Annotated in this window: 46 protein-coding genes (1 of these 46 running past the window's edge); 27 read left to right on the top strand and 19 right to left on the bottom strand. The window is 72.2% G+C overall.

The features are described from left to right. The 3 genes in view from KME79_RS02220 to KME79_RS02210 are tightly spaced (at most 28 nt apart) and all read right to left on the bottom strand, a layout consistent with a single transcriptional unit that may run on beyond the window. Positions 1-1,204, bottom strand: the 5' portion of a protein-coding gene (locus KME79_RS02220) for a bifunctional RNase H/acid phosphatase (RefSeq protein ID WP_219543105.1). Its footprint begins 53 nt before the window's first position; 1,204 of the gene's 1,257 nt are visible here — the first part of the coding sequence; it begins with the start codon at positions 1,202-1,204; the stop codon falls past the left edge of the window. A 28-nt stretch (positions 1,205-1,232) separates the two neighbouring features. Next, positions 1,233-1,973 (bottom strand): zinc ribbon domain-containing protein, encoded by a 741-nt coding sequence (locus KME79_RS02215; protein WP_148030279.1) that lies wholly within the window; start codon positions 1,971-1,973, stop codon positions 1,233-1,235. 2 nt (positions 1,974-1,975) lie between these two features. Further along, entirely contained in the window at positions 1,976-2,785 is an 810-nt protein-coding gene (locus KME79_RS02210; protein ID WP_261808398.1) for a Nif3-like dinuclear metal center hexameric protein, read from the bottom strand. A 110-nt stretch (positions 2,786-2,895) separates the two neighbouring features. Here KME79_RS02210 and KME79_RS02205 point away from each other — a divergent pair, with 110 nt between their 5' ends. From KME79_RS02205 to KME79_RS02180, 6 genes are all read left to right on the top strand, one after another. After that, positions 2,896-4,326, top strand: a complete 1,431-nt coding sequence (locus tag KME79_RS02205) for a flavin-containing monooxygenase (protein WP_219543104.1) — start codon at positions 2,896-2,898, stop codon at positions 4,324-4,326. Positions 4,327-4,406: 80 nt separating this feature from the next. After that, positions 4,407-5,429 (top strand): dipeptidase, encoded by a 1,023-nt coding sequence (locus KME79_RS02200; RefSeq protein ID WP_148030277.1) that lies wholly within the window; start codon positions 4,407-4,409, stop codon positions 5,427-5,429. A 9-nt stretch (positions 5,430-5,438) separates the two neighbouring features. After that, the gene (locus KME79_RS02195) at positions 5,439-6,170 is read left to right on the top strand and encodes a GNAT family N-acetyltransferase (protein ID WP_148030276.1); all 732 of its coding nucleotides are present in this window, start codon (positions 5,439-5,441) and stop codon (positions 6,168-6,170) included. Between the two features lie 48 nt (positions 6,171-6,218). Next, positions 6,219-7,652, top strand: a complete 1,434-nt coding sequence (locus KME79_RS02190) for an Nramp family divalent metal transporter (RefSeq protein ID WP_148030275.1) — start codon at positions 6,219-6,221, stop codon at positions 7,650-7,652. A 50-nt stretch (positions 7,653-7,702) separates the two neighbouring features. Beyond that, positions 7,703-8,665: a helix-turn-helix transcriptional regulator gene (locus KME79_RS02185; RefSeq protein ID WP_219543103.1), complete on the top strand. Its 963-nt coding sequence runs from the start codon at positions 7,703-7,705 to the stop codon at positions 8,663-8,665. Positions 8,666-8,700: 35 nt separating this feature from the next. After that, complete coding sequence (locus KME79_RS02180) at positions 8,701-9,819, top strand: C45 family autoproteolytic acyltransferase/hydrolase (RefSeq protein WP_219543102.1); 1,119 nt, start codon at positions 8,701-8,703, stop codon at positions 9,817-9,819. Here KME79_RS02180 and KME79_RS02175 read toward each other — a convergent pair. The 3 genes from KME79_RS02175 to KME79_RS02165 are packed head-to-tail and all read right to left on the bottom strand — an operon-like array spanning position 9,791 to position 13,457. Continuing rightward, positions 9,791-11,278, bottom strand: a complete 1,488-nt coding sequence (locus KME79_RS02175) for an AMP-binding protein (RefSeq protein WP_219543101.1) — start codon at positions 11,276-11,278, stop codon at positions 9,791-9,793. The two genes, KME79_RS02180 and KME79_RS02175, sit on opposite strands and share 29 nt — an antisense overlap. After that, complete coding sequence (locus KME79_RS46805; protein ID WP_219543100.1) at positions 11,278-12,294, bottom strand: acyl-CoA dehydrogenase family protein; 1,017 nt, start codon at positions 12,292-12,294, stop codon at positions 11,278-11,280. Before KME79_RS46805 ends, KME79_RS02175 begins: the two co-directional genes overlap by 1 nt. Beyond that, the gene (locus KME79_RS02165) at positions 12,291-13,457 is read right to left on the bottom strand and encodes an acyl-CoA dehydrogenase family protein (protein ID WP_219543099.1); all 1,167 of its coding nucleotides are present in this window, start codon (positions 13,455-13,457) and stop codon (positions 12,291-12,293) included. The genes KME79_RS46805 and KME79_RS02165 overlap by 4 nt, the downstream gene beginning before the upstream one ends. A 181-nt stretch (positions 13,458-13,638) precedes the next feature. Between KME79_RS02165 and KME79_RS02160 the strand changes: the two genes are divergently transcribed. The 5 genes from KME79_RS02160 (at position 13,639) to KME79_RS02140 (ending at position 21,421) form a co-directional block, all read left to right on the top strand. After that, positions 13,639-14,958, top strand: coding sequence for a sensor histidine kinase (locus KME79_RS02160; protein WP_246639150.1), 1,320 nt, complete (start codon positions 13,639-13,641; stop codon positions 14,956-14,958). 50 nt (positions 14,959-15,008) lie between these two features. Continuing rightward, the gene (locus tag KME79_RS02155; RefSeq protein ID WP_246639149.1) at positions 15,009-15,569 is read left to right on the top strand and encodes a TetR/AcrR family transcriptional regulator; all 561 of its coding nucleotides are present in this window, start codon (positions 15,009-15,011) and stop codon (positions 15,567-15,569) included. A 65-nt stretch (positions 15,570-15,634) separates the two neighbouring features. Further along, positions 15,635-18,199 (top strand): CocE/NonD family hydrolase, encoded by a 2,565-nt coding sequence (locus KME79_RS02150; RefSeq protein ID WP_219543097.1) that lies wholly within the window; start codon positions 15,635-15,637, stop codon positions 18,197-18,199. After that, a complete protein-coding gene (locus KME79_RS02145; RefSeq protein WP_148030267.1) occupies positions 18,196-19,041 on the top strand; it encodes an ABC transporter permease in 846 nt (281 codons plus the stop codon). The genes KME79_RS02150 and KME79_RS02145 overlap by 4 nt, the downstream gene beginning before the upstream one ends. 253 nt (positions 19,042-19,294) lie before the next feature. Then, complete coding sequence (locus KME79_RS02140) at positions 19,295-21,421, top strand: ATP-binding protein (protein WP_308248751.1); 2,127 nt, start codon at positions 19,295-19,297, stop codon at positions 21,419-21,421. Positions 21,422-21,469: 48 nt separating this feature from the next. On the opposite strand, the gene KME79_RS02135 is transcribed toward KME79_RS02140, so the two are convergent. Next, complete coding sequence (locus tag KME79_RS02135; protein WP_219543096.1) at positions 21,470-22,471, bottom strand: terpene synthase family protein; 1,002 nt, start codon at positions 22,469-22,471, stop codon at positions 21,470-21,472. A gap of 273 nt (positions 22,472-22,744) precedes the next feature. Between KME79_RS02135 and KME79_RS02130 the strand changes: the two genes are divergently transcribed. Both KME79_RS02130 and KME79_RS02125 read left to right on the top strand, forming a co-directional pair. Further along, positions 22,745-23,644 (top strand): proteasome assembly chaperone family protein, encoded by a 900-nt coding sequence (locus KME79_RS02130; RefSeq protein WP_148030263.1) that lies wholly within the window; start codon positions 22,745-22,747, stop codon positions 23,642-23,644. Between the two features lie 22 nt (positions 23,645-23,666). After that, positions 23,667-24,707, top strand: coding sequence for a Gfo/Idh/MocA family protein (locus tag KME79_RS02125; RefSeq protein ID WP_219543095.1), 1,041 nt, complete (start codon positions 23,667-23,669; stop codon positions 24,705-24,707). Here the strand turns inward: KME79_RS02125 and KME79_RS02120 are convergent. After that, positions 24,704-25,486 carry a tyrosine-protein phosphatase gene (locus KME79_RS02120; protein ID WP_219543094.1) on the bottom strand — a complete coding sequence of 261 codons (783 nt, stop codon included), beginning with the start codon at positions 25,484-25,486 and terminating at the stop codon, positions 24,704-24,706. The genes KME79_RS02125 and KME79_RS02120 overlap by 4 nt on opposite strands. A gap of 73 nt (positions 25,487-25,559) precedes the next feature. Between KME79_RS02120 and KME79_RS02115 the strand changes: the two genes are divergently transcribed. After that, on the top strand, positions 25,560-26,429 hold the full coding sequence (locus KME79_RS02115; RefSeq protein ID WP_148030260.1) for a hypothetical protein: 870 nt from the start codon (positions 25,560-25,562) through the stop codon (positions 26,427-26,429). Here the strand turns inward: KME79_RS02115 and KME79_RS02110 are convergent. Together KME79_RS02110 and KME79_RS02105 are read right to left on the bottom strand one after the other, a co-directional pair. After that, positions 26,410-28,938, bottom strand: a complete 2,529-nt coding sequence (locus tag KME79_RS02110; RefSeq protein WP_219543093.1) for a tetratricopeptide repeat protein — start codon at positions 28,936-28,938, stop codon at positions 26,410-26,412. The genes KME79_RS02115 and KME79_RS02110 overlap by 20 nt on opposite strands. A 55-nt stretch (positions 28,939-28,993) precedes the next feature. Continuing rightward, entirely contained in the window at positions 28,994-31,105 is a 2,112-nt protein-coding gene (locus tag KME79_RS02105) for a M6 family metalloprotease domain-containing protein (RefSeq protein ID WP_308248750.1), read from the bottom strand. A gap of 106 nt (positions 31,106-31,211) precedes the next feature. Here KME79_RS02105 and KME79_RS46800 point away from each other — a divergent pair, with 106 nt between their 5' ends. The 5 genes from KME79_RS46800 (at position 31,212) to KME79_RS02080 (ending at position 37,093) form a co-directional block, all read left to right on the top strand. Further along, positions 31,212-32,363 (top strand): PucR family transcriptional regulator, encoded by a 1,152-nt coding sequence (locus tag KME79_RS46800; RefSeq protein WP_219543092.1) that lies wholly within the window; start codon positions 31,212-31,214, stop codon positions 32,361-32,363. 104 nt (positions 32,364-32,467) lie between these two features. Further along, a complete protein-coding gene (locus tag KME79_RS02095) occupies positions 32,468-33,430 on the top strand; it encodes an imidazolonepropionase-like domain-containing protein (protein WP_219543091.1) in 963 nt (320 codons plus the stop codon). Positions 33,431-33,710: 280 nt separating this feature from the next. After that, a complete protein-coding gene (locus tag KME79_RS02090) occupies positions 33,711-34,961 on the top strand; it encodes an MFS transporter (RefSeq protein WP_281429262.1) in 1,251 nt (416 codons plus the stop codon). Positions 34,962-34,970: 9 nt separating this feature from the next. After that, positions 34,971-36,539 carry a gamma-glutamyltransferase family protein gene (locus KME79_RS02085; RefSeq protein WP_219543089.1) on the top strand — a complete coding sequence of 523 codons (1,569 nt, stop codon included), beginning with the start codon at positions 34,971-34,973 and terminating at the stop codon, positions 36,537-36,539. Between the two features lie 23 nt (positions 36,540-36,562). Further along, positions 36,563-37,093, top strand: a complete 531-nt coding sequence (locus tag KME79_RS02080; RefSeq protein ID WP_148030255.1) for a hemerythrin domain-containing protein — start codon at positions 36,563-36,565, stop codon at positions 37,091-37,093. Between the two features lie 104 nt (positions 37,094-37,197). On the opposite strand, the gene KME79_RS02075 is transcribed toward KME79_RS02080, so the two are convergent. After that, positions 37,198-37,854: an HAD family hydrolase gene (locus KME79_RS02075; RefSeq protein WP_219543088.1), complete on the bottom strand. Its 657-nt coding sequence runs from the start codon at positions 37,852-37,854 to the stop codon at positions 37,198-37,200. Positions 37,855-37,971: 117 nt separating this feature from the next. On the opposite strand from KME79_RS02075, the gene KME79_RS02070 reads away from it, so the two are divergent. Beyond that, positions 37,972-38,574 (top strand): Uma2 family endonuclease, encoded by a 603-nt coding sequence (locus KME79_RS02070; RefSeq protein WP_219543087.1) that lies wholly within the window; start codon positions 37,972-37,974, stop codon positions 38,572-38,574. Here KME79_RS02070 and hrpA read toward each other — a convergent pair. After that, positions 38,564-42,457, bottom strand: coding sequence for an ATP-dependent RNA helicase HrpA (gene hrpA / locus KME79_RS02065; protein WP_219543086.1), 3,894 nt, complete (start codon positions 42,455-42,457; stop codon positions 38,564-38,566). The two genes, KME79_RS02070 and hrpA, sit on opposite strands and share 11 nt — an antisense overlap. 227 nt (positions 42,458-42,684) lie before the next feature. Further along, positions 42,685-43,419 (bottom strand): polyphosphate--glucose phosphotransferase, encoded by a 735-nt coding sequence (gene ppgK / locus KME79_RS02060; RefSeq protein ID WP_219543085.1) that lies wholly within the window; start codon positions 43,417-43,419, stop codon positions 42,685-42,687. Positions 43,420-43,528: 109 nt separating this feature from the next. Here ppgK and KME79_RS02055 point away from each other — a divergent pair, with 109 nt between their 5' ends. Next, on the top strand, positions 43,529-44,635 hold the full coding sequence (locus KME79_RS02055; RefSeq protein ID WP_219543084.1) for a TIGR03118 family protein: 1,107 nt from the start codon (positions 43,529-43,531) through the stop codon (positions 44,633-44,635). A 48-nt stretch (positions 44,636-44,683) separates the two neighbouring features. On the opposite strand, the gene KME79_RS02050 is transcribed toward KME79_RS02055, so the two are convergent. Beyond that, positions 44,684-45,268, bottom strand: a complete 585-nt coding sequence (locus KME79_RS02050; RefSeq protein WP_219543083.1) for an HAD family hydrolase — start codon at positions 45,266-45,268, stop codon at positions 44,684-44,686. 145 nt (positions 45,269-45,413) lie between these two features. Here KME79_RS02050 and KME79_RS02045 point away from each other — a divergent pair, with 145 nt between their 5' ends. Next, on the top strand, positions 45,414-46,232 hold the full coding sequence (locus tag KME79_RS02045) for a DUF4253 domain-containing protein (RefSeq protein WP_148030248.1): 819 nt from the start codon (positions 45,414-45,416) through the stop codon (positions 46,230-46,232). Between the two features lie 64 nt (positions 46,233-46,296). Here KME79_RS02045 and KME79_RS02040 read toward each other — a convergent pair whose 3' ends face one another. Both KME79_RS02040 and KME79_RS02035 read right to left on the bottom strand, forming a co-directional pair. After that, a complete protein-coding gene (locus KME79_RS02040; protein WP_148030247.1) occupies positions 46,297-47,130 on the bottom strand; it encodes an SAM-dependent methyltransferase in 834 nt (277 codons plus the stop codon). Positions 47,131-47,298: 168 nt separating this feature from the next. Next, positions 47,299-48,555 carry a helix-turn-helix domain-containing protein gene (locus KME79_RS02035; protein WP_148030246.1) on the bottom strand — a complete coding sequence of 419 codons (1,257 nt, stop codon included), beginning with the start codon at positions 48,553-48,555 and terminating at the stop codon, positions 47,299-47,301. 225 nt (positions 48,556-48,780) lie between these two features. Here KME79_RS02035 and KME79_RS02030 point away from each other — a divergent pair, with 225 nt between their 5' ends. The 4 genes from KME79_RS02030 (at position 48,781) to KME79_RS02015 (ending at position 53,521) form a co-directional block, all read left to right on the top strand. Beyond that, positions 48,781-49,524: a hypothetical protein gene (locus KME79_RS02030; protein WP_219543082.1), complete on the top strand. Its 744-nt coding sequence runs from the start codon at positions 48,781-48,783 to the stop codon at positions 49,522-49,524. A gap of 259 nt (positions 49,525-49,783) precedes the next feature. Further along, positions 49,784-49,987: a hypothetical protein gene (locus KME79_RS02025; RefSeq protein WP_148030243.1), complete on the top strand. Its 204-nt coding sequence runs from the start codon at positions 49,784-49,786 to the stop codon at positions 49,985-49,987. Further along, positions 49,984-50,712 (top strand): maleate cis-trans isomerase family protein, encoded by a 729-nt coding sequence (locus KME79_RS02020; RefSeq protein ID WP_148030242.1) that lies wholly within the window; start codon positions 49,984-49,986, stop codon positions 50,710-50,712. Before KME79_RS02025 ends, KME79_RS02020 begins: the two co-directional genes overlap by 4 nt. 178 nt (positions 50,713-50,890) lie before the next feature. Beyond that, positions 50,891-53,521, top strand: coding sequence for an RNA polymerase sigma factor (locus KME79_RS02015; protein ID WP_219543081.1), 2,631 nt, complete (start codon positions 50,891-50,893; stop codon positions 53,519-53,521). Positions 53,522-53,600: 79 nt separating this feature from the next. On the opposite strand, the gene KME79_RS02010 is transcribed toward KME79_RS02015, so the two are convergent. Further along, positions 53,601-55,520 (bottom strand): Xaa-Pro dipeptidyl-peptidase, encoded by a 1,920-nt coding sequence (locus KME79_RS02010; RefSeq protein ID WP_219543080.1) that lies wholly within the window; start codon positions 55,518-55,520, stop codon positions 53,601-53,603. Positions 55,521-55,864: 344 nt separating this feature from the next. Next, the gene (locus KME79_RS02005; RefSeq protein WP_219543079.1) at positions 55,865-56,575 is read right to left on the bottom strand and encodes a hypothetical protein; all 711 of its coding nucleotides are present in this window, start codon (positions 56,573-56,575) and stop codon (positions 55,865-55,867) included. Positions 56,576-56,704: 129 nt separating this feature from the next. Between KME79_RS02005 and KME79_RS02000 the strand changes: the two genes are divergently transcribed. Continuing rightward, positions 56,705-56,941 (top strand): hypothetical protein, encoded by a 237-nt coding sequence (locus tag KME79_RS02000; protein WP_148030238.1) that lies wholly within the window; start codon positions 56,705-56,707, stop codon positions 56,939-56,941. On the opposite strand, the gene KME79_RS01995 is transcribed toward KME79_RS02000, so the two are convergent. After that, positions 56,942-57,574, bottom strand: a complete 633-nt coding sequence (locus KME79_RS01995) for a class I SAM-dependent methyltransferase (RefSeq protein ID WP_246639148.1) — start codon at positions 57,572-57,574, stop codon at positions 56,942-56,944. Positions 57,575-57,671 lie beyond the last annotated feature (97 nt).

The raw sequence follows: 57,671 nt of genomic DNA, 5'->3' as shown, positions 1-57,671 counted from the left end.
CGTAGTGCTCGATGAGCGACAGGCAGGCCAGGTCCAGGTGCATGCGGTAGAGGGCGGCCGGGGGCGCGTCCAGGGCCAGGCGCAGCAGGGTCTTGATGGGTGTCACGTGGGAGACCAGCAGGACGGTGCGGCCCTCGTACCTGTCGATGAGGCGGCGCTGGGCGCGGGTGACGCGGTCGGCGACGGCGGTGAAGCTCTCGCCGCCCGGCGGGGCGACGTCGGGGTCGGCGAGCCAGGCGGCCAGCTCGGCGGGCCATCGGCGCTGGATCTCGGTGAACGTGTGGCCTTCCCACGCGCCGAAGTCCGTCTCCCTGAGGTCCTCGTCCGTCTCCACGTCGAGGCCGGCGCGTTCGGCGACGGTCTCGGCCGTCTGCCTGGCGCGGGTGAGCGGGGAGGTGACGACGGCGTCGAGCTTGTACGGGTCGCGCGTGAGCCTGGCGGCGGCCGCGGCGGCCTGGGCGAGTCCGTTGGCGGTGAGCTCGGGGTCGCCGAGGCCGGAGAAGCGGCGTTCGACGGAGAGCGGGGTCTCGCCGTGGCGCAGGAGGACGAGCGAGGTGGCGACCCGGGTGGGCGGGGCCCAGCCGGTGCCTTTGGCGGTGCGCTGCTGGGCGGTGGCGACGGAGGCGGTGGGGCCGGACAGGTCGAGGAGGTCGGTCTGCTCCACGAGGCGGGGGGCTCGGGTGGAGGGCCGGGACGTGGTGCCCAGCGCCGGCGTGCCCCCGGACGGCGGGCCCGTGTCCGAAGCGGACGCGCCCCCGGACGGCGTCCCGCCGGACTTCCAGGAGAGGCCTTGGGCGGCCGCGTCCATCGCTTCGTTGGCCAGGCGGTCGGCGTGCTCGTTGCGGGCGCGCGGGATCCAGGTCCACTCCGTCACCCGCAGCCGCCTGGCCAGCTTGCCCGCTTCGAGGGCGAGCGGGCGCAGGCCCTCGTGCTTGACCTTCCAGCGGCCCGCCATCTGCTCGACGACGAGCTTGGAGTCCATCCGCACGGCCACCCGCGCGCCCTCGCCGCCGACGTCGAGCGCCAGGCGGAGGCCGGCGATGAGGCCGCGGTACTCGGCGACGTTGTTGGTGGCGACGCCGATGGCCTCGGCCGCCTCGGCGAGGGCCCGGCCGTCGGCCGCGTCGCGGAGGACGGCGCCGTAGCCGGCCGGGCCGGGGTTGCCGCGGGAGCCGCCGTCGGCCTCGACGATGTAGGCGGTCACTCGTTCCTCTCAGCGCGGGGGGACGGGGTCACAGGCCCGACTCCGCCGTACGGACGAGGATGCGGCGGCACTCGTCGCAGCGCACCACCTCGTCGGCGGCGGCGGCCTTGATCTGGTTCATCTCGGCGATGGACAGCGCCACCTTGCAGCCCTGGCAGCGGCCGCCCTGCAGCATGGCGGCGCCGACCCCGTACTGCTCGCGCAGCTTGTCGTACAGCTTGAGCAGGTCGGCGGGGATGTCGCCGACGACGGCGGCGCGGCGGGACCGGACCTCGCCCGTCTCCTTGTCGATCTCGGCGAGGGCGGCGTCGCGGCGGGACTCGGCGTCGGCCAGGGTCGCCCTGGCCTCGTCGCGCCGGGTCTTGAGGTCGGCGGCGCGGGCGTCGGCGGCCTCGCGGCGCTCCATGATCTCCAGCACCACCTCTTCGAGGTCGCTCTGCCGCTTGTTCAGGGAGACGATCTCGGACTGGAGGCCGGCCAGATCGCGCGCGGAGGACACGGCGCCGGAGTCGAGGCGCTGCTGGTCGCGTTCGATGCGGGTGCGGACGGTGTCGACGTCGCTCTCGGCCTTGGTCTGCTCCCGCGCCAGGTCACCGGCCTCGGTCTCGGCCTCGATGACCTCGGTGGCGTGCTTGGCGTAGCGTTTGGACTGGTCGTCGATCTCCGCCAGCTCGGGCAGGCTGCGGCGGCGGTGGGCCAGCCGGTCGAGCGCGGAGTCGAGCTCGGCGAGGTCGAGGAGCCTCTTCTGGACCTCGGGGGCTGCTTTCATGATCAATATCCTCTTGTCCAAGCATCGGTGACCGTGGCGGAGACACGTGTCTCAACGTTAACGCCCCTGGCGGTGAGGATGGACGCGGCGGTGTCGAGCCAGGGCCATTCGGTGGCCCAGTGGGCGGCGTCGATCAGCGCGGGCCCGCCCGCCTCGACGAACTCGCTGGCCGGGTGGTGGCGCAGGTCGGCGGTGAGGAACACGTCCACGCCCGCCGCGCGCGCGGTGGCCAGGAGCGAGTCGCCGGCGCCGCCGCTGACCGCGACGCGCGAGACGCGGCGGGACAGCGAGCCGGCGACGCGGATGCCCCAGGCGGTGGCGGGCAGCCCGGCTGCGGCCTGGGCGGCGAACTCGCCGAGCGTCAGCTCCTCCGGCAGGTCGCCGACGCGGCCCAGGCCGCGCCACGGGTCGTCGGCGAACGGCTGCAACGGCACCAGGTCGCCGGTCAGCCCGACGGCGCGGGCCAGGGCGTCGGAAACGCCCGGGTTGGCCACGTCGGCGTTGGTGTGGGCGGTGAACAGGGCGATGTCGTTCTTGATGAGCCGGTGGACGAGCCTGCCCTTGGGCGTGGTGGCGGCGACGGTGGTCGTGCCGCGCAGGTAGAGGGGGTGGTGGGTGACGATCAGGTCGGCGCCCCACTCCACGGCCTCGTCGGCGACGGCGGCGACCGGGTCGACCGCGAACAGCACCTTCTCCACACTCTGGGCCGGGTCGCCGCAGACCAGGCCCACGGCGTCCCAGGATTCGGCCCGGCCGGGCGGGTAAGCCGCCTCCAGCACGTCGATCACGTCGGTCAGGTTCCATGCAGCCACCAGGGCAGACTATCGGCCGGCGCGATCTCCGTCGGTCATGGCGGCGAGGGGTGGGCACCGAACCTGGTTCGGCGTAATGTAAGTGGATCCTGACTCGGTGGAGGGGTGGCATGACACCTAGGGTCGCGATCATCGGCGCGGGCTTCGGCGGATTGTGCATGGCGATCCGGCTCGAACGCGCCGGGATCCGCTCGTACACGATCTTCGAGAAGGCGGGCGGGCTGGGCGGCACGTGGCGGGACAACAGCTACCCCGGCGCGGGCTGCGACATCCCGTCGCATCTGTATTCGTACTCGTTCGAGAAGTACGCGAGCTGGACCCGGAGATATCCGGAACAGCCGGAAATCTTGGGCTATTTAGAACACTGCGCCGACAAATACGACGTCAGGCGAAAAATCAGGTTCAGCACCGAGGTCACCGACGCCACCTTCGACGGCTCACGGTGGCAGCTCACCGCCTCGGGCACCACCGAGGCCTTCGACGTCCTGGTCATGGCGGTCGGCCAGCTCAACCGCCCCCGCCTGCCCGACATCCCCGGCATGGACGACTTCGCCGGCACGTCCTTCCACTCCTCCCGCTGGGACCACTCGCAGGATCTCACCGGCCGCAGGGTCGCGGTGATCGGCAGCGGCTCGTCGGCGGCCCAGCTCATCCCGCCCGTCGCCCGGCAGGCGGAGCGCCTGGAGGTGTTCCAGCGCACCCCGAACTGGGTGATCCCCAAGCCCGACGCCACCTTCAACGCCGCGGTCAGGCTGGCGTTCCGGTTCGTGCCCGGCCTGCAGCGCGCCTACCGCGAGTACATCTACCGGTACGCGGAAGCCACGCTCTACCCGGCGCTGGCCCGAGGCTGGAGCGAGGACCTGCTGCGCAGGCGCGCCCTGAACCACCTGCGCGACCAGGTGAAGGACCCCGAGCTGCGGGCCAGGCTCACCCCCGACTACCCGCCGGGCTGCAAGCGGGTGGTCATCGACAGCCGCTTCTACCCGGCCCTGACCAGGCCCAACGTGGACGTGGTGACCGACAAGATCGTGCGCATCACGGAGAAGGGCGTGCAGACGACCGAGTCGGTGCACGAGGCCGACACGATCGTGTACGCGACCGGATTCCGCAGCACCGAGTTCCTCGCCCCGATGCGGGTCACGGGCCGCGACGGCGTGGACCTCGCCACCCGGTGGGCCGGCGGCGCGGAGGCCTACCTGGGCATCGCGGCGCCGGGCTTCCCGAACATGTTCCTGCTGTACGGGCCCAACACCAACCTCGGGCACAACTCGATCATCTACATGATCGAATGCCAGGTGAACCACATCATGAACTGCCTGCCGCACCTGTCGGACGGCCGCCGGCTGGAGGTGCGGCCGGAGGTCATGGACGCCTGGCGCCGGCGGCTGGACGAGGCGATGGGGCGCATGGTGTGGGGCGACGGCTGCCGGAGCTGGTACAAGACCGCCGACGGCCGGGTCACCAACAACTGGCCGGGCACCACGATGCTCTACCGCAGGCTGACCGCCAAGCCCCCGCGCGCCGCCTACAGGGAGGTTTGAATCCGCCGACCAAGAAGGGGGCCGGAGCTCGTGCGGACCGACATGGCGGCGGCGCGGGCCCGCGCGGTAGCGTCCGCCTCATGACGTCTTCCCTGCACCGTCGCTCCGTCGTCGCCGACACCCACAACGACCTGCTGATGGCGGTCTCGGCCAGGCCGCCCGAGCGCTGGGCGGCGTTCTTCCGCGAGCGCTGGCTGCCCCAGCTCAAGGAGGGCGGGGTGCGGCTGCAGGTGCTGCCGGTCTTCATCGACGACCCGTACCGTCCCGAGGGCGCGCTGCGGCGGACGCTGCGCATGATCGAGTGCGCGCACGTGATCGCCGAGGGGAACGCGGGCGACGTGCGGCTCTGCACGGACGCGGCGGGCGTCGACGCGGCGCTGGACGACGGGCTGATCGCCCTGGTGCTGGCCATGGAGAGCATGCCGGGGCTGGACGCCAGCGTCGAGCTGATCCCCACCCTGCACCGGCTGGGCGTGCGGATCGCCTCGATCGCCCACTGGGGCCGCACCCCGCTGGCCGACGGCAGCGGCGAGGACGCCACCGGCAGCGGGCTGACCTCGCACGGCGTGGCCGCGCTGCGCGAGATGGAACGGCTCGGCATGATCTTCGACGTGTCCCACCTGGGCGCGTCGGGCGTGGCGCACGTGCTGGAGCTGGCCACCCGGCCGGTCATGGCGACCCACTCCTCCGCGCGGGCGCTGCGCGACCACCACCGCAACCTCACCGACGAGCAGCTGCGCGGGGTGGCCGCCACCGGCGGGGTGATCTGCGTGAACTTCTTCGCCGGGTTCCTCACCGAGCACGAGCACGAGGCGACGCTGGACCACCTGCTCGACCACATCGAGCACGTCGCGGGCGTGGCCGGGATCGACCACGTCGGCCTGGGCCCGGACTTCATCCGCGAGGTGATGGCCGACGTGATGCCGCCGTGCGAGGAGGTGAGCTACGGCGTCGACGTGCTGGCCGCCGTCCCCGGCCTGGAGGGCCCGTCGGGGCTGCCCATGGTGACCGAGGGCCTGCTCGGGCGCGGCCTGCCGGAGAAGGACGTGCAGAAGATCATCGGCGGCAACGTGCACCGCTTCCTCACCGGCACGCTCGGGTAGACCCACCAGGTGGAGATACACGAGCTGCGCCGGTTGGAGGAGTTCCACGCGGCGTACCGGCTCTTCGACGACATCTGGCACCCGGACCCGCGCAACGCGCCCGTCCCGGTCGAGCTGATGATCGCCTTCGCGCACGCGGGCGGCTACGTCGCGGGCGCCTTCGAGGGCGGCCGGCTCGTGGGCGCGTCCGTCGGGTTCCTGGCGGCGGACCGGGCCCTGCACTCGCACGTGACCGGCGCGCTGCCGGGGCGGGGCGCCGGGTCCGCGCTCAAGCTGCACCAGCGGGAGTGGTGCCTGCGGCGCGGGCTGGAGCGGATCACCTGGACGTTCGACCCGCTGGTCCGCAGGAACGCCTGGTTCAACCTGGTCAAGCTGGGGGCCAGGCCGGAGGCGTACCTGGAGCGGTTCTACGGGGTGATGGCCGACGAGATCAACGAGGGCGACGAGTCCGACCGGCTGCTGGCCGTGTGGCGGCTGGACCGGCCGCCGGGCACGGCGGTGGAGGCCCGCTACCCCGCCGTGCTCGCCGACGCGGGCGGGCGGCCGCTGGTCAAGCCGGCCGAGGGGCGCACGGTGCTGGTGGCGACGCCGCCCGACATCGAGACGCTGCGCGGGCAGGACCCCGGCGCGGCCCGGGAGTGGCGGCTGGCGACCCGCGAGACGCTGGGCGGGCTCATGGCCGCGGGCGCGCGCGTCACCGGCTTCACCCGTCACGGGGAATATGTCGTGGAGCGGAATTAACCGGGTAGTTCCACTTCCGTTACGGATGCCTGTCATAAGGAGATCCGCATGACGGAGTTCACCCCCACGGTCCCCTCCCGCGTCCTGCCGCCCGTCACCGTCCGCGACCTTCCCCCGCCGCCCCGGTCGGCGTGGCCCATCATCGGCCCCGGCCTGGTCGGCGCCGGCGTCGGGCTCGCCTCGGGCGAGTTCATCCTGTGGCCGTACATCGCCTCCCAGGTCGGTCTCATCTTCGTCTGGGGCGCGCTGATCGGCATCATCACGCAGTGGTTCATCAACATGGAGATCGAGCGCTACACGCTGGCCACCGGCGAGACCGCGCTCACCGGGTTCAGCCGGTTATGGCGCCACTGGGGCCTGGTCTTCGTCCTCATGACGCTCTGCTCGAACCTCTGGCCCGGCTGGGTCACCACCTCGGCCACCATGGTCACCTACCTGACCGGCACCGGTGAGGGCAGCGTGCGGTGGATCGCCATCGGCATGCTCGTCGTCATCGCGCTCGGGCTGACGCTGGCGCCGGTGATCTACACGGTGCTGGAGCGGGTGATCTTCATCAAGATCGCCCTGGTGCTCACGCTGATCGTCGTGGCGATCGTGTTCGCGATCAACGCCGACGCCTGGGCGGGCCTCGGCCGCGGCCTGACGGTCGACGCGAGCTTCCCCGTACCGCCGCTGGAGTTCGCGCTGCTCATGGGCGCCATCGCGTACGCGGGCGCGGGCGGCGGGCAGAACCTGTGCCAGAGCAACTGGATCCGCGACAAGGGCTTCGGGATGGGTCTGTACGTGCCGCGCCTGGTCAGCCCGGTGACCGGGCAGGAGGAGGCGGCGCCGTCGACCGGCTTCCAGTTCGCGCCCACCAAGGAGAACCTCGCCCGCTGGCGGCAGTGGTGGCGGGTGGCCAACATCGAGCAGGCGTCCACGTTCGCGCTGGTGTCGTTCGTGACGATCGCGCTGATGTCGATGCTGGCGTACTCCACCGTGTTCGGGCGGCCGGGGCTGGAGAACAGCATCGACTTCCTCGGCGTCGAGGGGCAGGTGCTGCAGCAGACGGTCGCGCCGTGGTTCGGCGTCCTGTTCTGGGTGATCGGCGCGCTGGCGCTGTTCGCCTCGGCGATGGGGATCGTGGACTACACCTCGCGGCTGGTCGCCGACACGATCAAGACCGTGTATCTCAGGGGGAAGCAGGTCACGGAGAACCGGGTCTACTTCGCCGTGGTGTGGGCGCTGGCGCTGACCGGCATCGTGATCCTGCTGCTTGGCTTCGACCAGCCGCTGGTGCTGCTGGTGCTGTCGGCGAGCTTCGCCGCGGTGATGATGTTCGTGTACTCGATCCTGCTCATCTGGCTCAACCGGAAGGCGCTGCCGGCCCCGATCAGGATCCGCTCGTACCGGCTGGGGGCGATGGTGTGGTCGATCGCGTTCTTCGGGACGCTGACCGTGCTCACGCTGATCCAGCAGGCGCAGCGGATGTTCGGCGGCTGACCGCTGAACGAGGAACCGCGCTTTCCGCGATAGGGGGCAGACTGGCGGGCATGCTGGAGACCTCCGCCCGCCTGCTCAAGCTGCTCTCTCTGCTCCAGGCGCACCGGGAGTGGACCGGCCCCGAGCTGTCGGCGCGGCTCGGGGTCACCACCAGGACGATACGCAACGACGTCGAGCGGCTGCGCAGCCTCGGCTATCCGGTGCACGCCACGCCGGGCGTGGCCGGGGGCTACCGCCTCGGCGCGGGGGCGGCGCTGCCGCCGCTGCTGCTGGACGACGAGGAGGCGGTGGCCGTCGCCGTCGGGCTCGGCCGGGCCGCCGGGGGCGGCGTGGAGGGCATCGAGGAGTCGTCGGTGCGCGCGCTGGCCAAGCTGGAGCAGGTGCTGCCGTCCCGGCTGCGGGCGCGGGTGGGCGCGCTGAACGCGTACACGGTGCAGATCCCCGGCGAGGCCCCGTCGGTGCCGCCCGCGCTGCTGACCACGATCGCCAACGCCGCCCGCGACCGGGAGCGGCTGCGCTTCGACTACACCGGGCACGACGGGTCGGCGACCGTCCGCGACGTGGAACCGTACCGGCTGGTGCACCGGCGCGGCCGCTGGTATCTGGTGGGCTACGACGTGACCCGGCAGGACTGGCGGACGTTCCGGGTCGACCGTCTCAGGCCGCGCGTCCCGTCGGGCCCCCGGTTCACCGCGCGGGAGCTGCCGGAGGACGGCGACGTGGCCGCGTACGTGGAGCGCGGCGTGAACACGGCCATGTGGCGTCACCGCGGCACCGTGCTGCTGCACGCCCCGGCCGAGCGGGTGCGGGAGCTGAGTCTCGGCGACCGGATGGAGATCGAGCCGGCCGGGCCGGACACCTGCGTCCTCAAGCTGGGCAGCGACGACCTCGACGGCATGGCCGTCTGGATCGGCTTCCTGGGCCTGGACTTCGAGGTGCTGGACCCGCCCGAGCTGGCGGAGGCGGTGCGGCGGCTGGCGGAGCGTTACGGGCGGGCGGTCAGCGAGCGGTAAGGGCCCGGTCAGCGGCGGGCGGCAGCCTCGGCGGCATGAACATCACCCAAGTCGCGGGCGGCAGGGACGACTTCCAGCTCGTCCGCCACATGACCGTGGAGGGCGGCCAGACCGAGATCGGCCGCCGCCTCACCGAGGAGGCGCTGCGGCTCGGCTGGCGGCCGCAGCCGTCGCACCCCACCGTGAACCGGGCCAGGCGGGCCTGGTTCGAGCGGCACTGGCCGCAGCAGCACGCCCGGATGGACGGCGCGGCCGAGGCGCTCGGCCTGGACCCGGACCAGGACGAGCTGGCCCTCGACGGGCTCGGGTACGTCCCTGCGGGCTCCGCCTGCTCGGCCCTGTGGGTGCCGCCGTCGGCGTCGGCGGACGGGCACGGCAGGATCGGCCGCAACTACGACTTCTTCACGCTGACCACCAGTGAGGTCATGGGCGGTGACCCGGCGCCGGGCGAGCCGCCGATGGCGTCGCGCCCGTACGTGATCACCACGGTCCCGGACGACGGCCTGGCCTCCACCGTGATCACGATGTCCGACCTGGACGGGTGCATGGACGGGATCAACGAGGCGGGGCTGGCGGTGACGCTGCTCATCGCCGACATCGACCAGGCGTCCCCGCCGGAGAACGTCTCCCCCCAGGTGGGGCTGAGCAGCGTGCAGCTGCCCCGGTTCCTGGTGGAGACCTGCGAGACCGCCGAGCAGGCCAAGCAGGCGCTGCTCTGCGCCAAGCAGTACGACCACGGCACGCCGCTGCACTACCTGGTGGCCGACGCGCACGGCGGGGCGTTCGTCTGGGAGCGCGGCAGGGACGGCTCGGAGCACGTCGTGGAGTTCGGCGGCGGGCCGCTGTGCGTCACCAACCACCTGCTGCACCGCAACCCGGACCCGATGGCGCTGCCCGCCGACACCGAGAACACGCTCGGCACGTACGGGCGGCTGCGCGCGCTGTACGAGCGCAGCAAGGGCGTCACGCTGTCGGGCCGCGACCTGCGTGACAGCCTGGAGGCGGTGCGGCAGCCCGAGTCCGGGCCGTTCCGCACGCTCTGGAGCACCGTCTTCGACACCGCCGAGCGGACCCTGTCGGCCTCCTTCTACCTGGGTGCGGAGCGCTACACCGAGGAGCTGGTGTTCAGCCCGCGTCGAGGTACTCCTGCCTGACCTTGGACCGCGACAGCTTGCCCGTCGGGGTGCGGGGCAGCCGCTCCCGGTACTCGATCACCCTCGGGTGCTTGAACCTGGCGATGCGCGGGCCGCAGTGGGCGAGCAGCTCCGCGGTCAGCTCCGGGCCGGCGGCGACGCCCTCGGCCGGCTCGACGAGGGCGACCACCTTGTGGCCCCACTCCTCGTCGGGCACCCCGATGACGGCGACGTCGGCGACCGAGGGGTGCTCCAGCAGCGCGGCCTCGATCTCGGCGGGGTAGATGTTGACCCCGCCGGAGATGATGAGGTCGGTGCGCCGGTCGCACAGGAACAGGAAGCCGTCCTCGTCCAGGTAGCCGATGTCGCCGGGGGCGTACCACTCGCCGCGCATGCTGGCCGCGGTCTTGGCCGGGTCCTTGCGGTACTCGAACTTGCCGAGGCTGGACTTGACGTAGACGAGGCCGGGCTCTCCCGGGGGCAGCTCGGTCCCGTCCTCGGCGAGGATCCTGGCTTCGAAGGTGGGCGCGGGCCGCCCGACGGTGCCGGGCCTGGCCAGCCAGTCGTGCGGCTTGACGGAGAAGGCGATGGTGGACTCGGTGGAGCCGTAGTACTCGTAGAGCACCGGCCCCCACCAGTCCATGATCCCTTGCTTGACGGCGACCGGGCAGGCGGCGGCGGTGTGGATGACCTGCTGGAGGCTGGAGAGGTCGTGGCGCCGCCTGACCTCGGCGGGCAGTTGCAGCATCCGGTGGAACATGGTCGGCACCATCATCGCGTTCGTCACCCGGTGGCGCTCGATCAGCTCCAGCACGGTCTCCGGCTCGAACCGGGGCGCGATCACCACGGTGTGGCCGAAGTGCAGCGCGAACTGGGTGTGGGCGCACGGCGATGAGTGGTACATGGGCGAGGTCACCAGGTGGATCCCGTCGCCCGGCTTCAGGTCGACGACCTCGCCCAGGAACCAGGTGTACATCGGCACGATCGCCTCGGGCTCGGCGCCGGGCAGCGGCCGCTGCACCCCCTTGGGGCAGCCGGTGGTGCCGGAGGTGTACCACATGACGGCCCCGGCGGTGCGGTCGCCGGGCGCGGTGGCGGGCTGCCCGTCCGCGAGCCCCGCGGTGCCGATCTCGGCGCCGGGGACCGCGTACTCCTGGCTGGTGACGACGAGCTTGGCCTCGGAGTCCTTGACGATGTAGTCGATCTCGGGCGCGGCGAGGTGCCAGTTGATCGGCACGTAGTACAGGCCGATCTGGCCGGTGGCCATGAGCATGATCACCTGGTCGAGCCCGTTGGGCAGCACGCCGGCCACCACGTCCCCGGTGCCGAGGCCGCGCCCGCGCAGCCCGTGGGACACCTGGTTGACCAGCGCGTGCAGCTCGCCGTACGTGGTGCGCGAGCCGTCGGTGTCGATGACGGCGACCCGGTCGGGGTCGGCCTGGGCGATGGCGTAGAAGCCGGGCGACTGGCTGATGTCCATCACAGCTCCAGCAGGTCGGCGATCCTGGCACGGTGGAGGCGGGGCGGGCCGAGCAGCACCTCGTCGGTCTTGGCCCGCTTGAAGTAGAGGTGGGCGTCGTGTTCCCAGGTGTAGCCGATGCCGCCGTGCAGCAGCAGGCTGTCGCGGGCCACCTCGAAGCAGGCGCGGCCCACGTACGCCTGGGCGAGCGCGGCGGCGCCCGGCAGCTCGTCCGGGGCCTCGTCGGCGGCCCAGGCGGCGTAGCGGACGATCGACTCGGCCTGCTCCAGCTTGCCGTGCATGTCGGCGAGCTTGTGCTTGACGCCCTGGTACGAGCCGATGTAGCGGCCGAACGCGACCCGGATCTTGGCGTAGCCGACGATGGCGTCGAGCGCGGCCCGCAGCACGCCCAGCTGCTCGGCGGCGAGCGCCACGGCGAGCCGGTCGGCGATCCCGTCGGCGGGCTCGCCGAGCGTCCGGGCGGGCGCGCCGTCCAGGACGACCCGGGCCTGGCCGCGGGTGATGTCGAGGGTTTCCAGCGGGGTCCTGGTGACGCCCTCGGCGGTGAGGTCGACGGCGTGCAGCGCGGATCCGGCGGTCACGAGCAGCACGTCCGCCTCCATGCCGGACAGCACCTGCGGGAGCGTGCCGCTGAGGCGGCCTGTGTCGTCAGCCGTCACGTCCGCTCCCGGCAGGGCGAGGGTGGCGGCGACGCGGCCCTCGGCGATGCCGGCCAGCAGCTCCTTGTCGGGCGCCCGGGTCAGCGCGACCGCGGCGAACACGGTGGCCAGGAAGGGCCCGGGGAGCAGCACCGCCCCGGTCTCCTCCAGCGCGACCGCCAGCTCGGCGAAGCCCGCGCCCGCTCCCCCGTACTCCTCGGGGACGATCAGCCCCGACAGGCCGAGCTCGCCGTTGAGCCGCGCGTACACCTCGGGGTCGTGGCCCTGGCGGGCCTTGGCCGGCGGCGAGGCGGCGGCGAGGAAGTCGCGGACGGCGGCGCGCAGCTCGCGCTGCTCCTGGCTGGGTACGAGTTTCACGCCTGCGTCCCCACCTTCAGGTCCTTGAACGGCACGGTCTTGTCCACCCGGGGTTCGGGCGGCAGGTTGAGCACCCGGTCGCCGACGATGTTGCGCATGATCTCGTTGGTGCCGCCGCCGAGCGCCAGCCCCGGCGCGGTGGAGAGCACGGTGCCGAGCGGGTGGCCGCCGACGACCGACTCGGGCCCGGCCAGCCGGGTGGCGAGGTCGGCCTGGTAGAGGGTCAGCTCGGCCAGCAGCAGCTTGGCGGCGCTGCCGCGGGCGCCGGGGAACACCCCCGCCTCGGTCTCCTGGGCCAGCCGCTGGTTGAACAGGGCCAGGGCGCGTGAGCGGATGTGCAGCTCGACGAGCTCGTCGCGGACCAGCGGGTCGCTCGTGTCGACGGTGCGGCGCAGCGCCTCCAGCGAGGCGGGGTTGTCCTTCTGGCCGCCCATGCCGACCCCGGCGGAGATCGACAGCCGCTCGTGCAGCAGTGTCGTGACGGCGACGCTCCAGCCGTCGTCGACGTCGCCGACCCGGTGCTCGTCGGGGATGTGCACGTCGTCGAAGAAGATCTCGTTGAAGTTGGACCGGCCGCTCATGTCCTTCAGCGGCCTGACGGTGACGCCGGGGTGGTGCATGTCGACCACGAACATGGTCAGGCCCTTGTGCTTGGGCACGTCCACGTTCGTCCGGGCGAGCAGCAGCCCCCAGTCGGCGTGCTGGGCGACCGACGTCCACACCTTCTGGCCGTTGACGATCCAGTCGTCGCCGTCGCGCTCGGCCCTGGTCTGCAGGCTGGCCACGTCACTGCCGGCCCCGGGCTCGGAGAAGAGCTGGCACCAGATCTCCTCGCCGCGCAGCAGCGGCCGGACGAACCGCTCGCGCTGGGCGTCGGTGCCCCGGTCGACCAGCGTCGGGCCGGTCATGCCCAGGCCGATGGAGAACACATAGATGGGCAGGGTGAAGTCGCGGGCCGCGGCGGCGAACGCGCGCTCCTCCTCCTGGGTCAGGCCCTGGCCTCCCCACCGCTCCGGCCAGGTGATGCCGGAGTATCCGGCGTCGTAGAGCCGGGCCATGAAGTCCTTGGCCTGGGCGATCGGATCACCGTCCGCGCGCCCTTCCGACGGGACGTTCCGCTCCAGCCAGTCCCTGGCGGCGCGCTGGTAGTCCGCTGGGTTCACATCGACTCCCTCGCATCAGTGCTCACTTACTCTAGCCACGCCTTCGCGGACCGTACAGAGCAATGATCTGGTGGAGATTTGCACCATTTGTCGCCGAATCTCCGCTAAGTGGAATTAAGGTGACTCTATGTGATGACATGACCACGGAGGGGAGCGGGTGGTCACACGGTTCATAGGGTCCATGCGCGGGCGACTGACGCTGATCGCCACCGCGTACATGGCCGTGCTGTGCGCCGCGGCGGGCGGCTTCCTGCAGTACGCGCTCTACCAGACGGCCGCCGACCACCAGCGCGACGCGCTGGAGCGCAGGGCCATGCGGGTGGTCGAGCTGATCCAGCACGGGGAGGCCCCGAAGCGGCTCGCGTCCGACCCTCAGATCGACATCCAGGTGGTCGACGAGACGGGCAGAGTGTTCCTCTCCAACTCCGACATCGCCGGGAAGCCGCGGATGAGCACGCTGGTGCCGCCGGAGCGCGCCGTCAGCAGCACCGAGGAACAGTGTGACCTGCCCCTCTACCCCGGCCAGTGCAACTGGGTCGTCGCCTACCGCTTCGCCGGGCCGACGGGCGGCGACTGGGTGGTCTACACGACCGAGAAGGCCGTTCCGTGGTACGTCGCGCCGCGGGTGCCGCTCGCCCTGACCGCGATCTTCTTCGCGCCGGTGGTGCTGGCCGCGATCGGCGCGTGGCGGGTGGTCACCAAGACGCTGAAGCCGGTGGACCGCATCCGCGCCCGCCTCGCCACGATCACCGCCACCGACGTCGGCATGCGGGTGCCGGTGCCCGGCCACGACGACGAGATCCAGTCTCTGGCCGTCACCGCGAACCAGACCCTGGAGCGGCTGGAGTCCGCGGCCGAGCGGCAGCGCAGGTTCGTCTCCGACGCCTCCCACGACCTGCGCAGCCCGATCACCGCGATGCGCACGCGGGTGGAGGAGGCGCTGCTGTATCCCGGGGAGAGCGACTGGCCGAGGACCGGCCGCGAGCTGCTCGACAGCCTGGACCGGCTGCAGGCCATCGTGACCGACCTGCTCATGCTGGCCAAGCTGGACGCGGGCGCGCCGGGCGAGCGGGAGCCGCTGGACCTGTCCGAGGTGGCCCGCGCGGAGGCGGCCAGGCAGCGGACCAAGCGGGTGGTCACCACCCTGCAGCCGAACGTGCTGGTGACCGGCGACCGGCTGGGGCTCAGCCGCCTGATCACCAACCTGGTCGACAACGCCGAGCGGCACGCCGAGTCCACGATCATCATCACCGTCCGGAAGGACGGCGAGGCCACCCTGGAGGTGCTCGACGACGGCGCCGGCATCGCCCTGGAGGACCGCGAGGTCGTCTTCGAGCGGTTCGCCCGCCTGGACGCCTCACGCAGCCGCGATGCCGGCGGCACCGGGCTCGGCCTGTCCATCGCCCGCGGAATCGCCCGCGAGCACGGCGGTACGCTCACGATCGAGGACTCCGACCGCGGTGCCCGCTTCGTCCTACGATTGCCTCTGCGGGGTGATTAGAGTTACGGGCTGTGACTCCAGGTTTTGGCCGGTTACGGCGTGATGATTTGTTGAAGGCGTCCTGCGAGGTGATCGCCGCGCAGGGGTTCGGGCACACCAGGACCATCGACATCGCCAGAGCGGCCGGCGTCAGCCAGGCGCTGCTCTTCTACCACTTCGAGACCAAGGACCGGCTGTTCGCCGAGGCTTTCGCGTACGCCGCACGACGCCATATGGAGTCGCTCGCCGCCGTCGAGCACTCCCCGAAGCCGCCGCTCGACCGGCTGCGGGCGCTGCTCAGGCTCTCCTCCCCCACCGCCTCGCCCGAGGGGTGGCGGCTGTGGATCGACGCCTGGGCGGAGTCGATGCGCAACAAGGACCTGCAGCGCACCTCCCGCAGGCTGGACGTGCAGAGCAGGCAGGTGATGCAGAGCATCATCGAGGCGGGGGTCGCCGCCGGGGACTTCACCTGTCCCGACCCGGAGGGCTCCACCTGGAGGATCTTCGCGCTCGGCGACGGCCTGGCCATACAGATGAACGTGCACGGGCGCGTGCTGCCCCGGCGCCGCGTCACCGAGCTGGTCAAGACCGCCGCCGCCAGGGAGCTGGGCCTGTCCGCCGACGACCTGTGAGGGGCTCCGGGGCGGTGTGCGGGCCGTCTCAGAGTTTTCTCAGGTCGGGAAAGTAGGCTCCCCGCATGAAACGTACGGCCGCGCTGGTCGCGGTGCTCGCTCTGCTCGGGGTGACGGTGTGGCTGGTGTGGCCGTCCGTGCCCGAGGTGCGCGGACAGGCCCAGCGCATCACCGTCGTGGACGGGCCGTCCGACGACCAGCGGGTCGAGCTCGACGTCACCTTCTTCCCGCCGCCGGAAGGCGGCAGGGCGCCCGCCGTGCTGCTCGCGCACGGCTTCGGCGGCAGCAAGCGGAGCGTCCGCGCGGAGGCGACGGAGCTGGCCCGGCAGGGCTACGCGGTGCTGACCTGGTCGGCGCGCGGCTTCGGCGGCTCGACCGGCGAGATCGCGCTGAACTCGCCGGACTACGAGGTCAAGGACGTCAAGCAGCTCATCGACTGGCTGGCCGGGCGTCCCGAGGTGCTGCTCGACGCGGCGGGCGACCCGCGCGTGGGCATCACCGGCGCCTCCTACGGCGGCGCCATCGCGCTGCTGACCGCGGCCCACGATCCCCGCGTGGACGCGATCGTCCCCCAGATCACCTGGTCGGACCTGGGCGACGCGCTCTTCCCCGACGCCGCGGGCGGCGGGCCCGCCAACGGCGTGTTCAAGCGCATGTGGGCCGGCATCTTCTTCGGCCAGGGCGGCGCGGTCCAGGGCGGCGCCGCCGAGGGGCTGGAGGCGCTCACCCGCCGGCCGCAGCCGATGACCGCCGAGCAGGCGCGGTGCGGCCGCTTCCTGCCCTCGATCTGCGAGATCTACCAGGACGTCGCCACGACCGGCAAGGCCACCCCGGAGGCCGTCGAGCTGCTCAAGGCCTCCAGCCCGGTCCACGTGGCGGGCCGCGTCAAGGCGCCGACGCTGCTCATCCAGGGCCAGCGCGACTCTCTGTTCCCGCTCGGCCATGCCGACGCGAACGCCAGGGCCATCGCCGCCGCAGGCACCCCCGTCTCCCTGGCCTGGTACGACGGCGGCCATGACGGCGGCGACGGCGAGGCCGACTGGCTGCGTGAGCAGACGCTGGCCTGGTTCGGCCGCTACCTCAAGGGCGACGACACCGCCGCGGTGAGCGCCTTCACCATCACCCGCGACGGCGGCCGCGACCCCGGCACCCGCCAGCGCATCCGCCTGCACCCCGAGGCCGACGCCTACCCCGGACTCGGCGGCACCGACGTCACCGCCGTCACGCTGAGCGGGCCGGAGCAGCACGTCGCCAACCCGCCGGGCGGCTCACCCGCCGCCGTCTCCACCGTGCCCGGCGTGAGCGGCCTGCTCGGCGGCGGAGGCCAGGGCACCACCGGTCTGTCGATCGACATGCCCGGCCAGAGCGCCGCCTTCGAGTCGGCCGCGCTCACCGCGCCGCTCCAGCTCACCGGCAGCCCTTCGGTCAAGGTCAGGGTCCACGGCAGCGGCGAGGTGACGCTGTTCGCCAAGCTCTTCGACGTGCCGGACTCGTTCCAGCCGCCGGCGCTGCCCGCCGGGCTGGTCGCGCCGTTCCGGGTGACGATCCCCGAGGGCGCCGGCAGCGCGGAGGCCACCGTCACCCTGCCGGCGGTCGACCACCGCTTCGAGAGCGGCCACCGGCTGCGGCTGGTGGTGTCCACGACCGACATGGCCTACGCCACTCCGGCCGAGCCCGCCTCCTACCGGATCGGGCTGGTCTCGCCCGCCCTGTCGGTGCCGACCGTGTCCTCGCTGGCCGCCCCGCCGTCCGGGATCGCCTGGTGGGTGTGGGCGATGCCGCTGGCGGCGATCGCCGTCGCCGCGGTCGTGCTCGCCACCGGCCGCACCGGGGCCCGCCGCGCCGCCGGGCCGCCCGCGGCCGAGCGCGTCCCGGCGCCGGACGACGCACCGCCGCTGGAGATCAGCGGGCTCACCAAGGCCTACCGCAACGGCGAGCTCGCCGTCGACGGCCTGTCGTTCCGCGTCGAGGAGGGCCAGGTGCTGGGCCTGCTCGGCCCCAACGGCGCCGGCAAGACCACCACGATGCGCATGATGATGGGCCTCATCCGCCCCGACGGCGGCGGGGTCCGCATCTTCGGCGAGCCGGTCACCCCGGGCGCGCCGGTGCTGTCCAGGCTCGGCTCGTTCGTCGAGGGGCCGGGCTTCCTGCCCCACCTGTCCGGGCGCGACAACCTGGAGCTCTACTGGGCCGCGACCGGCCGCCCGGCCGCCGACGCCCGCTTCGACGAGGCCCTGGAGATCGCCGGGCTGGGCAAGGCGCTGGAGCGCGCGGTGCGCACCTACTCCCAGGGCATGCGCCAGCGCCTGGCCATCGCCCAGGCCATGCTCGGCCTGCCCGACCTGCTCGTCCTGGACGAGCCCACGAACGGCCTCGACCCGCCCCAGATCAGGGAGATGCGCGAGGTGCTCAAGCGCTACGCGCGCGACGGCCGCACGGTGATCGTCTCCAGCCACCTGCTGGCCGAGGTGGAGCAGACCTGCAGCCACGTGGTGGTGATGCACCGCGGCAAGCTCGTCACCACCGGGCCGGTGTCGGTGCTGCTCAGCACGGCCACCGCCACCGCGACCAACGGGCACGGCCCGCGCCTGGAAGACGTGTTCCTCGACCTGATCGGAGACAAGGCATGACGGCCGCACCCGGCTACGCGCCGCGGCGTACGCTGCCGCTGCGGGTCGAGATCGTCCGGCAGTTCAAGCGGCGGCGCACGATCGTCGCGTTCGGGCTGCTGCTGGCGCTGCCGTGGATCCTGGTCATCGCCTTCCAGTTCGGGCCGCAGGGCCCCGGCAACGGCCAGGGGCTGCGGATCTCCGACCTGGCGACGGAGAGCGGGCTCAACTTCGCCGCGTTCGCGCTGTCGGCCTCGGCGAGCTTCCTGCTGGTGGTGGCGGTCGCGCTGTTCTGCGGCGACACCGTGGCCAGCGAGGCGAGCTGGTCCTCGCTGCGTTACCTGCTCGCCGCGCCGGTGCCGCGCGACCGGCTGCTGCGGCAGAAGCTCGTCGTGGCGCTCGGCTACTCGGCCGCCGCGGTGATCTGCCTGCCGCTGATGGCCCTGCTGGCGGGCACGCTGGCCTTCGGCTGGGACGACATCCAGGTGCCCGGCACCGGCGAGACCATCCCGGCGCTCGACGTGCTGCCCCGCTTCGGCATCGTGATCGGTTACGCGCTGGTCAGCCAGCTCGTCGTGGCGGCGCTGGCGTTCCTCATCTCCACCGTCACCGACTCGCCGCTGGGCGCGGTGGGCGGCGCGGTGGGGCTCTGGATCGTCTGCACCATCCTGCAGGCGGTGGAGGCGCTGGGCGTGCTACGCGAGTTCCTGCCGACGTTCTGGAACAACGCCTGGATCGACGCCCTGGCCCCCGAGCTCGACTGGAGCGGCATGGCCAAGGGCGCCTCGGTGTCGATCACGTACGCGGCGATCCTCATCGCGATCGCCTTCCGCCGCTTCCGGGTGAAGGACGTCGTCAGCTGAGCGGGGTCGCGCACCGGTCTCGGGGACTATCCCCAGTGAGGGGGGCGGTTGTCGAGGTAGAAGGCGTCGGGGTCGTCGTCGCGCCAGTCGCCCCAGCCGAGGTCGGTGTCGTCGGAGGTCTGCTCCGGGAGAAAATCCTGCACGGCAATCATGCTACTCGGTGCTACAAACCCCCTCCCGGGCCGGAATCCGGTGCCGGGACACCCCGCGGGAGCGGCGGTACGATGCGAGGGCAGGTTGTCGCCTATCCCCCGTGAGGTCGTTGATGGCCACCCCGACAGGATGGCGGCGAGACGGCAATCTACCGGCGGAGCTGACGAGCTTCGTGGGGCGGACCCGCCTCCTCGCCAACCTCAAGCGACACCTCGGTGAGTCGCGCCTGGTCACCGTCACGGGCATCGGCGGAGTCGGCAAGTCCCGCACCGTGCTGCGGCTGGCGCACCAGGTCCGCGGTCTTTACCCCGACGGCGTGTGGTTCGCCGACCTGGCCCGGCTGCAGGACGCGGGCATGGTCCGCCACACGATCGCCTCCGCGCTCGGCATCGCCGACCAGTCCTCGCGCGCCGAGTCCGAGACGCTCTCCGAGTGGGTCGGCGACCGCGACATGCTGCTCATCATCGACACCTGCGAGCACCTCGTGGAGGGCTGCGCCGAGCTGGTGCACGAACTGCTGGAGGCGGCGCCCAACCTGAAGGTGCTGGCCACCAGCCGCCAGTCGCTCCACCTGCCCTACGAGCAGGTGGTGCCGGTGCCGCCGCTGCAGGTGCCCGACGACGACCCGATGGAGAACCTCTTCACCAACGAGTCGGTGCAGCTGTTCACGGCCCGGGCGGTGGCCGTCCAGCCCGACTTCATGCTCGACGAGGACAACATCAACGCGGTGGCCGAGCTGTGCCGCCGGCTCGACGGCATCCCGCTCGCGATCGAGCTGGCCGCGGTGCGGCTGCGCGCGCTGTCGGTGGAGCAGATCCTGGGCCTGCTGGCCGACCGGTTCAGCCTGCTGGCCGGGGCCAGCCGCACGGCCCTGCCGCGTCACCAGACGCTGCGGGCGGCCATCGGGTGGAGCCACGAGCTGTGCGAGCCCGCCGAGCGGCTGCTGTGGGCGCGGCTGTCGGTGTTCGCCGGCGACTTCGAGCTCGACGCGGCCCGGTTCGTGTGCTCCGACGAGCGGCTGCCGTCGGAGGACATCACCGACCTGGTGACCGGGCTGGTGGAGAAGTCGATCCTGCTCATCCGCAGCAACCACGCCGGGGTCCGCTACAAGCTGATCGACACGCTGGCGGAGTACGGCGAGGAGTGGCTGGACAAGCTCGGCCAGACCCAGGTCATGCGCCACAAGCATCTGCAGTACTACCTGTCGCTGGCCACCCGCAGCGAGGACGCCTGGTCGGGGCCGCGGCAGATCTACTGGTTCATCCGGATGCGGCAGGAGCACGACAACGTACGGCTCGCGCTGGAGCACGCGCTGCGCACCCCCGGCGAGACGCTCATGGCGCTGACCCTGCTGTCGTCGCTCTGGTTCATGTGGGTGTGCTGCGGCTTCGTCCGTGAGGGCCGGCTCTACCTGGAGCGGGCGCTGGAGGCCAACCCCGGCGTGAGCAAGGAGCGCTGCAAGGCGCTGTGGGTGCTGTCGTACGTGCGCAGCGCCCAGGGCGACAGCGTGGGCGCGCTGGAGGCGGCCGAGGCGTGCAGCACCGAGGCGGTCCGGGTGGGCGACTCGCGGGCGGTGATCCTGGCCTCCAAGATGCAGGGCACGGCCGCGCTGCTCCAGGGCGACCTGCAGAAGGCGAGCGCGCTGCTGGGCGTGGCGATCGAGTTCAACACCGACAACAAGGAGCTGAACCCGGGCCTGCTGCCCGCCATCGTCGAGCTGTCGCTGGTGCTGTCGGCCCAGGGCGAGGTCTACGAGGCCGAGTCGCTGCTGCAGGACTGCCTGCAGGTGTGCCGTGAGCGGGGCGAGCTGTGGGTCGGCTCGTACGCGCAGTGGGCGATGTCGCTGACCAAGCTGGCCACCGGCCGTCCCGACGAGGCGCTGCACAGCGCCCGCGAGGGGCTGCGGGTCAAGCGCCACTTCCACGACACGCTCGGCACCCTCCTGGCGCTGGAGACCACGGCGCGCATCTGCGTGGCGCGCGACCAGGACCGGGTGGCCGCGGTGCTGCTCGGCGCGCTCCATCAGAACTGGAAGACGGCCGGGCTGCCCATGCTGGGCGCCCCGTTCCTCACCACCGACCACGACCAGTGCGTCAAGGAGTGCCAGAAGTCGCTGGGCGAGAAGGCCTACTGGGCGGCGTTCGAGGAGGGCGGCAGGCTGGACCTCGACGAGGCGTCCGCGCTCGCGCTCGGCGACCTGGACGCCCCGGAGGACTCCACCGGCTGAGACGGTGAACGCCGTGCCCGGGACCGGCACGGCGTGAGGGGGGCCGGATCAGACGGCCTGCGGCCAGCGGGTGCCGGTCGGCCAGGCGTGCACGTAGCGCGCGCTGCCCAGCGAGAACTCGATGTGGCCGCGTACCCAGTGTTCGAGGCCCAGCACGTACCTGCGGACCGGCAGCGGCGCCCAGGTGTCGAGGCGGGCGCGCCGCTCGACGAAGGCGTCGATGGCGGCGTTGTGCATCCTGGAGACCTCGTGCAGCGCCTCCTGGAGGGTCAGCGCCCGGTGGGTGGCCAGCACGGTGACCAGGTTGTGCCGGGCCTTGTCGTTGCCGCGTTCCTTGGCGTACGAGAGCAGGTCGTTGTCCCAGCCGATGAGGTCGCAGGCGAGGTCGGACAGGGCGCGCACGTCGGGGTGGTGCCACTCCTCGGCTTCGAGGCGGTAGCCGCCGCCGACGTCGATCAGGGCGAAGCAGGTGAACGTGGCGCCGGTGATGCGCCGCATGAGGACGTAGTCCTCGGGGGTGGGGATGAGGTCGGCCTCGCGGTTGGCGGCCTCCCAGATCTGGGCGAAGAGATACTCCTTCACGGTCGTCCGCCACCGGTCGACCTGGGCGGGGGTGCCCAGCTCGGCGATGCGGTCGAGCAGCTCGCGCAGGGTGACGCCGAAGGGGTCGCCGGGGGCCGGTTCCCTGCGTCTGTCGAGGACGTCGAACAGGGGCGGCAGGGCGCGGGCCAAGGCGGAGGGCCGGTGGCCCATCAGCTCCCCTTCGCAGAACGCGTCGTCGAAGGCGAACAGCCAGTTGTACCAATCGTTGATCAGTCTGAGGCTCTCGCGGGGCACGGGCGGGTTCGTCCGCGCCGCGAGCATGCCGATCTTGGAGCGGCGGAAGTGCTCGATCGCGCCGGTTCCGTCGAGCATGGACGAGGCGGCCAGCCACAGATGGCTCTCGGCGTCGACCTCGGCCGCGTGCTCGTTGATCTCGTTGGGGAAGGGGCACGGGAGCGGAGGGATGCGGAGTGGTCGCCTACCAAAGGAGTGCGCAGAAGTAGCCACCCACCCAGCATGACGAGAGAGTGTCCGAAAGGCCACACTCGGCTACCATCATGCATTTGCAGGTTATTTCATACTGTGAACCATTCGCCCCCTCCGTTGCTCAGGCCCTCCATGCCACCGGAACTGGCGGGGTCGAACAGCCTGGTGACGGACTCTTCGGGCTCCGGGTCCCCGTCCCTGTATCCCGTTGTGTCTCGATAGGGTGCCCTGCACGGAATCGTTCCGGCTCGCCGTGGGTTCTGGATGTGAGTACCTAGGGAAAGGCTGTCCAACGTGTTCGACCCGACGGATCTATACAGGCTCGCCGAGGACCTCCCCGAGCTGACCGATCCGGTGTTGCTGTATCACTTCGACGGCTTCGTCGACGCCGGGGCCGCCGGACGGCTCGCGCTGCGCCACGTGCTGGACGAGCTGGAGCACCGGGTCGTCGCGACGTTCGACGTGGACCGGCTGCTCGACTACCGGTCCAGGCGGCCGATCATGGTGTTCGACACCGACAGGTGGGTGGAGGTCGAGACGCCGGAGCTGGTCGTCTACAGCGTGAAGGACGCGACGGGCACCCCCTTCCTGCTGATGACCGGCCCCGAGCCGGACCGCGCGTGGGAGCTGTTCATCCGGGCCGTCGGCACGCTCGCCGGCCGGTTCGGGGTGAGCAAGATGGTGACCATGCACGGCATCCCGATGGCCGTGCCGCACACCCGCCCGCTGGGCCTCACCATGCACGCCAGCCGGCCGGAGCTGATGAGCGGCAAGCCGAGCACGTTCGGCCGGGTGCAGGTGCCGGGCAGCGTGGCGGCCCTGATGGAGTTCCGGCTCGGGGCGGAGGGGCGGGACGCGATCGGCTTCGCCGTGCACGTGCCCCACTACCTGTCGCAGGCCGAGTACCCGACGGCCGCGGTCGCCGCGCTGGAGGCGGTCACCAGGAACACCGGGCTGATGTTCCCGCTGGACGCGCTGCGCGAGGCCGCGGAGCGCACGACCGTGGAGATCGAGGAGCAGATCAGCTCCTCGGCGGAGCTGTCCAGCGCGATCAGCGGGCTGGAGCAGCAGTACGACGCGTTCGCGGCCGGCGAGGAGCGCGAGAACCTGATCGCCGAGTCCATCCCGATGCCGACCGGCGACGAGCTGGCGGCGCAGTTCGAGCGGTTCCTGGCGGAGCGCGACGACGATTGATCACCCCGGGTAGCCTGGGGCGATGGACGAGATCCGGGTCGGGCTGATCGGTTACGGCACGGCGGGGGCGGTCTTCCACGCGCCGCTGATCGAGGCCACGCCCGGGCTGCGGCTGACGGCCGTGGTGACGCGCGATCCGGCGCGTCGCGACGAGGTGTCCGCCCGCTACGGCGCCGAACCCGTCTCCGAGGCCGCGGCGCTGTGGGGCCGGTGCGACCTGGTGGTGGTCGCCTCGCCCAACCGGACGCACGCGAGCCTGGCGGCCGAGGCACTCGACCATGGCAGGGCGGTGGTGGTCGACAAGCCGTTCGCGCGCACCGCGGAGGAGGCCCGCGCCGTCACCCGGCTGGCCGCCGCGAAGGGCCTGATGCTGACCGTCTTCCAGAACCGGCGCTGGGACGGCGACTTCCGCACCGTACGCCGGCTGGTCGCGGAGGGCGCGCTGGGCGAGGTGCGGCGGCTGGAGTCGCGCTTCGAGCGCTGGCGGCCGGCGCCCAAGGGCGGCTGGCGCGAGACCGGCGGCCCCGGCGACGCCGCCGGGCTCCTCTACGACCTGGGCAGCCACCTGGTCGACCAGGCGCTCCAGCTGCTCGGCCCGGTCACCCACGTCTACTGCGAGAGCGACGTGCGGCGCGCCGGGGTGGCGGCCGACGACGACACGTTCGTCGCGCTGACGCACGCGGGCGGGGCGCGCTCCCACCTGTGGGTCAGCGCGGTGACCCCGAGCCTCGGGCCGCGCTTCCGCGTGCTCGGCTCGTCGGGCGCCTACCTGAAGTACGGGCTCGACGTGCAGGAGGAACGGCTGCGCGAAGGACGGTCGCCGGCCGCGGCGGGGTTCGGCGAGGAGGACGCGGACCGCTGGGGCGTGGCGGGAGCCGGCGACGACCTGCGCGAGGTGCCCACCGAACCGGGCGCCTACCTCGACTTCTACCGCGAGGTGGAGTCCGCGCTGCGCACCGGCGGGCCGCCTCCGGTGACTCCCGAGAGCGCCGTGGAGGCGCTGGCCGTGATCGAGGCGGCCCGCCGGTCGGCCGGCGAGCGGACCGTGGTGCGGGTGGGCTAGCCGCGCAGGCGGTCGTACATCGCCTGGCTGTCGTCGTCGCTCCAGCCCTGCCGCGCCAGCCAGCCGAGCGGGCCGCCGAACCTCTCGTCCAGCACGCTCAGGAACTGCTCGATGTAGCGCGGGCGCGGCATGTGGTCGTCGGCCGGGCGCGAGTCGAGGTCGTCGCGGTAGGTGGAGCTGCCGCGCAGGCGGCGCAGGATCAGCTCCAGCCGCTCCCCCGTGGCCGCGTAGTCGGCCACGATGGCCTCGCGGGTGGCGCCGGCCACCTCCAGCGCGAGCGCGCACAGCACGCCGGTGCGGTCCTTGCCCGCGGCGCAGTGCACCACGGCCGCGCCGTCGTCGCGCGCCATCGTGCGCAGCGCCCGCACCACCGCGTCGGGCCGGTCGCGCAGGTAGCCGTAGTAGAAGCCGGTGACGCGCAGCTCCACGTCGCCCTGGCGCTCGTGCCAGGGCAGCACCCGGTCGGCCTCGATGGTGTCGGCCTCGACGTCGGTGCGCCGCCCGCCCTCGGGGAAGAGCGTCAGGTGGTGATGGGTCACCTCGGGCACCTCGGCCAGCGGCCCCGGGCCCTCCAGCGTCACCTCGGGGGTCGAGCGCAGGTCGACCACGTGCCGCAGCTTGAGTTCGCCGACCAGCCGGGAGACGTCGGCGGGGGTCAGTCCCTGGAGGTTGTCCGACCGCAGGATGCGGCCGAACTGTGTGACGCCGCCGTCACGCGTCGGAATCCCGCCCAGGTCACGGACGTTGACGGCGCCGTCGAGATCGATCCATCTGCTCATCACGTTCACCCCGCCGACCCTATATGTCCCGCAAACATGAGCGGATTCGCGGTTCATAACGCAGCATGAACGTATGGATCCACGTGCTCTGCCCCCTCGGCTGGTGATCGATCCATCGCTGCCCCCGGACGTCTCCGTCGAGCTCCGGTCGAGCCCGCACGTGCTCAGACTGGCCAGGTCCGGCTGGCGGATGGCACCTCGCAACCTCACCTGGCTGTTCGTCCTGCCCGGTTTCCTGTTGCTGCTGTGGATGGTGACGGGGACCGGCGCGGTCATCACGGCGGCCGTCGGCGCCGGCCTCTTCGGACTGATCCGCTGGCTCTCCGTCGGGTCGTACAACAGGGCGACCCGCCGCAGGCTCGCCCTGGCCTACGAGTACGCCAACTACTACATCCTCCCCGAGGACCTCGACTACCCCTGCCAGGTGCTGCTGCGGCGCGCCCAGCGGGCGGCCGAGGCGATCCTCGGGTCGCAGGTGCACAGGGAAGGGCTGATCGACACCATCGACAACCGGGTGACGCTGCCGGAGGAGGTCTGGCAGATCGCGCAACGGCTGCGCAAGCTGTCGGCCATGCACGCCGAGCACGGCAAGCTGGTCCCCCGCGAGCTGCCCACGGGGCTGAAGGACGCGTTCAAGCCCTACAGCACCGCGCTGGACGCGGCCTGGACGTCGCTGTCGAAGCGGGTGCGCAACCTGGAGCAGTACGCCAAGCAGGTGGTGAAGGCCGACCGGGTGTTCCACGCGCACCGGCGGCTGGAGGCGCTGGCCGCGCGCACGCCCGACTACCAGGAGCTGATCGCCGACACGGTGCGCGACGACATGGCGCGCGCGCACCTGCGGGAGCTGACCGACCAGGCCGCGCACGCGCGCAAGCTGTTCGAGGAGAGCATCCACCAGGCCAGGCAGGCGGCGGGCGAGCTGCTCAGGCCTCCGCGGCCTTGAGCAGCTCCAGCGTGCGGCGCACGCCGGCCTCGTTGCCCAGGCTGCGGTAGATGTCCCTGGCCTGGCGCAGCGGCGGCCCGGCGGCGCTGCCGGCGCCCGCGTCCAGGTGCGCCTCGCCGATGTACTGCAGGCCGCGCGCCATCCACCAGCGGTCGCCCAGCCCTTCGAAGGCGTCGACGGCGCGGCGCAGCTCGCGCTCGGCCTCCGCCACGCGGCGCAGCCTGCCGAGCACCCGGCCGACCGACAGGGCCGAGCGGGCGACGCCCCAGGAGTCGCCGAGCGCCTCCAGGATCTCCCCCGCCCGGCGGGCCACCTCCAGCTCGCGCAGGCCGCTGGACGGGTCGCCGACCTCGCCGGCGGCGCGCAGGCAGCGGGCCTCCTCCCACAGCTCGCCGCGCCGCCGGAACATCTCGGCCGCCCGGTCCAGGCTGTAGCCGGCCTTGGTGAAGGTCTCGACGGCCGCCCGCTGGTCTCCCGCCCGGTGCAGGCCGCGGGCCTGGGCGGCGAGCACCTCGCCGTACACGCGCAGCGTCTGCGCCTCGGAGTAGCGGTTGCCCTCGCGCTCGAACACCTCCAGCGCGTCCTCCAGCAGCTCCCTGGCCTCCTCGGGGCGCCGTTCCGCCAGCCGCATCTCGGCGAGGTTGCGTTGCGTACGCGCCATCCACCAGAAGTCCTCGACGCCCTTGAACGCGGTGATGGCGGCGACCAGGAACTCCTGGGCCCGGTCGAGGTGGCCGTCGCTGAACAGCGTCATGCCGATGGTGCGCAGCGCCCTGGCCGCCCACCACGTCTCGCCGAGTTCGGTGAACGCCTCCAGCGCCTCCTCGGCGTCCGCCCGGCCGCGCTCCTGGCCGCCCTGCCCGCCCCAGACGGCGGCGCGGTCCAGCGCGGCGATGGCCCGCGCGCGCCGGTCGCCGGCCCGTTCGGCGGCCTCGCAGCCGATGTCGGCGGCCTCCGCCCAGTCGGCCCAGTAGGCGCGCAGCGAGTGGCACAGCGAGCAGAACGCCCGCGACAGCCCCCACGTCAGCTCCCACAGCTCCAGCCGCCTGGCGATGCCGATCATCGCCATGAACGTGAGCCGCTCGGCGTTCAGCCAGTCGCCCGCGTGGATCTGGCCTTCGGCGGTGGAGCGGCGGCCGCCCTTGCTCCAGTCCTGCGGCCAGCGGTTCTGCGCCGCCTCCTCGGCGCGGCGGCGGTAGCCGTGCAGGACGCGCTCGACGGCGTCGCCGCGCCTGGCCGGGTCGTCGTCGCCCGCCAGCTCGGCGGCGAACAGGGCGACCAGGTCGTGCAGCCGGTAGCGCATCGTGCCGGTCAGGTCGGTGCCCGAGCACTCGGCGAGCTGGGCGTCGATCAGCGCCTCCAGCTGGTCGGCGCCGTCCAGGGTGGAGATGTCGAGCAGCTCGCCCGCCACCCAGCCGGGCACGTCGGGCGCCGAGCTGAGCGCGCTGAGCAGCCGCAGCAACCGCCGCTGCATGCCGGTGCAGTCGTCGTAGCTGAGCTGCACCGAGGCCCGCACGCTCTTGTCCACCGTGGGCGCCAGCTCCAGCTGGTCCAGGCGGCGGCGCTCGTCGGCCAGCCGGTCGGCCATCTGCCGCAGCGTCCACTGCTCGCGGGTGGCCAGGCGGCCGCCGCAGATGCCGATGGCCAGCGGCAGGTAGTCGCAGAGCCGCACGATCTCCTTGGCGGACTCCAGGTCCTCGAAGACCCGCTCGCCGCCGGCCAGCCTGGCCAGCAGTTCGACGCCGTGCGCCTCGCTGAACGGGCCGAGCCGGGTGTCGTGGGTGCCGCCGAGGAACAGCGGCTGGCGGGAGGTGACCAGCACGGCGCAGCCGCGTTCGGCCGGGATCAGCGCCTTGACCTGATCGGCGCTGTGCGCGTTGTCCAGGCCGATGAGGATCCTGCGGTCCTTGGTCCAGGTCAGCCAGAGTTTGCGCAGCTCCTCCAGCCCGCCGGGGTCGATGGCCAGCCGGACCCCGAGCGCGCGCAGGAATCCGATCAGCACCTCCTCGGGCCGTACCGGGGAGTCGACGCCGCCGCGCAGGTCGGCGTAGAGGCGGCCGTCGGGGAACGATCCGGCGACCTCCTGGCCGAACCGGGTGATCAGGGATGACTTGCCGACGCCGCCCCTGCCGTACACGGAGACCACCAGCGCCGGTGCGGGAGCCGCGGCCTTCCTGCGGGCGGCGAACACCTCGCGCAGCTCGGCCAGCGCGTCGGCGCGGCCGGTGAAGTGCTCCGGCACGGGCGGCCACTGCTCGGGCGCCCTGGAGGCGGGCTCGGCCGGTGTCACGCGGCGGGGCCGCACCTCGGTGGTGGCCCAGGTGGCCACGCCCACCAGGAGGGCGGCCGCCGCCGTGACGCCCACCTTGGCCACCGGCGGGATCTCCCACTCCAGGGCGGCCGCGAAGATGCTGGCCGCGGCGGCGGCGAAGCCCGCGGCGACCGGCGCGGCCACCCCGATCTTCCTCAGCCGCCGCGGTCGCGGTTTGTCAGGCAGGTCACCTGTCATGATCGGATTCAAACCGATGGGGCACGGCTCGCGCCAGCCGTACCCCATCGTTCATTCAGACGCCCACCACGAGACACGTGGCGGTCGCGGACTTGGCCGGGTCGCTCTCCGAGGTGGCGGTGAGCTTGACCCGGGCCAGCCGGTCGCCGCCGGAGCCGCGGACGGCGTTGACGGTCACGGTGTCGTGCCCGCCGAACTCGACGGTGGCCAGCGCGTTGGGCGTCTGAGCGGTCCAGCCCTTGCCCGAGACCTCCGCGGTGAGGCGGTAGACGTCGGACTTCAGGTAGGCGCTGACGTCCTCGGGGTGCTGCCCCTGGGCGGGGGCCGACCTGCCGGTGTTGAACAGCGGGAATCTGCAGGTGGACAGGTTCTTGCCGGACGGGACGCCGGCGCCGGGCAGCAGCCGCACGCCGCGCCGCTGCGGGCCCGCGCCGTCGAGGGAGCGGATCGCCACGGTGTAGGACAGGATGCCCTTGCGGTCGCGGTGCACGTCGGTGATGTAGAAGTGCAGCCGGTTGGCCTCGTCGACGTACTCGTACTCGCTGCCGGAGTCCGTGCCGGCGTGGAAGAGCGCGTCGGACAGCTGCCGGTAGTCGCCGATCGTGATCGGCACCTCGGTGCCGTCGGGCATCACGTAGTCGGTCATGCCGATGTCCTGCGGGTTGGCGTCGATCACCCACTCGAACGGGGCCCGGTCGGCGTTCTTGGTCTTGGCCAGGAGCACGCCGGAGTCGGGGGTGAACGAGTCGCTGCCCATCCGGTCGACGACCTCGACCGTGTAGTTGTCGTAGCCGCCGCCGTCGCACATCGGGTCGGTGCCGGGGTCGCAGGCGGGGCTCTTGTCACCGGTGTCGAAGGCGATGTTGATCCCGGACAGGCCCTTGTCGCCCGGCTGCACGGCGCGGGCGGTCACCTTGGCCGTGACGAGGCCGGACTCGTCCAGCGCCTCACGGGACAGGCGCAGCACGTTCCGCTCGTCCACCATCTCCAGCTTGATCTTGTTGCGGAGCATGTGCTGGGCGCCCATGGACGCGCCCGCGGTGGGCGGGATCAGCCAGCGGGAGTGCGGGCCGCCGGGCCCGTTGAAGCTGCCCCGGCTGAGCATCTCCCAGATGCCGGTGTACGCGCGCCGCGGCGGCACCCCGTACGGGTTGTTGTAGTTGTCGGCGATGCCCATGATGTGGCTCAGCTCGTGGGCGTAGACCGCCATGCCGGAGCTCTCGGCCTGCACCGAGTCGATGCCGAAGCGGGCGTTGGGCCAGAACGTGGAGCCCGCCTGCCAGGAGGTCCACTCGACGTAGCGGGTCCTGGACCAGTTGGGCAGGGCGGGGTCGTTCTCGGGGCCCCACGCGTCGGGCACGTCCTCCTTCGTGGGGAACTTCATCATGCCGAACTCCTGCCAGGTGGACGACTCGTCCTGGCCGGCGCTCACGTAGAAGACGAAGTCGAACTGGTCGGCCACCTCCTGGCCGACGTCGGCCAGCCAGGCGGCGTTGCCGTCGGCGCGCAGGTTGCGGTTGCAGGTGTCGCCGGCGGGGCAGGCGTCCCGCTGGTACTCCAGCGCGTACTCGTGGTCCTTGCCGGGCATCGTGTACGGGCCGAACCCGGTCAGATCGACGCCGTAACGCCCGCCGGAGTCCTCCATCCAGTACTCGTGGATGGTGTGGCCCTTGTTGAGGTCGTTCGGGGTGTTGAGGAAGTCCTGGTAGAACTTGGCGACCTGGTCGCGGGGCACGTCGTGGGCCTGGGCGCTGGGGTTGCCGAAGATGGTCGAGCCCTGGGGCTGGGTGACCACGAACGGCTGGTTGGGGTAGTCCAGCAGCACCAGCGCGCCCTTGAAGGTGCGCACGGAACCCTCGGCGGAGGGGTCGTTCCAGGTGGTGCCGGGGATCTTCTTGTAGTCGGCCCACGTCATGTGGTCCGGGTTCTCCCAGTTCTGCGGGTCGATCGGCTCGAAGCCTGCCGAAGGCCGGCCGCGCAGGGCGCTGGGGTTCTCCGCGGGCGCGTCACGCTGCCAGGGCTGGGTCTGGGGCCAGTGGTCGAGCCGCCAGGGATGCTCGGGGTCGTCTGCGGGGGGTGCTGCGGAAGCGGGAGTCGCGATCAGGCTCACCGGGATCAGCACGATGGCCGACAGCACGGCTCCCAGCAGTTTCTTCGGGACAATCACGGCTCGACGGTATAGAGCATATTGACCGAGATCACCGTTCAGTTGTAGGGAAGACCTGTAGCAGCGCTTCCAACAAATGATGAAAAGTCCTGATCAAGGGGCGCCCGTGGCGGATCTTCAGCGGATCGTCGACGACCTCGCGGCCCGGCTCGGCCGCCCGCTCCTGCTGGAGGACCGGCTGCAGCGGGTCATCGCCTACAGCGAGCAGAACGGCGCCATGGACGACATCCGCCGCGACTCCATCCTGCGCCGCCGCACCACGCCGGAGGTCCGGCAGTTCCTGCGCGCCGCGGGGGTGCACGACGCGCAGGACCCGCTGCGCACGCCGGGCGCGCCGCAGCTCGGGCTGCTGCCGCGGTGGTGCGTCCCGGTACGGCACGAGACGGCGCTGCTGGGATTCCTGTGGTTCATCGACACGGCGCCGGCCATGTCGGGCCCCCAGGTGGCCGAGGCCGCCGCGGCCGCTCCGGCGCTGGCCCTGGCGCTGTTCCACGAGAGCCTGGCCACCGGCCTGGCCTCCCACCGGGAGCTGGAGGCGGTCAGCGGGCTGCTCATGGGCGAGCGGGAGGCGGCGCTCCAGCTCATCGAGGCGGGCGCGTTCCCGCAGGCGCAGCCGGTGACCGTGCTGGTGGCCAGGCCGCCGGCGGGCGAGCCGGACGACGCGCTGCGCCTGGCGCTGGAGCAGGGGCTGCTGGCGCTGCGGCGGCGGCTGAGCGGGCACCACCCGCTGCATCTGGTCCGCTACGACCACGCGGCGCTGCTCGTGGCCGGCCCGCCGATCGCCGCCGACGAGGTGCACGCGGCCATGTCGGTGCCGGTCGTGGTCGGCATCGGCCGCCCGAGGCCGGCGCTGGCCGAGGCGGCCGGGTCCTACGCCGAGGCGCGGCACGCGGCGGACGTGGCCGCGCGGGTGCCGGGCCTCGGCCGTTCCGCGCTGTGGGAGCGGCTGGGCGTCTACCGGATGCTCACCCGGCTGCCCGACTCCGAGCTGCATCCCGGGCTGGAGCCCTTGCTGGGCGACACGCAGCACCTGCCGCTGCTGGAGACGCTGGAGACCTATCTGGACCTGGCGGGCAGCGCCGTCGCCACCTCGCGTGCGCTGCGGCTGCACCGGACCTCGCTGTACTACCGGCTGCGGCGCGTCGAGGAGCTGGCCCGTACCGACCTGAAGGACGGCGGGGAGCGGCTGGCGCTGCACCTGAGCCTCAAGCTGGCCCGTCTTTCAGGCCGCTACCGGCCGCGTGACGGGATCGGATGATTGCGGTGTGCACGCGCGCTCACGTTTAATGCATAAAAGGGATATTTGCCACGGGAGTATCGATGGGGGTCGTGAAGCGCGCGCGTCCGGCTCTGAACCCCCGCGTGTCCAGACCCGTGGTCCTCCATTCCGCGACGCTGGTGCTGCCCATCGCCACCGAGCCGATCAGGAACGGCGCCGTCGCCGTGCGTGGCGAGCGGGTGCTGCGCGTCGGGCCGCGCGACGAGCTGCTGGGCCGCTACCGCGTCACCGAGGAGCACCACTGGCGCGGGACGATCGTCGCCGGGCTGGTGGACGCGTACGCGTCGGGCGGCGCCCCCGGGCCGGGGGTGGTGGCCCGCGCGGCCGAGCTGGGCGACCCCGCCGCCGCGCCGGGACCGGCCGCGGGCGTCGCGTACGTGCCCGTGACCTGCGAGTCGGAGCGGGAGTGGGAGGAGAGCCGGCGCGACGCGCTCATCACGGCCATCCACGAGATGGACCGGCCCGTCGGCATCGCCCCGCACACGCGCGACCCGCACGTGCTGGAGGACGTGGCCCTGCTGGCCAGGACGTTCGGCCTGCGGCTGCTGGTCGACCTGGACCGCCACTCCCTCGCCGGGCTGGACGAGGCGGGCGTGCTCGGGCCGCACTGCCACGCGGCGTGCGCCCGGCCGCTGGACCCGGGCGAGCGCAAGCTGCTCAAGCTGCGGGGCACGACGGTGGCACTGCGCCCCGGGCCCGGCGTCGACGAGTGGCCGGCGCTGGTCGAGGAGGGCACCCCGCTCGCCATCGGCACCGCGCCGGCGCGGGGGGATGTGCTGGCGTGCGCGGCGGCCGTCCGGGCGCGGGTGCGGGAGCTGGGGCTGCGCCCGCGCGGGCTGGACCGCGCGCTGGTGGAGGCCGCCACGCTCGGCGGCGCCAGGGCCCTCGGCATGGCGGGCGGGCCCGGCGGCCTCGGCACCCTGCATCACGGCGGCCGGGCCAGCTTCGCGGTGTTCGAAGCCCGCGGGCGCTACCCGTACTCCGCCCTGATGCACGGCCCCGCCTGCCTGGCCACGATCATCAGCGGCCGCGTGTACCCTGCCTGACCAGCCAGGCCACGGATTACCACTATGCCTACCTGCCCTACCCGGAGCGCAGGCGGCTGCTCGGGCTCGGCGCCGAGAAGCGGTTCCCGCCGGGCAGGTCCTGATGCGGCAGGGCGACTGCATGAAGCCGATCTTCGTGCTGCTGGACGGGCTCGCGGCGGTCGCTGGCGCGCTAAACCTTCCCACGGGGTGAAATAGCGCACATTTCGGTCATTCCGGAATCCAGCTTTCGGAGCGGCGTGTTCCCCCCTCGGCCGCACCGTCAAATCCGGGACAAGTCTTGTCGCTCACCGCCTCTACTTTCCGTGCCCTGCGTCATCACAACTACAGGTTGTGGGCAGGGGCGGACCTCGTCTCCATCACCGGCACCTGGATGCAGGTGCTGGGCGTGAACTGGCTCGTCCTCACGATCACCGGCTCGGCCACCAGCGTGGGGCTCAGCCTGGTCATGCAGGCGCTGCCCACGCTGCTGCTCGGCATGTGGGGAGGGGCTCTGGCGGACCGGCTGCCGACCCGCCCCGTCGTGGTCGCCGCCCAGCTCGCGCAGGCCGCGCTCGCCGCCGTGCTGGCCGTGATCGCGCTGACCGGGGTGCGGTCGCCGCTGCCGATCTACGCGGTGGCGCTGGCCGGCGGGGTGGTGTCGGCCCTGGGCGGACCGGCGCTCGGCCGGTTCGGGGCGGAGATGGTGCCCCGGGAGGACCTGCCGAACGCGATGGCGCTCGGCTCGATCATCAACTCGGCCGGGCGCATCCTCGGCATGTCGGTGGCCGGGATGATGCTGCCCCTCACCGGGAACGCCGTGCTGTTCGCGGCGAACGCGCTCACCTTCTTCGCGGTGATCGTCGCGGTGATGCGCATGCGGTCGTCGGAGTTCCACGAGCTGGCCGCCGAGGAGCACCGGCCAGGGGCGGTGCTCGCGGGGCTGCGGTACGTGGCGCGCACCCCGTGGCTGCTCGTCCTGCTCGCGCTGTCGATCGTGCTGGGCAGCCTGGGCCGCAACTACCAGGTGACCATGGCGGCGATGAGCGCGGGCCCGCTGGCGGCGGGCGCGGGCGGGTACGGGCTGCTGTCCACGGTGTTCGCCGCCGGGACCGTCGTGGGCGGGTTCCTCGCCGCCTCGCGGCCGCGGCTGACGATCCGGCTGCTGCTGATCTCCGCGTTCGCCATCAGCGTGCTGCAGGCGCTGAGCGGCCTGATGCCGTCGCTGGCGGCCTTCGCCGCCTTCATGCTGCCCATCGCGGCCGGCGCCATCCTGGTCGACACCACGGTCTCGGCGCGGGCGCAGCTCGACAGCCCGGACGCCATGCGCGGGCGGGTGCTGGCCGCGCTGGGCATGGCCGGCGCCGCGTCGGGCGCGCTGGGCGGGCCGGTGCTGGGCTGGCTGAGCGACTCCTTCGGCCCCCGGCTGGCGCTGCAGGTGGGCGGCGTCTCCTGCGTCGTCGCGACGCTGCTGGCGGCGGCCGCGCTGGCGCGGTTCAGGAAGACCGCCACCGGCCCGGCTCCGGCGCGCGTGGCGATGGAGAACGCCTAGTCTCGACGGGTGCGAAACACCCGATACGCCCCCTCTGGGATGGTATGCAGCATCGACCATCTCGCGTCCGCCGCCGGGGTGACGGCGCTCGACCGCGGCGGTTCCGCCGCTGACGCCGCCATCGCCGCCAACGCCGTGCTCGCCGTCACCTCCCCGCACATGTGCGGGCTCGGCGGCGACCTCTTCACCCTCGTCCACGACGGCCCCGCGCAGTCCGGTTCCCACGGTCCCGTACGAGACGGCGGGCCGGTTCACGCGCTCAACGCGTCCGGCAGGGCCGGGAGCGGTGCGGACGCCGGGCGGTTGCGTGCCGAGGGGCACCGGCGGATGCCGCACCGGCTGGACGTCAGGTCCGTGCCGGTGCCCGGCTGCGTGGACGGCTGGCTCGCGCTGCACGCCCGGTACGGCCGGCTCCCGCTGGCCGACGTGTTCGCGCCCGCCGTACGGCTGGCCCGCGACGGTTTCCCGGCCTCGCCGCTGCTGGCGCCGATGGCGCGGGAGATCGCGGACCGGCCGGGCGCCGGCGACCTCGCCGGGATCCGGGCGGCCGGGGACCGGGTCCGCAGGCCGGGCGTGGCCCGCGCGCTGGAGGCGGTGGCCGAAGGCGGGCGCGCCGGGTTCTATCTGGGCGAGTTCGGCGAGGGCCTGCTGGAGCTGGGGTCCGGCGAGTACACGCGGGCCGACCTGGAGCGGGACAACGCCGACTGGGTGGAACCCCTGCGGGTGCGCGCGTTCGGCCACGACGTGTGGTCCGCTCCGCCCAACTCCCAGGGTTACCTGCTGCTGCTCTCGCTGGGCATCCTGGACGGGCTGGAGCTGCCGCCCTCGACCGCGCACGCCGCCTGGGCGCACGCGCTGGCCCGGTCCGCCCGCGCCGCCGCGCACGACCGCGACGCGCTGCTGCACGAGCACGCCACCGGCCTGCTCTCCCCCGCCGAGATCGAGCGCCGCCGGGCGCTGACCGGTCGCGGGGACCTCAAGGTGCCCGCCGCCGACGGCGACACCACGTACCTCTGCGCAGTGGACGGCGACGGGCTCGCCGTTTCCCTCATCCAGTCGAACGCCTCCGGTTTCGGCAGCTTCCTGTTCGAACCCCGTACCGGCATCAACCTGCACAACCGCGGCATCGGCTTCTCGCTGGAGCCGGGCCACCCCGCCGAGTACGGCCCCGGGCGGCGGCCGCCGCACACGCTCACGCCCGCGCTCATCACCCGCCCCGACGGCTCGCTCCGCTCAGTCGCGGGCACGATGGGCGGCGACGCGCAGCCGCAGATCCTGCTCCAGATCATCACCAGGCTGCTGCGGTACGGGCAGAGCCCGGGAGAGGCGATAGCGGCGCCGCGCTGGCGGTTCGGCAGCGGCACCGGCTTCGACACCTGGCGCCGCGCCGAGGGGGCGGTGGTGGAGCTGGAGGACGGCACCGGCTGGCGCGACGGGCTGGCCGCGCTCGGCCATCGGGTGTCCGCGGTGCCCGGCGGCGCGTTCGGCCACGCGCACCTCATCGACGTCCTGCCGGACGGGATGCTGGCCGGTGCGACGGACCCGCGCGCGCTGACCGGCGCGGCGATTGGGCGGTGACGGAAGGGGTAGCCACGGACGTCATGGCAACCGACGTCATCACCCTGATCACGAATGACCACCGCAAGGTCGAGGCGCTCTTCGAGCGGCTCAAGAAGGAGGAGGGCGACCCCAAGGCGGCCGTGACCGAGTTGCACGCCCTGCTCATCGCGCACGCCCGCGCCGAGGAGGACCGGGTCTACCCGGACCTCGACGCGCACCACGGCCTGGAGGAGCACAAGGAGGCCGAGGTGCTCCTCGACGAGCTGGTGCGATCCCGGCCCGGCACCCCCGAGTTCCGCCGGACGCTGGACAAGCTCGTCGAGTCCGTCAACCACCACGTCGAGGAGGAAGAGGGCGAACTGCTCCCGCAACTGGCCGAGCAGGCCGGCGAGAAGCGGCTGCGGGAGCTCGGCAAGGCCTTCGAGGAGCGCCGGGACGAGGAGCTGCGGGCCCTGACGGCCGGCGGCGCCACCAAGGCCGAGCTGTACGAGCAGGCCCAGAAGGCGGACATCCCCGGCCGCTCACAGATGGACAAGGAAGAACTGCAGGAAGCCGTACGCAAGACCACCTAACCCGCCCGGCGGGGGGTCAGGCCGGGCGGACCACATCCTGAGCTTGGCCGGCGGGGCGGGTCAGGTCAGGCGGACCACATCCTGAGCTTGACCGGCGGGGCGGGTCAGGACAGGCGGCGCAGCGCCGGGAGCAGCGCGTGCAGGTCGTCGGCGATCACGTCGGCGGCCTCGCGCGCCTCCGGCCGCGCCGCGTGCAGGTAGCCCCACGGGCCGCGGCGCAGCAGGGCGGTCCGCATCCCGGCCGCGGCGGCGGGGCGCACGTCGTTGTCGAGCCGGTCCCCCACGTAGAGGATCTCCCCCGGCTCGCGCCCGGCGACCGCGGCCACCTTGGCGAAGAACCCGGGCGCCGGCTTGGACACCCCCCACCCGTCGGAGGTGTGCACCGAGTCGACGGGCAGCTCCATCGCGACCAGCGCGTCATAGGCCCGCACCGGCTGGTTTCCCGCCAGGATCACCTGGTAGCCCGCCTCCCGCAGCCCGCCGAGCGCCTCGCGCACGTCGGGGTAGAGGTCGTCGGCGTCGAAGTGGTTGCGCAGGCTGTCGGGCTCGTCCCGCTCCCAGGCCGCGATCTCGGCCTCGACGTCGAACCCGGGCCGCACCAGCTCGAACCCCTCGCTGAAGGACTGGTCCAGCGCGGCCATCCCGCCGAGCACACCCATCAGCACGAACCTCGGCACCCCGAGCCGGTCGGCCCACCGCGACCAGATCCGCGTCTCGTCGATCACGGTCTCGCCGACGTCCAGCACCACAGCCTTGATCATCAAACCCATCCGTCATGTGGAATTTTTCCTCCACTGTACGAGTCGCGCCCAGAGCTCGGATTCGTGGAATACTGAGCGTGCCCGTTCGAGTACGGAGGGACAGATCTGATGGTTGCCATGGCGATCCGGCACGACGAGTACGCGAAGCTCGCCCCCACCAGCAAGAAGCGGATGCCGGAGACCGCGCGAGAGCTGTTCGACGCACTCCCCGAACTCCCCGGTTTCCGGGCCGACGTCATCGAAGGAAACCTCATAGTGAGCCCTGTAGGGACCCCCGAGCATGCTGACTGCGCCATGGAGCTCTACCGCGCCCTCTGGCCGGTGATGGACGAACATGGCTGGAAAGGGCGCGCCGGCAATGTCGACGTGTGCATCGAAGGGCCACGCGAGCCTGTGGAGCCCGATTTCGTACTCGCACCGCACGACTGTCCACGTTGGGGCGAGCGCGAGCTGCGGTCGTCCGGGCTGATCATGGTTGCCGAGGTCGTCTCGACCGGTAGCGCGATCAGGGACCGTGAGGAGAAGCCGCCCCTCTACGCCACCGGCGGCATCCCGATCTACCTGCTGATCGACCCCGTCGCCGAGACTCCCTCCGTCACCGTCTACAGCGAGATCGGCGACAGCGGGTATCTCGCCCGCGCCACCGTCCCCATCGGCACGCCCCTGCGACTGCCCGCGCCGATCGACTTCGAGCTCGACACGTCGATCTTCAAGGCCTGAGGCGGTCCATCGCCTTGGCGATGCGCTTCTCCGACACCGGGGTCGGCGTGCCGAGTGTCTGGGCGAAGAAGCTGACCCGCAGTTCCTCGATCATCCAGCGGATCTCCGCCACGTCCGGGTCCGCGCGCCGGCCAGGGGGCAGGCGTTCCAGCAGGTCGTGGTAGTCGTCCTCGACCTTGTGGACGCGGTCCATCCACTCCTCGTCACGCCACGGGTCCTCCGGCAGCTTGGTGAGCCTGCGGTCGACGGCGCGCAGGTAGCGCAGCACGTCGGGCAGGCGGGCGTGGCCGGTGGCGGTGACGAAGCCCGGGTAGACGAGCCTGCCGAGCTGGTCGCGGACGTCGTCGGCGGAGGCGCTGGAGCGCATGGCGTCGAGCTGGATCCCGGCGGCGTGCCACACCGTCAGGATCTGCTCCACCCGGCCCAGGATGCCGGCCGCCGTGTCGTACAATTCGGCGCGGACGTGCTGGTAGAGGCGGTCGTAGGCGGCGGGGTCCCAGACGGGGCCGCCGAGGTCGCGCATGAGCTTGTCGGCCGCGGCGTCGACCACGTCCTCGAAGAGGGCCACGGCGCCGCCGTGCGGGCTGCGTGACAGGGCCAGCTTGGCTTGGTTCGACAGCCCCGACAGCAGCGGCTTGGCGGGGTTGGCGACGTTCAGCAGGAGCAGGCGGCGGGTGCCGGCCCAGTGGGAGCGGCGCTGCTCGGCCTCCGTCTCGAAGATCTTGATCGAGACCGAGTCGCCGGCGTCGGCCAGCGCCGGGTAGCCCTTCATCCGGCCCTGCTCGAACACCTTGGGCAGGGTGCCGAAGCTCCACGTGCGCAGCCCGGTGCGTTCGAGGCCGTCGCCGGCCTCCGAGAGGGTCTTGCGCAGGCGCGGGGCGAGGCGGCGCTTGAGCGCCGCGAGGTCCTTGTCCTCGGCGATGGCGCGCCTGCGCTCGTCGATCACCCGGTACGTGATGCGCAGGTGGTCGGGAACCTGGTCGAGCTGCCAGGCGTCGCGCGGCACCCGCACGCCGGTCAGCCTCATCAGCTCGCGCTCGACGGCCTCCAGCATCGGCTCGGCGCCCGGCTCGGCGTTGGCCAGCACCTGCCTGGCGTAGTCGGGGGCGGGCACGAAGTTGCGGCGCAGCTGCTTGGGCAGCGACCTGATCAGCGCGGTGACGAGCTCCTCGCGCAGGCCGGGGATCTGCCAGTCGAAGCCGTCGGAGGTCACCTGGTTGAGCAGGTGCAGCGGCACGTGGACGGTGACGCCGTCGGCGCCCTGCTGATCGTCCGGGTCGGGCGCGAACCGGTAGGTCAGCTTCATCCGCTGGCCGAGCTGCCGCCAGGTGTCGGGATAGTCGCGGGCGCTGACGTCGGCGCCCTCGTTGACCAGCATCTCCGGCGAGAAGGTGAGCAGGTCGGGCTGGTCGGCGCGGGCCTTCTTCCACCAGGAGTCGAAGTGGCGGGCGGAGACCACGTCGGCGGGCAGGCGCTGGTCGTAGAAGTCGAACAGGGCCTCGTCGCCGACGAGGATGTCGCGGCGGCGGGCGCGGTTCTCCAGCTCCTCGACCTCGCCGAGCAGCCGCCGGTTGTCCTTGAGGAACTTGTGGTGGCTGTCCCAGTCGCCCTCGACGAGCGCGTGGCGGATGAACAGCTCGCGCGACAGCTCGGGATCGATGCGCCCGTAGTTGACCTTGCGCCCGACGACGAGCGGCACCCCGTACAGCGTGACCTTCTCGTACGCGATCACCGCCCCCTGGTTCTTCTCCCAGTGGGGCTCCGAGTAAGTGCGCTTGACGAGGTGCTGCGCGAGCGGCTCCACCCAGTCGGGCTCGATCTTGGCGTTGACCCTGGCCCACAGCCGGGAGGTCTCCACGAGCTCGGCGGACATCACCCACTGGGGCTGCTTCCTGGCCAGCGCGGAGCCGGGGAAGACGGCGAAGCGGGCGTTGCGGGCGCCGAGGTACTCCTGGATGGGGCGGCGGCCGTCGGAGGCGCGCTGGCGGTCCATCACGTCCTTGACGCCGACGTGCGACAGCAGGCCGACCAGGAGCGACTTGTGGACCAGCTCGGGGTCGGCCGGGTCGCTGTTGGGGTGCGCGCCGAGCGACTGGCGGATCTGGCTGTAGATGTCCTGCCACTCGCGTACGCGCAGGTAGTTGAGGAACTCGGACTTGCACAGGCGGCGGAAGGCGCTGGAGGAGAGCTCCTGTTGCTTGTCGCGCAGGTGGTTCCACAGGTTGAGGTAGGTGAGGAAGTCGGACTCGGGGTCGGCGAAGCGGCGGTGCTTCTCGTCGGCCTGCTGCTGCTTGTCGGCGGGGCGCTCGCGCGGGTCCTGGATGGACAGCGCGGCGGCGATCACCATGACCTCGCGCACGCAGCCGTTCTTCTCCGCCTCCAGCACCATGCGGCCGAGCCGGGGGTCGACGGGCAGGGTGGCGAGCTTGCGGCCGATCGGGGTGAGCTTGCCGTGGGCGTCGAACGCGCCGAGCTCGTGGAGCAGGTTGACGCCGTCCTTGACCTGGCGGCGGTCGGGCGGCTCGACGAACGGGAACGCCTCGATGTCGCCCAGCCCGATCGAGGTCATCTGGAGGATGACCGAGGCCAGGTTGGTGCGCAGGATCTCCGGGTCGGTGAACTCCGGCCTGGCGAGGAAGTCGTCCTCCTCGTAGAGGCGGACGCAGACGCCGTCGGAGGTCCGGCCGCAGCGGCCCTTGCGCTGGTCGGCGCTGGCCTGCGAGATCGCCTCGATGGGCAGGCGCTGCACCTTGGTGCGGTGGCTGTAGCGGGACAGGCGGGCGTAGCCGGGGTCGACGACGTACTTGATGCCGGGCACGGTCAGCGACGTCTCGGCCACGTTGGTGGCCAGGACGACGCGGCGGCCGGTGTGGCGCTGGAAGACGCGGTGCTGCTCGGCGGCGCTGAGCCGGGAGTAGAGCGGCAGGATCTCGGTGTTGCGGAACTCGGCCTTGGCCAGGGCGTCGGCGGCGTCGCGGATCTCGCGCTCGCCGCTGAGGAAGACGAGGATGTCGCCGGGCCCCTCGCCGGTCAGCTCGCGGCAGGCCTCGACGATGCCCTGGGTCTGGTCGTCGTCCTCGCCCAGCGGGCGGTAGCGGACCTCGACGGGGTAGGTGCGGCCGGACACCTCGATGATCGGCGCGTCGCCGAAGTGGCGGGAGAACCGCTCGGGGTCGATGGTGGCGCTGGTGATGATGACCTTGAGGTCGGGGCGTTTGGGCAGCAGCTGCTTCAGGTAGCCGAGGATGAAGTCGATGTTGAGGCTGCGCTCGTGGGCCTCGTCGATGATGAGCGTGTCGTACTGCTCCAGCATGCGGTCGTGCTGGAGCTCGGCGAGGAGGATGCCGTCGGTCATCAGCTTGACGAGGGTGCGGTCGCTCGCCTGGTCGGTGAAGCGGACCTTGTAGCCGACGACCTCGCCCAGCTCGGTGTGGAGCTCCTCGGCGACGCGCTCGGCGACGGTGCGGGCGGCGATGCGGCGCGGCTGGGTGTGGCCGATGAGGCCGCGCACGCCCCGGCCCAGCTCCAGGCAGATCTTGGGGATCTGGGTGGTCTTGCCGGACCCGGTCTCACCGGCGATGATGACGACCTGGTTGTCGCGGACGGCTTCGAGGATGTCGTCCCTGCGCTGGGAGACGGGCAGCGTCTCCGGATAGCCGATCTCCGGCACGCTCTCGCGGCGCCGCTGGAGGCGTCGCTCGGCACGTTCCACGTCGGCGAGGATCTCCGCGGCGATCTTCTCCCGCGCTTCGCGGGAGCGCACCCGGCGCACGCCGTCGAGCCTGCGCCGCAGCCGCCGCTGGTCGCGCGGCATCAGGTCGGGCAGGCGGGCCTGAAGCTCTGTGAGAGAGGAGGACGGAGAGGACAACGCAGGAGTTCCCATACTGCTTTCAGGATATTCGGGCCCCGCGTGCCGGGAGCCAACGGCCCATCGTGCCCGACGGGCGCGTCGCGCGCATCTCGAATTCCGTTGACCGTGATCGCCCGCGACCGGCCCACTCTCCCCAGAGTTGCATCGTGGGCGACCACGGTCATAGATGAGACTCCCCTAAGCCGAGATCGGTTGCCATGAGTCATGGTCACGTTTTGGCCCGCGGTGTGGGCGGTCCGTCACCCAGCGTGCGCGCCGGCCTGGGCCGCCGCCCGGGCGGCGCCGATGATGCCCGCCTGGTTCAGCAGGGCGGCCGGGACGACGGGCGTGTCGAGGCTGATGTGCGGCAGGAACTTGTCGGCCTTCTTGCTCACGCCGCCGCCGATGACGATCAGGGAGGGGGTGAACAGCATCTCGACGTGCCTGAGGTACTCCTCCACCCGCTCGGCCCACTTGTGCCAGCCCAGGCCGTGCTCCTCGCGCGCCCGGTCGGAGGCCCGGTGCTCGGCGTCCGTGCCGTGCAACTGCAGGTGACCCAGCTCGGTGTTGGGCACGAGCACGCCGTCCGCGAACAGCGCGCTGCCGATCCCGGTGCCGAACGTCAGCATGAGCACGACGCCGGGCTGCCCCTGGCCCTTGCCGTACGTCATCTCGGCCATGCCGGCGGCGTCGGCGTCGTTGAGCACGGTCGCGCCCCCGAACAGCTCGCCCGCGTGCACGCCCGCCCACGAACCTTTCAGGTTGACCGCGGTCCTCACCACGCCGTCCACGACCACCCCGGGGAACGTCACGCCGACCGGGCCCGTCCAGTCGAAGTGCCGGACGATCCGCGCCACCGCGTCCGCGACGGCACCCGGCTCGGCGGGGTGCGGGGTGGGGATGCGCAGCCGCTCCGCGGTCAGCTCGCCGGCCCGCACGTCGACGGGCGCGCCCTTGATCCCGGAGCCGCCGATGTCGATGCCCAACGCGTCCATTCCCCTTCACTCCCCTTCAGACAGCGCGAAAACCTGCTTCGAGACCGTACTGAACCGGAATCCCGGATCTCGCGTATCTCGCGTCACAAGCGCTAACAAGGAGGCACGGATGCGGTTACGCATCATCACGGCCTGCGCTGTCGCCGTCTCGACGGCAGCCACCCTCACCATTCCCGCGCAGGCCACCACACCGAAGCAGAACCGGTTCGACGTCGTCGGCCTGGTGTCCGATGTCCGCGGGAAGGCGGCCGTCACCGATCCCAAGCTGGTCAACCCGTGGGGGCTGGCCATGGGCAAGACCCTGTGGGTCTCCAACGCCGGGACGGGCACCGCCACCGTCTACTCCGGCCAGGGCAAGAAGGAGCGGACCGAGGTCGCCATCCCAGGCGGCGCCCCGACGGGGCAGGTGTTCAACGGCAGTGAGGGCTTCACCGTCAAGGGCAAGCCCGCCACCTTCATCTTCTCCAGCCCCAGCGGCGCGATCACCGGCTGGAACGCCGAGGTGGACCCGAAGAACGCGATCATCGGCGCGTTCACCCGCGGCGCCGACTACAAGGGCCTGGCCATGGCCGAGACCGACGACGGCGCGTTCCTGCTCGCCGCGGACTTCGCGGGCGGCCGTCTGCACGCCTTCGACGAGGACTTCCGTCGCATCAGGCTGTCGCGCTCGCAGTTCAGGGACCGCACGGTCCCGGCCAACTACCATCCGTTCAACGTGGAGGTCGTGAACGGGAACGTCTGGGTCGCCTACGCCCTGCGCGACTCGGAGACCGGCAAGTCCGTGGCCGGCAGCGGCAAGGGCTTCGTCAGCCGCTTCGACCTGAACGGCCGCCTGACCGGCCGCATCGCCCGGGTCGGCCTGAACGCGCCGTGGGCGATCACCAAGGCGCCGCGCGGCATGGGCAGGTACGCGGGCGCGCTGCTGGTCGGCAACTTCGGCGACGGCACCATCCACGCCTACCGCGGCAACCGCCACCTGGGCGCCCTGCGCGCGGCGGACAACCGCCCGATCACGCTGCCGGGTCTGTGGGACCTGGAGCCCGGCACGGCCGCCATCGGCGGCGAGAACACGCTCTGGTTCTCGGCCGGCTCGGACGGCGGCAAGCACGGGCTGCTCGGCATGATCAGGCCCGCCGGGACGAAGGCCCCGACGCCGGCGGCGACGCCGACCACCGACAGCGGCAACCAGTCGAAGTCGCCGTACCGCGGCTACTGACCCCCGGCCTTTCCGGCACGGCGGGCCGGGGCCGTGCCGGGAAGGGGGTCACGACGGCGGCAGCACGGCCGCGAGGTCCGCGACGCTCCGGAAGTGCACGCCGGTCATGCCGAGCGCCCTGGCGGCCACCACGTTCTCCAGCCGGTCGTCCACGAACAGGCAGCGTCCGGGCGCGACCCCGGCCAGGTCGGCGGCGAGCTCGTAGATGCGCCGGTCGGGCTTGGCCAGGCCGACCCGCGCGCTGCTGACCACGGCGTCGGCGAAGGCCGTCAGCTCCAGCCGTTCGAGGTGATCCTCCAGGGTGTCCATGGCGTTGGTGACGAGCACCAGGGGCATCCGCGCCCGCGCCGCCGCCAGCAGCGCCCGCACCTCCTCGTCCACCCGGAACGGCACCGCCATGAACTCCTCGACCGCCTTCTCGGCCTGCTCTCCTCCGCCCAGCGCGGCGACGATCGACTCGGCCCACTGCGCCTCGGTGATGTGGCCGAGCGTCGCGGGCATGATGAGCGCCGGGTCGAAGGCGGTGGACGCCAGCGGCAGCCCGTAGCGGGCCTCGATGTCGGCTTGGACGGCATGGTCGAACTGGCGCAGCACGCCGTCGAGGTCGCACAGGATGGCGTCGAAGGTCGTCACGACCCCCATTGTGGCCGAACGCCGGAAGCCCGGCCGATGACGGTGCGCGGGATTCGTTGATACGGGATCGCCCAGGACAAAAGTCCTGAAGCGAGTGGCGGCACTACCATCTCGGAGGCAGGATTCCGTCTCGGAATGGTAGGGCATGAACGATCATCGGCTGCCGGGCGAGCTGTGCCGGCTCTTCGCCGACGGCGGCAGGGGGCGCGGCCTGTCGGCGGGGCTGCCCGAGGGCGAGGTGATCTGGCCCGATCCGGGCTACACCGGCCAGGGTGAGCCCGTCAGGCCCGCGTTCTGGATGAGCGACGAGCCCGCGACGGGCGACGACTGGCGGCGCTTCCGCGAGGAGCATCCGCGCAGCGGGCTGTGGCCGGTCCTGCTGGACGAGTCGGCCCAGCCGTGGTCGGTGGGGCAGGTGGTGCCGGACGATCCGGTGCAGATCGACCACTTCACCGCCGAGGGCTTCATGGCGGAGGTCTGGGAGGAATGGGTGGCGCAGATGCCGGCCGACGCGCTGGCCGAGCTGGAGCCGTACGGGGCGATCTGCCCGGGGCTCGCGCCCGCGGGCCGGCCGGTCGCCGATCCGGACGTGGTGGCCGCCTGGTACGCGGACGAGCTGGCGGTCAAGGGCATGCCGCTGGGGCTCGTGGCCGCGGAGAGGGGCGCCGACGCGCTGGCCGCGATGGGCTGGCAGGGCGCGCTGCACCACAACGAGTGGATGGTGCCGCTGGCCGCCGTGGTGCGCAGCTGGGAGGACCGCTTCGGGGCGCGGGTGGTCGGCGTCGGGTTCAACACGCTGGAGATCAGCGTGGCCGCGCCTCCGGCCGATCAGGAGCACGCGCTGCACGTGGCGGCCGAACACTGGACGTTCTGCCCTGACAACGTGCTCCAGGGTCCCGGCGACCTGCACGGGTACGCCGGGCAGTTGATCGGCTCGCACGCCTGGTCCTTCTGGTGGGACTGACGCGCGGGCGCCGCCGCCCCGGGCCGGGGCGGTGCCCTCGGCCCGGACGGCGGTGTTCCGCGGATCATGGCAGCAGCGCCACCGCCCCGTAGTTGCCCGAACTGCCGGGCTGGTCGGCGCAGGCGTCGTCGTCGCCGTCCGGCCGCCACTCCGGGACCCACACCAGCCCCGGTTCCAGCAGTTCCAGCCCTTCCAGCAGGGCTTCGAGCTCCTTGCGGGTACGGACCGCGTGTCCCGGCAGCGTCATCGCCAGCAGATCGTTGATCGCCGGCAGCAACTCCCGCGGGATGCCGTCGAACGTGGTCTGCAGCAGGGCCAGGTAGCTGCCCCGCGGCGCGTTCTCCCGCAGCCGCTTGATGACGTGACGGGCCTGCTCGTCGTCGCTCACGTTGTGGCCCGAGACCACGACCCAGGCCATGGGCCGGTTCCAGTCCACGAACGTGCGCACGACACGGTCGTCCAGGATCTCGTCGATCTGCGGGATGTCACCCTCGACCACCCGCACGAGATCGGTGATCGGCTCGATGGTGGCTTGCGCGTTGGCCAGCACCATCGGGTCGTTCTCGATGTACACGACCCGGGCGGACGCCGTGCGCGGCGTCTCGCGTGCGATGTCGTGCAGTCTGCGGCCCGGTGGCAGGCCGCTCGGCACCCCGCTGCCCACGATCAGGAACTGGTCGACGCCCTCCAGCGCCAGGTGGCGTACGACCCGTGATAAATACCCGAGAATGGCTTGTGCGGCAGCAGTGGTGATCTCGGCGGCCACGTCGTAGCGGTTGACCGCCTCCCTGTCGGCTCTGAAGTTGTTCTTTCCTCCCGTCGCCGCGTCGAGTATGCGGGTAACCCGTGCATGGGTAGTGTCGAGATTGGCCAGGTTTCGGATAGCCCGCTGGCGCATTGGGTGTCGCCCCTTTCCCCTCGCCCACTTTCTGTTGGGAAAGTTCCGGTTGCTGACCCCACTCGGTTGCCCAAATTCATAATGGTGGAAAAATCCCTTTATCCAAGCACCCAGCCCTAGATTTTTTGGGATTTATGCTCTTTCGTTCTATCGGGTGTGGTGGAACGATCAATTCCCCACGGCGCGGGCGAGCCTGTCGCGGTGGGCGCACAGCGTCTCAAGGGTCTCGTCGCGGGTGGTCGTGGTCACCGACAGCTTGGTGAAGGCCTGGTGATAGGCCTCCACCTGAACGGCGTCCGTGATCAGTTCGTCCGCCTCCAGCGCGTGCGCGCACGCGATGTCGGGCTCGAACGCCTCGTCGAAACGCCAGAGCGTGAACGGGCCGGTACGCGGGACGTAAGCGGGATCCTCCATCGGCACGATATGCAGAGAGATATTGGGGCGTTTGGCGAACTCGATCAGCCGGTTGAGCTGATCGAGCAGCACGGGGGTCTCGGTGATCGAGCGGAGCAGCACGCCCTCGTCCATGACCGCCCACACGACCGGTCCGTTCGGCCCCAGGATGAGCCGCTGGCGGGCGGCCAGGATGTCCACCGCCGAGTCGGCCGTGGTGTGCCGGAAAGATCCCATGTCGGCCGCCGCGATCGCCGCGAGCGCGTAGTCCTCGGTCTGCAGCAGCGGCGGCACGAAGTGGGTGTGATAGGTGCGGATCACCGACGCCCTGCTGTCGATGGAGCAGGTCGTGGCCAGCCATACGGGGAAGTTGCTCGAGTCGTACCATTCGAGCTCGCGCTCGCCGCGCGCGATCGACAGGACGTACTCGCGCGCGGGCATGGCGGTGACGCCGTACAGGGTGAGCAGGCGCTCGACCGTGGCGGGGGCCGGGGCGATGCGGCCCTGCTCGACCGCCTCGACCGCGATGGCGCCCTTGCCGAGCACGGCCTCCACCTTCTCCGGCGACAGCTGCGCGGCCAGGCGCAGCGAGTGGAGCCGCTCGCCGAGCGCGCGGCGCACGGACTCCTCCAGCGGCGCGGCCGCGTCGGGGATCTCCATGGCGGGCTCCGGGTCCGCGGGCAGGTCCTCCGCCTTGCGGGCCAGCTCGATCACCCCCCGCAGGACGGACAGCGAGCTCTCGGAGAGCCCGGACGCGGACAGGCCGATGCCGGCCGCACGGAGCTGCAGGTCCTCGACCGTGCCGGCCTCGACGTGATCCTCGCCCACCAGCCAGCCCACGCTCACCTGGAGGCACGCGGCCAGCGCCCGCAGCACCTGGAGCGTGGGGTTGGTCTGCTTTCCCGTGCGCAACTGGCTGACGTAGGCGCGGGTGATGGGGATTCCGGCCTCGGTGAGCGCTGCGGCGACCTGAGCACCCGTGAAACCGCGCTTGGCCAGCGCCAGGTCGAGTCGCTCGGCGAACTTCGCCACGCATGCCTCCTGCTACCCGTAATACGCAATCAAGCGTAGACCTGACCCCTCGGCGGGACGTCCTGACCGGACAGGTCACCCTTCCCGCACCCGGGGCATCTTCTTTCGGCGAAAACTGAGAGTTGACACACTATCCCGCATCTAGCCAGTATCGTACGACACGTGGAAACTGTTACCTGACAGCCGGACGCTCAACGGAGCCGCTCGGCAGGGAGGTGGCCGGACGTGACCATCGATCACCAGGTCAGTCCCTGGTTCACCAGAACCCCGGTCTCGCCAGTGCAGGAGCGGGTGATCCAGCGCATCTGCGCGCGGTCAGCCCCCGACGGCGAGCCGGTCAACGTGTCAGACCTGCCCTTCGGCGGCGTCCAGATCTGGATCGACGGCGACGGTGACAGGTGGAGCCTGTACCACCGGATGGCCCGCGAACTGCGGCTCGCGGGCTGGCATGTCGAGCCGGCCGCCGACCGGCTGCTGGTGCTCGGCTGGAGCGCCGACGGCCTGACGCACCGCGTCCAGGTGCTCGCCGCCGCGCTCGCGGGCCGGCTCGCCGACTACGACCTCACCATCTTCACGGCGGTCACCATCGCCACCCGGCTGCGCCAGGAAGGGCGGCGGGCCGGGAGCATCGTCGCCGAGGTGGAGGCGCGGCTGCGCGAGGACCTGCGCTGGCCGGACCGCCTGGAGGACCTCGACGGCCTGCAGCGGACCGCCACCCTGGAGCCGCTGCGGCTCCGGCTGGCCCAGGTCGTGGGCCTGGAGGCGAAGGTGCGCCGGCGCTGCGCCGAGCACCTGTCGCTGGCCGTCCGGGTGGCGACGACGGTGGCCGGTGGCCGGGTGCCGCCGCGCGTCCGCCCGGCCCGGCTGACGACCTGCCTGTCCGAGCGCGTGGTCGCGGCCAGCGTGCCCAACCGGCCGCCCGGCCTCTCCGTCCCTCCCCTCCCGGACGCCTGCGCGCCGTCGCGATGACCCGCCCCCCGGCGCACCACTCCCCCGGCCTGGACGGTCACTATGAACCTGGTCGCGATAGCGGCGCTGCCGGCCGCCGCCGCGCCGTACAGGCCTCTCTGCGCGCGGCGCGGCAGGAGGCCGAGTCACTGCGCGGGCTCCTGCTGGAGCTCCGCGCCACCTTCACGGAAGTACGTGGCCAGGCCGATCGAGAGCTGGTCCGCCTCGGCCTCCAGGACGTTCCAGCCCCTTGGGGCAACCCCCATGGACAGGAGTGATCATGCTCACCGACGAGGTCCGCGGCCCGCGGCACCACGGCGTTCCCGTACGCGGGACCCGGCCGGCCGATCAGCGCTCCGCGAGGACGGCACACCGGCTGCACGGCATCCGGCACGTGTCCGGACGGACGGTCGCCCCGGCCGACGGCTTCCCGGACAGAACGCCTGACGTGCCGCCCGAGGAACCCGGCGGGAGGGCGGCATGAACCGCGGCAGGGTGGGCGTGCTGGTGCCGCCCGCCAACCCGTCGGCGGAGCCCGAGCTGACCCGTCTGCTCGGCTCCCGCGCCGACATGCACGTCAGCCGGTTCCCGGTACGCCCGGGGCTGGCGATGGCCGAGCGGCTGGAGAGCTACAACGCGGCGCTGCCCGCGATGGCCTGCTCGTTCGGCGACCTGGCGCTCGACGCGCTCGTCATGGCCTGCGACGGCCCCCGCTACCTGCTCGACCCGGACGAGGACCAGGACGAGTGCGAGCGGATGAGCGAGCGGTTCGGGGTGCCGTTCGCGACCGCGACGGTGGCCATCATGGAGGCGATCGGGCACCTCGGGGTGGAGGAGGTGCACATCGTCTCGCCGTACCAGCCGTGGCTGACGGAGCTGGCCGAGCGGTTCTGGAAGGCCGCGGGCATGCGGATCGCCGGGGTCGTGCCGGTGCGGGCGCAGGGCGGTTTCTCCCCGTACGACATCACCCCTTCGGAACTGGTCGACCAGGTGAAGCAGGCGGACCTGCCCGTCGACGCGGTGCTGCTGTTCGCCTGCAGCGGAATGGCGACGCTGCCGGTGCTGGGCACGCTCGGCGCGGGCAACGACCGGACGCTGCTCACCTCGAACCTGTGCAGCGCGTGGTGGGCGCTGTCGCGGGCGACGGGCCGCCCGGTCACGCTGAACCGGCCGCCCTCGCGGGCGGCCGCGCACGGGAGGGCGTCATGACCGCCTTCCCCGCTCCTTGGACGGGGGTCGCCGGCACCACGCCCGCGGCCGGCGTGGACGGTGCCCGATCCGGCGCCGGCGACCCCGAACCCACCCTGCCGGAGGTCGTCTAGCGGGCCCCCTGACGTAGCCAGGGGCCGGGCGAGGGACGCCGTGCTAGCTGGAGGAGTAGTCGATCATGTGGCGGACGCTGTCCAACGAGGCGCGCGAGGCCATCGGCAGGCTGTGCGAGCAGCATGGAAGGCACCTCTACGACTACTGCCGCACGGGCCTGTCGGCCTCCGACGCGGAGCTGGCCGTCGCCGGGGCGCTGCTGTCGGCGCACGTGCACGGGGAGCGGCTGCGCGATCCTGAGGCGCTGCGTCCGTGGCTGTACGCGCTCGCGCGGTGCCATCGCGCGGCCGTCGCGGCGTCCAGGCCGGCCAGCCCCGGCTCGTGGACCCGGCCGGGCGCGCCGGGTGAGGTGGCCGACGCGCTGCGGGCGCTCGACCCGCCGCACCGGGAGCTGCTCGACCTCTCGGTGCGGCACGAGCTGGCGAGCGCGGACATCGCCGTGATCTTCGACGTCTCCGCGATCGAGGTGAACACCATGATCGCGGAGGCCGCCGACCGGCTGGAGGAGTGGGTCGCGGCGGTGCGCGCGGCGCGGACCCGCGACGGGTGCGCGCGGCTGGCGGTACGGGTGACGGACTGGGCGAGGGCGCCCGGCCGGCGCAACCGCACCCGGATCGCCCGGCACGTCCGCTCCTGCCAGGCCTGCCAGGCGGCGCCCCGCGAGGGGGTGCGGGCCGGTGTGCTGCTGCTCGGCCTGCCGCTGGCCGCGATCCCTGACACGTTACGCGACCAGCCCGCTTGGGGTGACCCGCTGCCCGGCGATCCGGCGGCGTGGCGCTCCGACGGGTTCCCGGCGCAGGCGCGCGGTCTGATGGAGCCGCCGCCCGCGCTGATCTCCCTGGTCCCCGGCCCCACGACGGGCACCAGGGAAAACTCCTGGCCGGTGGCGGGCGCGGCCGCCACCGGCCAGGAACCCTCCGGCGGCGGCCCGCCGGAGGCCGACGAGCCCGGCTCCAGGGCGCGCCGGGGACCGTCCGCTTCACCGGGCACGGCCGAGGCTCTGCTGCGGGCGGCCCACCAGACGGGCGAGCGCCTGGTGCCCACCGGCACCACGGGGCTTCCCACGCCGCCCGCGGGCCACGACTCCTCCTCGGGCGACACCATCCCGTACCGCAAACGCGGCGACTTCCCCCCGATGCGCGTCCCCACGGAGAAGAAGACCGCGCCGCCGCACTGGGGCACGGCGCAGGAGGAACGTCCCGCCGAGGCGCCCTTCGGGGAAGACCCCTTCGACACCGGCGCGTCACCGGACCGGGCCGACTCCGCCGCCCCGCCTGACGAACCGCGAGACGGTACGGACGAGAACGCGGAAGCCGCCGAGGTGAGCGGTGACACGGACGGGACACGGGACGACGGGAGCGTGCCGAATACGGGTGACGAGAAAGCTCCGCCGAACGCCCCCGAGCCTCCCCGGGGCGAACGCGGAATCGACCCCACGGCCCTCCGACGCGGGAACGAGACACCACCTCGGTGGGACGCGACCGAACCCGGCACGCCGGCCCGCTCGGGCGATGGCGAGCACGGAGGCGACACAGTCCCCCGCCGGAGCCTCCCCGGACTAGGTGGCAAGACACCGCCACGCTTGAGCCTTGACGGGGCCGGAGACAAAAGGCATTTGAGCTCTGGCTGGCTCGGCCCCAAGAAGCCGCACTCCTGGAGTTCTGCCGGGTTCGGGGACGAGACGCCGCCTCGGTTGGGTGAGGGCGGGGCGGACGGGTGGATCAGTGTGCCGTTGCCGAGGCGGAGTGATGACCCGCCGCGGCAGCACGCGCCGATGCGGACGCTGGATCCGGGGTGGCGGAGCGGCAGGACGCCGGTGACCCAGTACGGGGACAAACTGGTGTTCGCGAACCCGCCCGTGGAGAGTCCTGCCGGGGGCCACGGGGAGACGTGGGACGAGTTCTGGCGGGAGCGACCGGACGAGGACGACCCGGAGGCCAGGATCTCGCTGCGGTGGCTCGTACGGGCGGCGCTGATCGTCGGTGTGGTGATGCTGGTGGCGGGCCTGGTCTGGGCAGGGATCCAGAGCCGCCAGCGCCAGGCCCCGGCCACACTGGACCCGGCGACCGGCCAGTCCTCGGCCGGTCCAGGAGCCACGGCGGGAACGGAACAGGCACCGGCCGACCCCCAGGCCACGACAGACCAGGATCAAGTACCTGCCGACCCCGGAAGTACCCAGGCACCAGCGGACACCAGCGCGCCCGCGGACTCGGCAGACACCCAGGCGCCCGCGGACACCGGGTCACCCGCCGACCCCGCTGACACCGCAGCCCCGGTGGACGCGGCAGCGCGGGGAAAGGCGTCTCCCCCGGCGCCCGTGGCCTCGATCTCGCCCACGTCCGTGAAGCTGGGCGAGAAGCGGTCCGGGACGTTCAAGCTGACGTGCACCGGGGACTGCCGCGTCACCTCGTTCTCCGGCACGAACGGCATCGCCGTCTCCGGCAACGCCTTCACCGTCGCCGCCCCGGCCGCCCGCCCCGGCTGCCTGGGCCCGCCCGTCACCGAGTCCGGCGTCGTCACCGTCCACTGGACCGGCACCGCCAAGGGCGACGGCGAGGCCACCGAAGGCACGACCACGGCGGACGGAACCCTCACGCTCATGGTGTCGTGGACCGTCACCCATGACAGAGGCGCCCTCATCCCCGACACGAACGGAGGCGGCTATTGGAGCAACTGCCCACGAACACGTGAATGACCAAGGCGAAGATGCACACACGAGCAAGAGGGCCTCGGGCGGCGATCCGCCCGAGGCCCGGTCACTGCGGCAGGTCAGGTCAGAAGAACGAGAACTCCCGCTCCGGCTCCGGCAGGGTCACCTCCCGGGGTCCGATGAACCTCGCCCTGTCCTGCGGCACGCTCTCCAGCGGCGTCCCGAGCACCACCGGGAACGCGATCGAGCTCTTGGACAGGTCGACGGTGACGTTCGCCCCGGTGCCCGTCTCGTTGCTGTAGTTCGAGTCGGTGCCGGCGATCACCAGGCCGATCCGGTGTCCCTTCTTGAAGATGTAGTCCTGCGGCAGGGTCTCCCACTTGACGCTCCCGTACGTGCCCACGGGCAGCGGTGCGGAGCGGCTGAGCGAGAGGCGGTTCTGCACGTCGATCCAGCCGCGCGCGACGATCTCGACCGGCCGGTTGACGGTGTTGGTGACGACCTTGCGGTAGCAGGCGTCGTCCCCGGCGGTGCTGTCGCCCCAGCAGTCTTCCTCGGTCAGGGTGGTGATGCCCCCGCCGCGCCGCCAGTCGACGCGGGTGTCGTCGCCGAAGTCGACGAGCAGCGCGGTCAGGTTGGCGGTCGGCTTGTCGAGCTTGACCCGCAGGTCGGCGACCGGGGTGCCGGACAGGCGCAGGTTGAGGGGCAGCTCACCGGTGGTGTACGCGATCCGGCCCGGCTTGGCGGTGCCGACGTCGGACACCATGTCGGACTCGGTCATGCGCACGTCGGTGAAGCTCGCGGTCGCCTTCTTGCCGGGCAGGAGGCGGAGCGAGCCGTCGGCGGCCGGGCGCAGGGTCAGCTTGTGGCCGCGGGGGGCCGGCCAGTCGCGCTCGGTGATCCACTGGGCGGGAGCGACCTCGATGTCGGCGCGGGGCTCGCGCATGATGTCGTTGCGCACGCCGTGCAGCCAGTGGTCGAACCACCGGTGCAGCGTGTCCACCCAGAGCCCTCTGCGGCCCTCGAAGTCGAACGGGTCCACGTGGGCGGTCTGGCCGAGCCAGATCTTGCGGGGCACGCCGCGCTTGGCCAGCGCCTCCCACCACTCGGAGAAGTTGTCGGGCTTGACGTTGAGGTCGTTGACGGTGTGCGCGACGAACACGCTCGCCCGCACCTTGGAGACGTCGCCGAGCAGGCCGTTGATGTAGTCGCGCTCGGCCCAGAAGGCGTTGTAGTCGCCGGTGTCGTCGCCGTCCTCGGCGTCCATCCGGTCGCGCACGGCCTGACACTTGGGCTCGGGGTCGGTGTCGATGTAGTTGGCCAGCCAGGAGGCGTAGTCGTAGTTGTAGATGACTCCGTTGGAGCGCTGGTACTTGTACCAGGAGCTGATCGCGGAGATGGGCACGATCGTCTCCAGGCCGCGCACGCCGGTGGCGGCGACGGCGTTGGCGAGCGTGCCGTCGTACGACTTGCCGATCATGGCGGACTTGCCGGTGGTCCAGTCGGCGACGGCGGGGCTGCCGTCGGCGCGGTAGGCCTTGGCGCGGCCGTTGAGCCAGTCGATGACGGCCTTGCCGCCCAGCACGTCGGCCTTGCCCCCGACGTCGGGGCAGCCGTCGGACTTGGTGGTGCCGAGCATGTCGACGTTGAGCACGCCGTAGCCGCGCGGCACGAAGTAGTTGTCGTAGAAGAGCGGGAACTTCACGACGTTGCCGGCGTCGTCGTAGACCTTCCGCTCGCCTTCGTTGCCTCGACCGGAGTTGTCGTAGTACGGGCTCTCGTCGATGATGACGGGCACCCTGAGGCCGGGGCCGGACTCCTTGGGCCTGATGATGTCGACACGCACCCGGTCGAGCCTGCCGTCGGCGTCGCTGTCGACGGTCGACTCGACGTACACGTGTTCGCGGATGGCGTCGGCGTAGGAGAAGACCGGCTGCGTGCGGCCGTTCTCGACGGTGATCTCTGGAGCGGTTGCCGCCTGGACGGGGGTGGCCGTCCCCACGATGAGGGCGGCGGCGATGAGGGCCGGGCGTAAGGGTGGCACGCGTGACCTCCGGGGGGCTGAGAAAGTAGGAGCAATCTCTCAGACCCCCGACGCCCTGACAAGATCTACCCCCCGCCGTCCAGCCCCCTGTCCGAGCCCTCCAGCCACACCCGTTACGCACCCCGCGAGCCGAAACACCGCCCGCACCGCGCCACCACGCGAGGCGGACTGTGCCCACCACCGCAGGTCACAAGGCCGCACCAGGCGCAGCCCGCACCACGCCACACACCCGCACGTCCGCGCGTGACCGTGACCACCGCGGCGCGGACCGACACGAGCAGCCCGCCTCCGCAGTGGCAAGCAGCGACATCCACGGACGATCACCCCTGAAGCGCGGCGTGCGCCTACCCCGAGATGACGATCGTGTCCGCCTTGTCGTCGACTGGCGGGTCCGGTTCGCGTCCTCGGCGCGGCAACCGCAGTGCCGCCACCGCCAGCAGCGCGCCGCCTGCTGCGGCGAGCAGGAGTGTGTACGGGGGGACGCCGACGGTGGGCGTTTCCGCGGTGGGCGCGGAATCGGGAACTGTGGCGGCGGGCGCGGATGCCGCGGTGGGAGGTGCTGGGGAGGCGTCCGGTACGCCTTCGAGGTCGGGGATGCCCGGGGGACGGATCACGCCCCAGTAGTCCACGGTCGGCTCACGAAGGGCCTTGACCAGCTCGGGGTCGAGGGGGTTGATCTCGATCCGGCCCGGCACGGTGAGGGCCCCGATCTCGTACGGCTGGAACATCCCCTGCACGCCGGTCAGCTTGTGGACGCCTTCGGGCACGTTGACGGCGGCCGCGTAGTGGCCGGGCTCGGGCAAAGGGCTGCCGGGGAACTCGCGGACGAGGCCGTCGGCGCCGGTCAGCCGCAGCGCGGTCGGGCCCAGCTCGCCCTCGAACGGGTGGGTGCCGTGCTGCAGGACCCAGAAGCCGATCGTGTACGACGTGCCGGGAGCCAGCGAGGACGGCACCGGATCGAGATACGTGAGCGCCCACCCGCCGGACGCCGAGGCCGGGGGCGCGCCCGCGATCAGCGCGGCAGCGGCGGCCAGGATGACCATCAACCTTCTCATGTCACACCTCCGGCCGTGATACACCGCCCGGCGGTCCCAGGTTCCCGAGGGCGGTGCGTTTCCCGCCCGCGCGACGCAGAATTGAGGGGCCATGCGGGGGATCCGGCGAGATGCGAGGAGGCCCGCGCCGTGTTCGCCACCGGACGCGAATACCTGACGGGGATGCTCGACGTCCTCGTGCACGAGGGGATGCTGGCCGAGTGGCGGCGCGAGTCGCCCGACGGCTACGTGCTCCGCACGCATGAGGGCGAGGAGGTCACGCTGACGTCGTCGCAGGCCGCGATGTGGACGCACGGCGCGTTCGCCGCCTATCTGGCCCTGGTCGACCAGGGCCGCATCAGCCCGCGGCTGCCGGGCGGCACGTGATCAGGGGTTGCGTGCCCGGCCGAGGATGTGGGCGAGCGGGGGCGCGCCGGGGATCCGGTGGGTGAACCGGTCGTGCTCCTCGATGACCAGGCCCGCGGCGCCGATGGCCGCCGCCGTGTCGCGGTTGGGGTGGCAGCCGCCGGCCACCCGCGACCACACCGGGGTGACCAGGTCCTGCAGCAGCCCGCGGACGGGCCGGTCGGAGCGCACGTGCTCGAAGAAGCGCAGCTCGCCGCCGGGCTTGAGCACCCTGCGCAGCTCGGCGAGCGCGCCCGCCGGGTCGGGGACCGAGCAGAGCACGAGCGAGACCACCACCGCGTCGAACTCGGCCGGCCCGGACGGCAGCGCCCCGGCGTGGCCGGGCACGACGCGTACCGGCACGGGGGCGGTGGCCGCGGCCCGCTCGGCGGCGGCGCGGAGCACGTCGTCGGGCTCGACCGCGACGACCTCGCGCACGCCCGGCGGGTAGTGGGGGAAGCTGAGCCCGTTGCCGGCGCCGACCTCCAGGACGCGGCCGCTCAGCCCGTCCAGCAGGCGGGTGCGCAGCTCGCCGGTGACGGGCTCGGCCCGCCGGCTCATCCGGTCGTACGCGCGGGCGAACCGGGGATGCTGGAACCGCGAGAGATCCTGCATGGCTCCCACCGTATGCGGACAAGCCGGGCGACGGCCGCACATTCCTCCACACTGCCACGTCCATCATTCGCTCGCGTGTACGAGGCGCATGAGCAAT

Source organism: Nonomuraea harbinensis, from assembly GCF_019396385.1.
Lineage (GTDB): Bacteria > Actinomycetota > Actinomycetes > Streptosporangiales > Streptosporangiaceae > Nonomuraea > Nonomuraea ferruginea.
The sequence above is the reverse complement of the archived record's forward strand: the minus strand, read 5'-3'. Positions and strand labels throughout refer to the sequence as shown.

Bases quoted from the DNA above. Each gene is read 5' to 3' on its own strand.
- KME79_RS02160 (WP_246639150.1), top strand. From the start codon at position 13,639: ATGCGCGGGCGACTGACGCTGATCGCCACCGCGTACATGGCCGTGCTG.
- KME79_RS02080 (WP_148030255.1), top strand. From the start codon at position 36,563: ATGGCAACCGACGTCATCACCCTGATCACGAATGACCACCGCAAGGTC.
- KME79_RS02175 (WP_219543101.1), bottom strand. From the start codon at position 11,278: ATGGACATCAGCCAGTCGCCCGGCTTCTACGCCATCGCCCAGGCCGAC.
- KME79_RS02215 (WP_148030279.1), bottom strand. From the start codon at position 1,973: ATGAAAGCAGCCCCCGAGGTCCAGAAGAGGCTCCTCGACCTCGCCGAG.
- KME79_RS02180 (WP_219543102.1), top strand. From the start codon at position 8,701: ATGAACATCACCCAAGTCGCGGGCGGCAGGGACGACTTCCAGCTCGTC.
- ppgK (WP_219543085.1), bottom strand. From the start codon at position 43,419: ATGGACGCGTTGGGCATCGACATCGGCGGCTCCGGGATCAAGGGCGCG.
- KME79_RS02145 (WP_148030267.1), top strand. From the start codon at position 18,196: ATGACGGCCGCACCCGGCTACGCGCCGCGGCGTACGCTGCCGCTGCGG.
- KME79_RS02005 (WP_219543079.1), bottom strand. From the start codon at position 56,575: ATGAGAAGGTTGATGGTCATCCTGGCCGCCGCTGCCGCGCTGATCGCG.
- KME79_RS02115 (WP_148030260.1), top strand. From the start codon at position 25,560: ATGGATCCACGTGCTCTGCCCCCTCGGCTGGTGATCGATCCATCGCTG.
- KME79_RS02020 (WP_148030242.1), top strand. From the start codon at position 49,984: ATGAACCGCGGCAGGGTGGGCGTGCTGGTGCCGCCCGCCAACCCGTCG.
- KME79_RS02150 (WP_219543097.1), top strand. From the start codon at position 15,635: ATGAAACGTACGGCCGCGCTGGTCGCGGTGCTCGCTCTGCTCGGGGTG.
- KME79_RS01995 (WP_246639148.1), bottom strand. From the start codon at position 57,574: ATGCAGGATCTCTCGCGGTTCCAGCATCCCCGGTTCGCCCGCGCGTAC.
- KME79_RS02205 (WP_219543104.1), top strand. From the start codon at position 2,896: ATGACACCTAGGGTCGCGATCATCGGCGCGGGCTTCGGCGGATTGTGC.
- KME79_RS02025 (WP_148030243.1), top strand. From the start codon at position 49,784: ATGCTCACCGACGAGGTCCGCGGCCCGCGGCACCACGGCGTTCCCGTA.
- KME79_RS02200 (WP_148030277.1), top strand. From the start codon at position 4,407: ATGACGTCTTCCCTGCACCGTCGCTCCGTCGTCGCCGACACCCACAAC.
- KME79_RS02110 (WP_219543093.1), bottom strand. From the start codon at position 28,938: ATGACAGGTGACCTGCCTGACAAACCGCGACCGCGGCGGCTGAGGAAG.
- KME79_RS02070 (WP_219543087.1), top strand. From the start codon at position 37,972: ATGGCGATCCGGCACGACGAGTACGCGAAGCTCGCCCCCACCAGCAAG.
- KME79_RS02190 (WP_148030275.1), top strand. From the start codon at position 6,219: ATGACGGAGTTCACCCCCACGGTCCCCTCCCGCGTCCTGCCGCCCGTC.
- KME79_RS02075 (WP_219543088.1), bottom strand. From the start codon at position 37,854: ATGATCAAGGCTGTGGTGCTGGACGTCGGCGAGACCGTGATCGACGAG.
- hrpA (WP_219543086.1), bottom strand. From the start codon at position 42,457: ATGGGAACTCCTGCGTTGTCCTCTCCGTCCTCCTCTCTCACAGAGCTT.
- KME79_RS02120 (WP_219543094.1), bottom strand. From the start codon at position 25,486: ATGAGCAGATGGATCGATCTCGACGGCGCCGTCAACGTCCGTGACCTG.
- KME79_RS02045 (WP_148030248.1), top strand. From the start codon at position 45,414: ATGAACGATCATCGGCTGCCGGGCGAGCTGTGCCGGCTCTTCGCCGAC.
- KME79_RS02055 (WP_219543084.1), top strand. From the start codon at position 43,529: ATGCGGTTACGCATCATCACGGCCTGCGCTGTCGCCGTCTCGACGGCA.
- KME79_RS02040 (WP_148030247.1), bottom strand. From the start codon at position 47,130: ATGCGCCAGCGGGCTATCCGAAACCTGGCCAATCTCGACACTACCCAT.
- KME79_RS02185 (WP_219543103.1), top strand. From the start codon at position 7,703: ATGCTGGAGACCTCCGCCCGCCTGCTCAAGCTGCTCTCTCTGCTCCAG.
- KME79_RS02015 (WP_219543081.1), top strand. From the start codon at position 50,891: ATGTGGCGGACGCTGTCCAACGAGGCGCGCGAGGCCATCGGCAGGCTG.
- KME79_RS02125 (WP_219543095.1), top strand. From the start codon at position 23,667: ATGGACGAGATCCGGGTCGGGCTGATCGGTTACGGCACGGCGGGGGCG.